Raw genomic sequence first — 56,500 nt, 5'->3', positions numbered from 1 at the left:
CGCTTGGGACGCGAAGATATTCAAGCCCAGCACACGGGAGAGATACGCGGTGGCCTGTTGGCCGCGAACGCTGTTGCCCGCGGGGTCGAGCCGTGGTGAGAATGTCCCGATTCCCGCCTTGCCGGGGGATATCGTGAGCAGGCCACCAGACACTCCGGACTTACCGGGGAGCCCGATCTCGAACAGCCACTCCCCTGACCTTTCGTACAGGCCATTCGCCGCAAGGATCGCAAGGGTGTCCCGGCATACGTCCGCTGAGACCACCCGCTCACCTGTCACCGGGTTGACGCCGCCATCGGCAAGCGTCGCGCCCATAATGGCGAGGTCGCGGGCACTGACCAGCAGTGAGCATTGCTTGGTGTATAGGTCCACTACCTCCAACGGATCCCGGTTGATCCGGCCATAACTTTCCAGGAGGCGGGCTATCGCGCGGTTGCGGGTGTTGGTGGCGGCTTCGGACTGGTACACCTCCTCGTCGAGCACCAAGTCCCGGCCTGCGAAGGCAGACAGTCCTGCCTGGATGGCGGCCCACTGCTCATCCGGCGCAGCGCCGGGCATGAGGGCGGTGGTGGCCAGTGCGCCGGCATTGACCATGGGGTTCATGGGGTGGCCTTCGTTGAGTTCGATCGCTATCACGGAGTTGAACGCCAAGCCGGTGTTGTTCACCCCCACCATGTCAGCCACGGCAGCATGACCGTATTCCTCGCAGACCAAAGCGTAGACGAAGGCCTTGGAAATGGACTGGATGGAGAACTCCACCTCACTATCGCCGGCAACGTGCAGTCCACCGTCCACTTCCACCACGCACACGCCGAAGAGTTCCGGATCGGCCTGCGCGAGGACGGGAATGTAGTCCGCCACCGCTCCGTCCGTGCAGGCCCGGTTCCGCTCAAGGGACGCGATGACCCGCGCATCAACCTGTTCCCAACCGGGCAATGTTCCCGTGGAGACCGATTGCTCGATGCCCTCTACATTTGAATCCATCACAGCTGCCTCAAAGACTCTTGTGAAACCCCTTGTGTGGGAGGGCCCGCTATTTGCGGGCAGCCAGCGTGCCGATCTCGTCACCGCCCTGGCCGAACACCGCCAGCTTTCCGTTTTCCTGGATCTTTGCTGTGGCAGCGTTGGAGAGCCACGTGTCAACGCCTTCGCAGGCCATCCGGGAAGACGCGAAACCTCCGAACGTGATGGTTTTACCGTCTTCCTTCCAAGAGCCGATGAGCCTGTTGCAACCATCCGTTCCTGTCGCGTTGCCGTCGGACTTCAACTCGAGGGAAGGTTGCTTGGGGTCGCCGGTATCACCCCAAACGCCGACAAATGGGCTGGTGCCGCTTCCCGCACAGCCGGCCAGAAAGGCTGCCGTGGCGAATGCCAGGGAAACAGCGCGGAGAGTGCGAGCCTGGGTCTGAGCCATGCGGTCAGTTTAGGTTTATGCCTGCGTCATTCACCAGACTTTGGACAAGCTGTCTGTCATCATCGGGTTTTGCTCACACTCTGGGCGGTCAACCGGATCGTGCGGTCGGACGCGACTCAGACGGCCGACCGCACTAGCCCGGTTTACGCAGCGACGGCGCCCCGGGCGGGCCCCAGAACCCGCCACACCCATCGCTGCTAACACTGTCGTTCAACCGCGAAGCAGCCGAAAAGGGCAACGGCGCATTACGCGGTTCAACGACGTGGGCACTGGATATGTGCCTTGACCTGCGGAAACGTGACGCCGGGTTTCGGAGATTATTTTTTCAGTGTGTCTTCAAGCGATTTCATCGGCCCGGGTACACCACGGCTTTGAGCTGCCCGGGCTGCTTGCCCGCAGTAAGCGCTGCCTCGGACTCAGCGAGGGTGAACCTGCCCGTGACCAGGATGTCCAGATCCACTTTTCCGTCCGTAAGGAGTTGGATGGCAAGGGGCCAGGTGTTGGTATAGCGGAACACGCCGGAGAGCCAGATCTCGCGGTTCTGGAGGTAGGAAACGGGTAGTTCGACGTCGTCCGCCCCCAGCCCCACCAGGATCACGCGGCCCGCGGGCCCGACGGCCTTGATGCCGGAACGGACCGCCTGAGGTGCGCCGGAAGCGTCAATGAACGCATCGACGTCGAGCCCTTCCATGCTGTCCGTAGTTGCGTTCAACGCGTGCGTCGCACCGTGTTCCAAGGCAAAAGCGAGGCGGTCTTCGGCGATGTCCGTGATGTGGATTTCACTCGCACCGAAGGCCCGGGCGGCTTGCGCGGCGATAATGCCGATGGGGCCGGCGCCGGCGATCAGGACCCGGCTGCCGGGCTTGATCTCCGCCCGCTCGCACGCCCACAGTCCCACCGAGAGCGGCTCGATCAAGGCGGCGGCTTCGTCGCTGACGTTGTCGGGGATGTCGTACGCGAAATCGCTTTGGATGGTGACGTACTCGGCGAAGGCTCCGTCCACCGGCGGGGTCGCGTAGAACTCCATCTGAGGACAGAGGTTGTAGCGTCCGGCTTTGCACTGCTTGCAGGTCCGGCATGGACGTTGGGGCTCGACGGCGACCCTCGCACCGATGCGGGCAGGGTCCACGGAACGTCCGACGGCGGCAATCCTTCCCGAGAGTTCGTGGCCGAGGATCAACGGGTGGTCCACCACGTACTCGCCGATCCGGCCATGCTCGTAGTAGTGGACGTCGCTTCCACAGACTCCGACGGCGGAAACCTGCACCAGCACCTGGTCGGCGTCAAGGTGCGGGATGGGCAGGGTCTCCATGGTCATCCCGCCCTGCCGCTGCAGGATGGAGGCACGCATGGTGGCTGGAAGTACGGGCTGGTTGGGCAGAGGGGTTTGAGTGGTTGGGGTTGTCATGCTGGGAGTCCTTTGGAATTGGTTGGTTGACCGCGCCGAATCACTTGACCGCGCCGAGCGAGAGGCCCTGGACGAGCTTGTCCTGTGCGGCGAATCCGGCGAACAGTACTGGAAGCGAAATGACGACGGCGGCCGCGCAGACTTTTGCGAGGAAGAGGCCTTGGCTGGAGACGAATCCTGTGAGGAACACGGGAGCCGTACCGGCAACGACACCAGTGAGTACCCGGGCCAACAGCAGTTCGTTCCAACTGAAGATGAAGCAGATCAGGGCTGTGGCCGCGATCCCGGGCATCGCCACGGGGGCGATCACCTTGCGCAGCGTGAGGATCAGGTTGGCCCCGTCAATCTGTGCAGCTTCCAGCATTTCGACCGGAACTTCGGCAAGGAAGGACCGCATCATCCACACCGCGATGGGCAGGTTCATGGAGGTGTACATGAGGATCAGGAACCAGATGTTGTCCAGTGCGCCCACTGTCTTGGCGAAAAGGTAGAGCGGCAGGATGGCTGCGACCACGGGCATCATCTTGGTGGAGAGGAAGAAGAACATGACGTCCGTCCACTTCTTCACCGGCCGGATGGACAGTGCGTAGGCGGCGGGGATGGCCAGGACGAGAACCAGGACCGTGGACAGGATGGAGGCGGTGGCAGAGTTGATCAGCGATGGCCATGGGCTGACGCCGGACGACTCCCCAAAGAACTCCTTGTAAGCATCCACAGTGAGATTGGCAGCCACGGACGGAGGGTTGGTGGCGGCGTCCGTCTCGGAGTGGAACGAGGTCAGTATCATCCACAGGACCGGCGTGGCGAAGAGCAATGCCAGCAGCCAGGCTGCGATGCCGGCGGCCGTGTTGTTTCGCGTTGGATCCATCCGGGACTTGCCGCGACGTCGGATAACGGCGGGCGGGCTGGATTTTTCCGGCGTGGTGCGGGCTGTGGCAGGACTGAGTGTGCTCATCGTGCCGCCTCCTTCTTGAAGAGCGAGAAAACGGTGCGGAGGGCGAAGGTCGCCACAAGGATGGTGCCAATGACCACCACAACGCCGGCAGCGGAAGCCAGCCCGTATTCATTGGCGAAGTAGAACGTCTGGTAAATCGCATACGGAAGATTCGCGGTACCCAAGCCACCCGACGTAAGGGTGAAAACGGCGTCGAAATTTTGGACGATGTAGATCGCGCCCAGCAGTCCCCCGAGTTCCAGGTACTGGCGCAAATGCGGGAGCGTCAGGTGCCGGAAGATGGCCCACGGCGTGGCCCCATCCATCTGGGCCGCCTCCACGGTGTCCATGGGCCGGGACTGCAGCCCGGCCAGCAGGATGAGCATCATGAATGGAGTCCACTGCCACACCAGCGAAATGATCACAGCCATCAGCGGAGCTTGGGACAGCAGATCCAATTGGGGAGGTGTATCGCTGCCGAACAGTGACCAGACCCAGGTCAGGACGCCATTGATCAGCCCGTAGACGGGGTTGAGCAGTGCGTGCTTCCAGATCAGGGCAGCGGCCACGGGCACTACCAGGAACGGTGCAATCAGCAGCGTCCTTGCCAGGCCGCGTCCGATGAATTTCTTATCCAACAGAAGGGCCAGGCCAAGGCCGATGACCAGACTCGCCAGGACCACCGAAACCGTGAGGATGACTGTGGTGAAGATGGCTTGGCGGAGGTCGGGATCGGTGAGGACCGTGACGTAGTTCTCGAAGCCGGCAAAACCCGTGGTGCCGGGACTCAGGCTGTTCCAGTTCAGGAACGAAATGATCAGGGTCACCACGAACGGGAGCTGCGTGACAATGATGAGGAAGATGAGGGCCGGAAGCAGCGGCGCTCGCCGTGCCCAATCCAGGGCGCGTTGCCGCGATGCTTTGTTTCGTAAAGTTTTGGCTGTGGCTTGTCCCGGGCGGGAGATGCGCGCCGTTGCGGTAGTCATAATATTCTCCTGCGGTTCCGTTATTGCTTCTTCTTGTACTTGTCGCCAACCTTTTGCGCGGCTTCCTGCCCCTTGGCCAGTGCATCGGCCACGGTTCCTTGACCGGCAATTGCAGAGCTGACGCCTTGGGAAACGTTGGTGCCAAGCGCGGCGAACTCGGGGATGCCGACAAACTGGATTCCGACGGCGGGCCGCTCCTGGACGCCGGGGTTCTTCGGATCTGCGTTCTCAATGGCGAAACGTTCGGCTTCGAAGAACGGAGCAGCGTCCTGGAATTCTGCATTCTCGTACGTGGAGATGCGCTTACCCGACGGCACCTTGGCCCAGCCGAGCTCGGAGGCCACCAGTTCTTCGTAGTCCTTGGAACTGGCCCAAGCGATGAACTTTTCGGCGGAGTCCTTCTTCTTTGACGCCGCCTGCAAAGCCCAGGACCAGGTCCACAACCAACCGGCGGAGGTGGTTTCCTTCACCGGGGCTTGTGCATAACCGATCTTGCCCTTCACCGGGGAGGACGCGGCCTCCAATGCGCCCGCCGCCGAGGTGGCGTCGTACCACATGGCCACTTTGCTTTGGGTGAGGTTGTTCAGGCATTCGGTGAAGCCTGCCTGGGCTGCGCCGGCCTGGCCGTGTTCCCGGACCAGCTTGGTGTAGAACTCTGTTGCCTCAGTGAATTCGGGGGAATCGACCTTGGCGTTCCAGTCTTTGTCGAACCACGTGCCGCCGAACGTGTTGACCACGGTGGTGAGGGGCGCAAAGACCTGGCCCCAACCAGGCTGGCCGCGCAGGCAGATTCCCTTCATCCCGGGTTCCGCCCCGTCCACCGTGGCGGCGAGGTCTGCCACTTCGTCCCAGGTTGGCTTGTCCGGCATCGTCAGGCCCTTGGCGTCGAAAACATCTTTCCGGTACATGAGGAAGGACGATTCGCCATAGAAGGGTTCACCGTAGAGCTTGCCGTCCGTGCCAGTCAGGGATGCGGTGTAGGCCGGAAGGATGTCGGCTTGGTTGAACGCAGGGTCCTTGGCAACGTTGTCCAGCGGCGCCAGCCAGCCGTTGGCCGAGTAGAACGGGATTTCGTAGTTGGACAGCGAGGCTACGTCATACTGGCCTGCCTGGCTGGAGAATTCCTGGCTGATCTTTGCCCGAACGTCGTTCTCGGGCAGCACCGTGTAGTTGACCTTGATCCCAGTCTCTTTGGTGAAGTTATCCGCCGTGAGCCTCTGCAGGTCTTCCATCTGCGGGTTGTTGACCATCAGGACGCTGATGCTGTTGTGCGCATCCGCCCCTGATCCGCCCGCTCCAGCGCAGGCCGTAGCGGTAAGCACGATGCACAGGGCACCGGCTGCAAGGGCTGCCGCATGTGTTTTTGGGCGCATTAAGGACTCCTTCGTTCTTCATGGGGGGTGCGCAGTCTCCGCACTCCTACTACTGCGTGGAAGTACAAGACCGGAGCGGGGCTTTCGACCGGGGTGTCCGGGCGCCTCGCCGTGTTCCTCAACACTAGGCGTGTGCGGTGGGGCACAACTAGCGTCCTTGATGACGCATACTGATACTTATTTTCCCCACTCCCCTGGAGGCCTCCAGTGAGCCCCACCGACCCTGGCGACGATGCAGCGACGCGCCTGGCACACCGGCTGGTAGGGATGCGCGCCAACCGCGAAGTGATTCCCGAAGACCCACATCATTCGGTCAGATGGCACCAACACGACTACCCCAGCCCAATAGCCCGCTGGAACTATCATCCCGAGTACGAGATTCACCTGATCCGCAAGGGCTCCGGGAAGTTCATTGTGGGCGACCATATCGGCACCTTCGAGGCCGGCCACGTTGCCTTGGTGGGATCCGGACTGCCGCACGACTGGGTCAGTGACCTGGAACCCGGGGAAGTCCTGGAGAACCGTGACGCCGTGATCCAATTCGACGGGAAGTGGGTGGAACAGGCCGCTGCACTGGTGCCCGAACTGACTGAAGTCAGGCCTTTGTTGGAGCAATCCGCCCGCGGGATTGAGTTCCTTGGCCATACAGCCGGGGCGGCAGCAGCCTCCATCGAAGCCATGGGCGCTTCCACGGGCTTGGAGCGTCTGCACCACCTTCTGGCATTGTTCGCCACCCTTACCCGGGCGCCCGATCACGATCGCAGATACCTCGCCGATGAATGGTTCAGGCCGCAATTGGACGGCCAGGCAGAGGCTGTGGTGGACATCGTGCTGGAATATGTCTTCAGCAACCATTCGGGCAGCGTTTCCATGGCGGAAGCTGCGGCAATGGTGGGAATGGCCGAGCCCACGTTCTCCAAATACTTCAAACGCGCCACCGGGCAAAACTTCACGGATCTTGTTCGGAAACTGCGGCTGGCCCATGCACGGCGCCTTCTGGAACGCACGGACAAGCCTGTCTCAGACATTTGCTATGAAGTTGGTTTCAGCAACTTGTCCAACTTCAACCGGCATTTCCTCAAAGATCTGGGCGAGACACCGCGGCAATTCAGGCAACGGCTCCATGGTTGACCCAGTTGGTTCCCCTTGCACTGTTTAATGGCCCCATGAGCACCGTGGACCCCGTCGCCCTCAGGAAACTCCGCGCCAACAAACGCCCCGGTCCGATGAGCATCCTGCTGGCGCTGGCTTTCCAATTCATTGGTGGATTGGCGGCAGGCTACGGCTGGCCTCATCTGGCAGTCCTGGAAAACGTCGAGCCTCCGGCCCTCGCCATGACCGCCATCATCGTGAGCATCCCCCTACTTGTCCTGAGCTCCATTGCGTGGACTTCCGTGGCCATGAGGCACAGCAAGCTCGGGCTCGCCCTCGGAGGAACCCTGGCGTGGCTGGGTGCCGCACTCGGAGTGGCCGCGGCTGCCCTCCAGTTGGATTTTCCGCCGGTGCTCATCTGGGTGGGTGCCGGTTGCCTGGCTGTTTCCTTGTTCCTCGGCATCCTGGGAATGGTCGCGGCACGAACCCGCCGAACCATCGCGCAACGGGAGGCGACTGTGATGAGTACCGGCACCATGACGTCGGCGAGGGTCACCGACAAGGGCTACCTTTCCTTCAGCGACAGCGCCAAAATCCTCACTACTGTCACTTTCACTTTCCACGATGCGGGTGGGACCCAACGCTGGGTCCAGCGCCCCTTGCTGGTGACGGCCACCGAGCCTGTTGTGGACGGCCAGGAGACCACCCTCTGGTACGACCCCCTGGACCCCGGCAATGACAAGAAGATCGTGGTGAAACTGGCCAAGGACATGCCGCTGCGCCGACCCTGATCAAATAACACCTCCTGAAATCGCATCACTTTTGGCGGGTTCCACGCACTGATGGGTAGAAAGAAAAGCAGGCAACGGATGCGCCCCAGGAGAACAACGTGAAGTCACCCCACGAAATGGCCGTGAAGGCCGCCCCCGCGTTCACGGACGCACCGGACACCCACCTCTTGTTCATGGCAGGGCTGGTTTTACTGGCAAGCATGGCTGGGCTGGGCACTGTTGTCCTCCTCCTGCTGTTGGCACCACTCGCGATGGTCTTCGTGAGTCGCACCCGGTCACAAAAGATCGCCCCGGCAACCGCTTCCCCAGCCGCTATCCCCTTGGGGCTTCTTTCCACTTCGGTCCCGGCTTCCGCCCCAGCAACAGCACGGCCGCGTTGGCCGCGACGATCAAACTGATCCCCACCCACTGCCCCATGGCAAGGTCCTCGTGCAGGGCCACGGCACCGATGATTGCGGCGAATACAGGGTTGATGCTCATAAGCACGCCAAACAGATTGGCCGGAACCCTCCGCAGCGCGATCAGATCGGCCACGTACGGCAGCACCGATGCGAGGATTCCGGCGCCCACCGCGCACAGGACCGAGAACCCGTCCACGGGCTGGCTGACAAAAATAACGACGGCGACCGGCAGGAACAGCGTGGCGGACACCCCTGTTGCGGCTGCTGTCCCTTGAATCCCCCGAATCCGTCGGCCGACGGTCCGGTTGAGGAGAATGTAGGCCGCCCAACTGCACGCAGCAATAAGCCCAAACCCAATGCCCAAGAAGTCCATCGACACTTCAGGCTGCGTAATGGCGATGACACCTACGGCTGCCGCCACCGCGCACAGTGCACTGCTCTTCTGGCGCGAGCTGATCAGCGCCACCGCAAGCGGTCCCAGGAATTCCAACGTCACAGCCAGGCCGAGGCCGATCCTCTGGATGGATGCGTACAGGCCAAGGTTCATGGTTCCGAAGGACACAGCGAGGAGGAGAACCGGCCACCATTGGGACCAGTTGAGTTCGCGCAACCGGGGCCGGACCAACGGCAGGAGCACCACGGCGGCCACGAGCTGGCGAACCGCCACCACCCCAACCGGTCCCATGACCGGAAAGGCCAGGGAACCACTCGCGGCACCGAGCTGGTTGGACAGGGCGCTGGCCACCAGGGTGGCTGCTCCGCCTGCTTTCCGGGACGGCTGAACGCCGGCTGCACTGTTCTGGATCATGGGCAAAGTCTGCGCCTCCGCCAGGCTGCCCCTAAATGCATGGACGCCTCTATTTATGCGCTCAGTGCATGAATAGGATGGGCCCCATGGAGGTTGAACTGAGGCAGCTGCGGTGCTTGGTGGCGGTCATCGAAGAAGGTACCTTTACTGACGCCGCGATCGAACTGCGGATGTCCCAGGCAGCCGTTTCCCGCAACATTGCGGCCTTGGAGCACTCCCTCGGTGTGAGGCTCGTGGAGCGCACCACGCGCAGCATCAGCCTGACCAGCTCAGGCGAGGGCGTTCTGGCCAAGGCACGGCGCATCCTCTCACTCATGGCAGATCTCGAACGCGACGCCCGGGCCGGGACCGGGCATGTCCGGATTGGCTATGCCTGGTCTGCGCTGGGCGAGCACACCACAGAGTTCCAGCGCCGATGGGCTGCCACATTTGCCGCGACTGAGCTGCATCTTGTCCGTTCCAACACACCCAGCGCGGGCCTGCGCGACGGAACCACCGACCTCGCCATCCTTCGCCGCCTTCCTGAAACGGCCGCCGTCGAGCATGTCCTTATAGGTGAGGAAAAGCGGTACTGCTCCATGTCCTCCGACGATCCCCTGGCCCCGAAGCGTTCAGTGACGCTGGCGCAGATCGCCCAGCGGGCGGTGGCCATGGACCTTCGCACGGGCAGCACCAGCTTGGAACTTTGGCCCGAGCACGGGCGACCACAGGAAGTGATCCCCATCCACGACATTGAAGACTGGTTGAATGTGATCGGCAGCGGCAGGGCCCGGGGCATCACCGCCGAATCCACGGCACATCAATATCGACGGCGTGGGCTCGTCTACCGTCCGGTGCGCGACGCCCCCCTGGTGCCGGTTTACGCTGCATGGTTGAGGAAGGATCCGCCCCGTGAGCGTGAGCAGATTGTGGAGCTGCTGATGGGCTTGTACCGCTAGTTCAGTCCTCGAAGCGCAAGTGATTGCCGGCGCCGCCGCTCAAGTGGGCGATGATGTCCGCTGCAATGGCATGCAGCTTCTTGTTTCTGTGGCTTGAGGCCTTGGTGAGAAACTCGAAGGCTTCATCCTGGCTGCAACGGTTCTGGGCCATAATGACGCCGCAGGCAAGGTCGATGACAGTCCTGGACGACATCGCCGTCTTCAGGTCAGCGTTGAGTTGCTCCACGGTTTCGATCCGGATCGCCAAACGCAGAGTACTGCCGGTAACCTCAGTGAACGCCGCAGCTTCATCGATCACCGCTTGCGTGAAAATCCCTGCTGTTGGGGCGAAGAAGTTGATAACCGCCTGGGATGTCTCGCCGAGGTCCATAGGTACACCCAAGGCACTGTGGACGCCTTCAGCAGCCAAAGCCTTGCTGTACTCCGGCCAGTTGGTGTCGGTGGCAACGTCTGCCAGCAGCACTGGGCGGCCGGCGTCCAAGGCTTCCAGACAGGGGCCCTGTCCCAGGGCCTGTTCAATCTTGTCCAGCTGAACCGCCCTCTCACTGCTGCCCGCAACGGTGGAGGTGCGTTTGCGGCGACGCAGCGTGAGGGCGCACTCAATGTTTTCCCCGGCCGCTTTACTCATGGCATCGGAGGCGAAGCCAGTCACACCATTCAAGATTCCATGGATGTCAGAGCTACCGACCACCAGCTCGTGCAGGCTTCGGATGTGTTCGGCACTTCCAGTGGGTTCCATGAGCCTAATCGTAGGAAGTGTTCGGCCTCCCGTCACCTGTTGCCGGAATTAGGCCCAGGGAATCTGCAGTGCGCCGCCGATCTAATAGACAGACCCCATCAGAAGCTCTGATAAGCGACCGGCAGCACGTCTGAGTTCCGGAACGCTTGCTTTCAGCTCCGCTTCGGTTGCTGTTTCCACGGGACTCGTCAGGGCGATGGATTCGCTGGGCCGGCCCGTCCTGTTGGGTACTGCTACGGCAACCGAGAGCACGCCAGTGGCGCGCTCGTCGGCTGAATAAGCGAAATCTTCGCTGGGGTGAGGTAGCCGTGCCCGCAAGTCGTCGGCAGTGAACTCCGGGGCTTCGTGGCCGGACGCAGCGGCCGCCAACGCCACCTGCTGCAGTTCCTCCGGGGAGGCGGACACCAGCAGGATCTTTCCCGCGGCACCGACAGTGAGGGGCAGCCGCTTACCCAAGGGGAGGTCGTACCTGAGGGGCGAATCACCATCCACACGGGCCACCAGGATGCGCTCGAAGCCAAGACGGGTGTAGAGGGACGCCGTACGGGCTGTTTGAGTGGCAACTTGCTGCAGGATGGGCCGCGCCGCAACGACCAACGGATCGTTTTCCAGGAAGCTGCGGGCCGCGGGAAGTACGGCAGGGCCAACACGGTAGGTCTTGTCCGTCTGACTGACCATCCCGAAGTCCTGGAGGACGCGCAGGATCCTGAGTGTGGTGGGCAGGCTCATGCCACACGTCCTGGCAAGATCGCTCAACCGCTGCGGCCGCTCGGCCCGCTGAAGCTCTGCAAACACTTCCAGGGCCCGCGAGAGTGAGCGCATGTTCGCCGCCTTGGGGCCATCCTCGGCGGAACTGGCGGAGTGCGTTGAGCTGACGGTCATTCTTTCATTCTATGTAAGTTCCTTGCGCTTGACATCACATGTGGCTCCTGTCACTATTTCTTCAGACGCAATATTCTTTCATTCTATGAAATGAAATACCACGGAACGTAAGAAGGAAACCATGACAACGGAGTCAGTTATGACCGAGCCCCAGCGCACCCGCGTTGCACCTACCGTGCTGGCGGGGATCGGAGCGTTCGTCGTCGTCGGGGTCTACGTGCTGATCAGCTCCATCGACCTGGGCCTTTGGACCTCATCGGGTCCAGGGCCAGGCATGTTCCCCTTCGCGATGGGAGGGCTGTTGGTTGCCATGTCCGCCATTTGGCTCGTCCAGGAATTGCGCCAGCCAACTGAAACTGCAAGCGGCGTGGACCGCGGCCTGGTGATCGCGGTCGTCGTCAGCCTTGCGCTCCTTGCCGCGGTCATGGACTTGATCGGTTTCCAGCTGAGCATGTTCATCTTTCTGATGTACCACCTGAAAATCCGTGGACGCCGCGGCTGGGTGTCATCGCTGATCATCGCCCTGGCCGGAAGCGTCGGCGCTTTCTACGCCTTCAACTACGGCCTCAACGTGGCCCTGCCCACCGCCGGAATTACCGTCCTGAACTCGATCGGACTCTAACCGTGGATACCCTCAACGAACTGGCCAACGGCTTCGCTTCTGCGTTGACCTGGCAGAACCTGATCTTCGCTTTCCTGGGCTGCCTGCTCGGCACCATCATCGGTGTGCTTCCCGGCATCGGCCCCGTGGCCGGCGTCGCCCTGCTCATCCCCCTCACCATGAACCTCGATGCCACCGGCGCCATCATCATGCTGTGCGCCATCTTCTACGGCACGGCGTATGGCGGAACCATCACCAGTGTCCTGCTGAACACTCCGGGCGAGGCGGCCTCAGCCATCACCACCATCGACGGCTACGCCATGACCAAGATCGGCAAGGCAGGTGCGGCACTCACGATCGCCGCCGTCGGGTCCTTTGTTGGCGGTACCATCGCAACCCTTGGCCTGGTGGCCGCCGCCAAACCCCTCGGCGAGCTGGGTTTGCTGGTGGGTCCCCCGGAATTCTTCGCTCTCATGGTGGTTGGCATCTCGCTGCTGGTGGCTTTGGCCGGCAAGTCCATGGTCAAGGCCCTCATCTCCGGCGCCCTTGGCTTGCTGATCTCCATGGTGGGCATCGACCCCGTGGCCGGCGCACCCCGTTTCACGTTCGGCTCCGACAACTTGCTGGACGGCGTGAGCTTTGTAGCCGTGATCGTGGGCGTGTTTGGCCTCTCCGAAATCCTGTCCTACCGCAAAGACTCCAAGGCTGCTGCCGTGCATGCACCGGGCCTGCGCTCCCTGCTCCCCACCGGAACGGAATGGCGCCGAAGCGCACCGTCCATGGCACGCGGAACGGGCATCGGGTTTGGCCTTGGCCTCATCCCCGGCATGACCGGATCAGTCTCCTCCCTCTTGGCCTACGGTGCCGAAAAGAAGTTCTCCAAGCACCGCAACGAGCTGGGCAAGGGAGCGATCGAAGGAGTCGCAGGCCCGGAAACCGCCAATAACGCCCACGCCAACGCTGCACTGATCCCCTTGTTCACCCTGGGCATCCCAGCCTCGCCAACCATCGCCGTACTGATGGGCGCCTTCCTTCAGCAAGGCCTCACTCCGGGGCCGACCCTGTTCACGGAGCACTCGGAAATTGCCTGGGCAATCATCGCAAGCCTCTTCATTGGCAACCTGCTGCTGCTCCTGTTGAACGTCCCATTGGTTGGTCTGTGGACCTCAATACTTCGAGTCCCGGCCTCAATCCTCACCGCCTTGATCCTGCTCTTCATGGTCATCGGCGCCTACACCATCAACTTCAACGTCTTCGATGTTTTCGTGATGATCGGCTTCGGCCTCCTGGGCCTGGCCTTGCGACACCTCGATATTCCGCTGGCTCCCATGGTCCTCACACTTGTGCTGGGACCGCTGATGGAACGATCACTTCGCGAGTCCTTGGAAATCTCCCAGGGAGACTTCGGCATCTTCGTCAACCGCCCCATCTCGATGGTCCTGATCGGCGTCGGCGTCCTCATCATCCTGAGCCCGCTCCTCAAACTCCGTAAGCCCAAAGCCCTCAACGAAGATCCCGAAACGTAAATACCCCCTGCTGCACCCCCTTCAAAGGAGAAGAACCATGACCCGCACACGCATCGCGGCGGCCTTCGCTGCCGCCGCCCTCATCGGACTCACCGGCTGTGGCGCCAACGCAGGCGCCGCGAACAACGCCGGGGACGATTTCCCCAGGAAAGGCAAGTCGATCGAGCTGATCGTCTCCTTCTCCTCCGGCGGGGCCGTAGACACAGCCGCCCGCTTGGTCCAGCCAATTCTTGAGAAAGAACTCGGCACCAACGTTGAAGTCATCAACAAGCCCGGCGCGGGTGGGCAGATCGGCTACACCCAGCTGACCAGCGCCAAGGCCGATGGCTACACCATCGGCGCCACAGGCTCCCCGTCCGTGGTCGTCTCGCCCCTGGACCCGGCGCGCGGCGCGAAATACACGCGCGAAAGTTTCCAGCCCCTGGGACGCCAGGTCATCGATCCCACTGTGATTGCCGTGCAGCCGGACAGCCCCTATAAGACCCTGAAGGACCTCCTGGATGCCGCCAAGGCTGACCCGAAGTCCATGACCGCGAGCACCACCGGCCTGCAAACAGGAGAGCACTTCGCCATGGCGCAGTTGCAGGAAACCACCGGCGCCGAGTTCGCTCCCGTCCACTTCTCCGAAGGCGCCGCGCAGGCAACCACGGCATTCCTCGGCAAGCACGTGGACATTCTGGTGGCCAATGTCAGCGATGTCACCGACCTTTCCAAGCAGGGTAAAGCACGGGTACTAGGCGTCATGACGGCCGAACGCGCTCCCTCCCTTCCGGACGTTCCCACCTTCAAGGAATCCGGTTACGACATCGAAGCCGGTACCGTCCGCGGCTACTCCGCCCCCGCCGGACTGCCGGACGCCGTAGCCACCAAGCTGGAGGCCGCCTTCCAAAAAGCGATCGAGGATCCCACCGTGGTCAAGAAGATGGAAGACCTCGGACTCCAGACCAGCTACCTGTCCGGCAAGGAATACCAGGAATTCTGGGCAAGCCAGGAAGAGGACTTCAAGAAGGTCCTCCCCCTGGTTCAGAAAACCGACTAAACCAAGCCGCTCCCCGACCCCGCCACCACTCACGGAAGACACCCATCATGACAACTCCAGTCCTTGAAGACAGCGGCGCCGACTTCCCGCGCCCTGAGCAGGACGTGCTCGAACGCCTCGCTAAACTGCCCGCCGCAAACATCGGTGATGCCATGGATCGCCTTGGCGTGGCGGACTCGTCCATTCAGGCCATCTGGCCCGGCGCCCGCATCGCGGGGCCGGCATATACCGTCTGGACCCGCCCCGGGGACAACCAAGGCATCCACCGCGCCTTGCAGCTGGCCCGCCCAGGCGACGTCATCGTCGTCGCTGGTGGTGGCGACGAAACCCGCGCCCTGCTCGGTGAACTCATCGGAGAACGCGCCATCAACCTGGGCATCGCAGGGTTCGCGCTGGACGGAGCCGCCCGGGATGCCGAAACCCTGGGTGAGATCGGTATGCCGGTCTTTGCCCGGGCCACCACGCCCGCAGGGCCCTATAAGAACGGCCCGTCCCGGCTGGGGACGCCCATCTCCTTCGGCGGAGTTCCCGTATTGCCCGGCGACATCATCATCGGTGACTCCGATGGAATCGTGATCATCCCACGGGAACAAGCAGCCAGCGTTGCTGAAGCAGCCGAGGCCGTTTTCGCAGACGAGACCACCCGCAGGACCGCGATCATCGCGGACCGCGCCAAATAGGAAAAGACAAAGATCATGACAGCGTGCACCGTCATCGGCCTCGGTGAGGCCGGAGCCACTTACGCATCCGCCCTTGTTACCGCAGGGTATGAGGTCACCGGATTCGACCCCGTCGCACCCGAGACCCCCGCCGGAGTTACGCGGGCAGCAACTGCAGCGGAAGCCTGCGCCAAAGCGGATATCGTGCTGGTCCTTACGGGTGCTGCAGCCGCCCGGGCCGTGGCCCAGGAATGCCTGCCTGTATTGCCGGCAGGTAGCTGCTATGCGGACTTTACGTCGTCGTCGCCCCACGTCATGCAGGAACTCGGACGGGTCCCCAGTAAAGCCCTCTTCGCCGACGTAGCCATCCTTGGTCCCGTCCCCACCCAAGGCGCCAAAACCCCGCTAATGGTCAGCGGACCCGGATCCGCCGCAGTGGCGGCCCTGCTCCGTCCGTTGGGTGCCGACGTCGAAATCGCCGAGGGAGAGCCGGGCGCAGCCATGTCCCACAAGCTGCTCCGAAGCGTCCTGATGAAAGGCCTTGCCTCCGTGGTGGTTGAAGCAGTCACCGCAGGAAAAGCTGCCGGTCTTGAAGAGTGGATCCGCAACCAAATTGCCCGGCAGTTGGCTGGCGACGGGCAAGCGGTGATAGACCGTTTCCTCACCGGCACGGCAAAACACGCCCAGCGTCGCTCCAAGGAAATGCAGGACACTGCCGACTACTTGTCATCCGATCTGCAGGTTCCTGCAGAGATGACCACAGCCTCGGCCGCTGCCCTCACCCGCATGGCATCCGAACCCGCGGAGACCGCATCAGCCTTGCGCTGAAGCGGGCATCGGGAAGAATCAGGACAAGACCACCGGTGAACCACTCCCCAGCACACCTTCCACCAGGAGCAGCATCATGATCGGCATTTGGGCCCTCGGCGCCTACTTGGCGGTCATCCTGCTGTGGACAACCCTCATCAAACGCAGCGTCGGCGAAGCAATGATCATCGGCTTCCTGGTGGTGCTCCCGTTCACCGGAGCCGCGGCCCTTGAGATCGGTTGGACAGCGCTCTATTCGGCGGTAACCGACGAGATCGTGTACGCCACTATGGCCTTCGTCTTCATGGGGTATCTTCTGGACAAAGCCGGTGTGCTGGACCGCCTCATTGACCTGCTGAACTCTCTGATCGGCGGGGTCAAAGGTGGACCCGCATGGGTCTCCACCGTGGCATCCGCCGGTCTCGGAGGAGTGGTCCACAACCAGGCGGCCATCGCCGCCACCGTTGGTTCCGTAACCATTCCGTGGATGGAGAAGTCCAAGCTGGACAAGCCCTCAGCCGCCACACTGGTGGCCGGAAACGCCGGGATGGGCATCACGTTTCCCTTCAGCGCCTCCATGTTTGTCCTGGTGGGGTCAGCCACTGTTGGACCTTTGCTGAACATCAACGATCTTGTCTTGCCGTTGCTGTTCGGTGGGCTGTGGTGTTTCCTGCACCGGCTGATCGTCACGTGGCTGCTCATCCGCAAAAGTGGGATGGCTCCCCTGGATGCAGCACACAGGCTGACAGTGAAAACGGCCTTCGGCCAGGGTTGGGCCACCCTGCTGCTCTTCGTCGTGGTGGCGATTCCGTTGATCATCACCTCCGGGGCCATCGCCACGGCGTTGTCCGACTGGATTGGCGGTGACATCACCAAGGCAGTCAGCGTTATTGTCTGGATACCGGTGGTCCTCATCATCACCGGCGCCTTACTCGGCTGGAAGCGCCTCCCGCGTGGTGGCCGGGACTGGTGGAAGCTCCTGGAGAACTCCGCCCCCCGGTTCGGCGTCGTCGGAATCACGGTGGTGTTCGCCTTTGCCGGTGCCAACGCCCTCGCCGCGACAGGCTTGCCGCAGCAGATGACCGCCCTGCTCAACCAGATGAACCTGCCCTTGTGGTTGCTCGCCATTCTTATTGGCTTGATCGTCATCGCCGTCTCCGCGCCGCTGTCCGCGACAGCCACCATGGCCGCCGTCGGGACCGTTGGCGTTGCCACGCTGGTAGCTGCCGGCGTCCCGGCGACCAGTGCCGCCGTCGCGGTCCTTGTGTTCTCTTCGTGCGAAGCCGCTGTTCCACCCGGAGGCGCGCCACTATATGTTGCCTGCGGCATCGCGGACGTCAACCCCATCACGACGTTCGCCCGACTATTCACCCATTACGCTCTGCCATTGTTGGGCATCGGCGTCCTGATTATCCTCGGCATCCTGCCAATCTAAGGAAGCTCCCCTGTGAAAAAGGCCATCCAAACCATTTTTGTCCTCACACTTGCCGCGTTGCTTCTGGGCGGGGTGGTGTTTGTGACAGGCCAAGCCATGGCCCTCGTAGTGGGTCAAGGCGAGTGGCTGGCGTTCTTCAACAATTCCCTGAAGGATCCGATGTGCATCTCCGCCTCTATCTGCGCGATCACCGGATTCCTGCTTAGCTACGGACGTCATCAGGATCAAAGCCAGCCACAGGAGGCCAAAACCCGATGAGCCAACCTTTCACTGCAGGAAAGTACCCAACCTTCGCCGAACTGCTTCGCCGGGACGGGAACCTGGCTGCTACTTCCTGGGGGCTGTTCCCCGAAAAGACCCGCGGGACGCCGTCGTTCATTGGACCACAAGCCGTCCTGCAGGCACGTGACTGCATCCGGACTGGAACCGTTTTTGGTCTCGACTACGCCGCTGACGCCTTTGACCCAGGAATGTCCCTCAAGCGCAGTGCACCCCGCCACACGATCTATTCATCACACCCGGCCCACCGGGACGACTACCTGGACGGTTACTACCTGCAAGGTTCAACTCAGATCGACGGGCTCAGGCACCGTAGAGCAGACGACGTCGGATTCTACGACGGCATACCTGATGACCACATACGGGAAGGAACCCCGGAACTTGGAGTGCAGGAATGGGCCGAAAAGCCCATCGTTGGCCGCGGCGTGCTGGTGGACCTTGACGGATTCAGAACAGCAAAAGGCGCTCCGATTGACCATTTCAACGGCGAACCCCTGCCCTTCGAACTGATTCAGTCAGCGTTGGAAGACCAGCCCGTCAGCATCCGGCCCGGCGACATCCTCATGCTCCACACGGGCTGGTGTGAATGGTTCCTGGGCTTGTCAGGTGAAAACAAACAAAGGATGCGGGAGAGTCGCCGTGCCACCGGTATTGCGCAGTCCCGGGAATTCGTGGCCTGGGCGTGGGACCAGCAGCTCGCCCTCGTCGCGGCAGATAATTTTGCCTTCGAATGCCTCCCTGCCGTTTCGAACAGCCCCTTCAACCACACCGCACCTAACGATCACGGCATGATGCACCAACAGCTGCTCGCCAAACTCGGCATGCCACTGGGAGAACTCTGGAAGCTGGGGCCACTCAGCAGGTACATGCGCACAACCGGAAACTGGGACGCCCTGGTCAGTATCAAACCGCTCAATGTCGTCGGTGCTACGGGGTCACCTGCCAACGCAACGGCGTTGGTCTGAGACTTGGAGCAAGCTGGCAAGTACTGATGCGGGTCGTTACCCTTGGCCCATGGAATCCGCACTGGCCTCCTGGGGCGAGTTCAACGTGGCGATCGCCGGTGCCGGCGCAGCGCTCGGGGGGCTGCTGATCGTGGCGCTGTCCGTGAACATCAAACAGATCGCCGAGTCACGCGGCCTGGCCGCCAGGGCAGGGGCCGCGATTTCCGCGCTCATCCTTGGCGTGGTGCTGGCGTGTGCGGCACTCATTCCAGGGCAGGAGCTGTGGGCCTTCGGCGTCGAGGTCCTTGTGGGATCGCTGGCCGGCGGGGTGATCGCCTTCCTCGCGGCCCGCGCCATCCTCCAGGACGATACCCCTGGCCATCAGCATCGCTGGGATGCCCAGCACATTGCCTCGTTCGTTTTCCCACTGGTGGTCTATGCCGTGGGCGGGGTGCTGATTGTTTTGTCGCTTCCGGCCGGATTGGTAGTGGTGGCGCTCGGAACCATCGTGGCGCTGATTGGCGCAGTGGTGTTTTCGTGGGTGGCGTTGGTGGAAATATTGCGTTGAACACAACAAAAAGCGGACGACGACGGGACTTGCCGTCGTCGTCCGCTTTCGGGTGGGTCCCTAGTCAGCTTTTCCGGCCAGCGCCACCAGGACGCCGGCGGTGGCAAAGAACTTGTTGCTGCCGAGGTCGCCCACCGTCTTGATGCCAAGCCCTGCCAGTAGTTCGTCGTGCTTTTCAGTCAGTCCGGCAAGTGCAGAGGGCGGCGCGGCAAGGACTTCGTCCAGGGTCGCATTTTCGTAGGATTTGTCGAGTGCTTTGCCCAATTCAACAGAAACAGCCAAGGCATTTCCTTTCATCGATACGGAACAATTGCAAACGTGCTGTGGAACGTAGAACAACAGCATTATTACTAAGCAGCCTGCTGACTATCCCGGGGAATTGTCAATTTGAGCTGCCTAACGATCAAGATAGCCCACAATGACGCAAATTTGTGGGCCTTTGAAAGATAAATTGCCGGGGGCGTGCGTGATCCGGGCGGCTGGACGCGTCACCCCGGCCGCTTCGTGAAGCCCGCCAACAGGCGGGCGCGTTAAGAGCGCGTCAAGATTCGGCGCCACCGCGTTAAGGAACCGTAAGGAACGCCTTTTCGCCACTTTCACGGGAGTTGACTGGCATCAGCCCCGCAAACGGGGCGCGGATGAAAGGACGTTCCAATGGCCGACGTGGCTGTTGTGGCGATTCTCGTGGCAAGCATGGGGATCGTGATGTGGGTGGCCCACCTCTTGGGCAAAATGATCGACGGCGAGGGCCCGGTGAGCGGGCAATGAACCTGGATGCCATCATGTGGGTTGCATTGTTCGTCGTGGGCCTTGCAATGACCGGGTACTTGCTGGCTGTGTTGCTTCACCCGGAAAAGTGGTGACGGCAGGTGGTTTTCAGCACGGCATCATTCATCACCCAAATAGCTGTCCTTCTCCTCGCGTTGCTTCTGTTGCACAAGCCCTTGGGCATCTATATGGAACGGGTTTTCTCGGGGAGCTCTCATTCAAAGCCGGAGCGGGTGTTCTACCGACTCGCCGGGGTGGATGCAGGAACTGAACAGAGCTGGCCTGTATTTCTGCGCAGCGTTCTGGTCTTCTCGGCTGTTTCCATCCTGGCCATCTTTGCCCTGCAGAGACTTCAAGGTGTGCTGCCAGGAAGCAACGGGCTTCCGGGAGTGGATCCATGGATCGCCATGAACACGGCCATCTCCTTTGTCACCAACACCAACTGGCAAACGTATGCGCCGGAGGCCACCGTGGGCATCTTCGTCCAGATGTGCCTCCTGGCCGTGCAAAATTTCCTCTCCGCCGCAGTCGGAATTGTGGTGGCGGTGGCCTTGATCCGCGGCATCGTACGGACAAAGACGGACCGTCTGGGCAATTTCTGGGTTGACGTCACCCGGGCCTCATTCCGGATCCTGCTGCCTATCGCCGCAGTGGGTGCCATCGCGTTGGTGATGGGCGGCGTCGTACAGAATTTCTGGTCCACCGAGGTTGTCAACCAAGCCACCGGCGTCACCCAGGTGATCCCTGGTGGACCGGTAGCCTCCCAGGAAGCCATCAAGGTCCTGGGCACCAACGGCGGCGGTTACTTCAACGCCAACTCTGCCCACCCCTTCGAGAATCCGAGCGTCTTCACCAGCCTGTTCCAGGTGTTCCTGATCCTGCTCATCCCTTCCGCCCTTCCCTATACCTACGGAAGGATGGTCGGCGACCGGCGCCAGGGCTTCACCGTTGCCGGCGTCATGGCCGCTCTTTGGCTGACCTCCACTGCCCTGATGGGCTGGGCGGTCGCGTCGGGCCAAGGGGCTGCATCGTCGGCGGCCGGAGGCTTGGGTGAAGGCTTCGAACAACGGTTGGGGCCAGCCGCGAGCTCCATCTTCGCCGCGTCCACCACCCTCACCTCCACCGGAGCGGTGAATGTGGCCCATGATTCCCTTCCCCCGCTCGCGGGCGGAATCGCCATGGTGAACATGATGCTGGGTGAAGTGGCCCCCGGAGGTACAGGTTCCGGACTGTACGGCATGCTGGTCCTGGCCATCATCGCCGTCTTCATCGCAGGCCTGATGGTCGGCAGGACGCCGGAGTTCCTGGGCAAGAAGATCGGCCCGCGGGAAATGAAGCTTGCGGCCCTCTACATCCTGGTGACCCCCACTCTGGTGCTGGTCCTGGCCGGCATCACAGCGCTGCTCCCGGACGTCATGGCCAATGCGCCGGCGGCGGGACCCCACCAATTCAGTGAGTTGTTGTATGCGTTCACCTCCGGCGCCAACAACAACGGCTCAGCGTTCGGCGGTATCACCAGTTCCGGACCGTATCTGTCCGTGATGCTCGGAATTGCCATGTTACTGGGACGCTTCCTCCCTATCGCCTTGGTTCTTGCCTTGGCCGGATCCTTGGCGCGACAAAGGAAGATCCCCGCATCAGCGGGAACCGTGCCAACCCACGGAGGGCTCTTCGGCTCACTCCTCCTCAGCGTCACCGTGATCATGACGGCCCTCAGCTACTTCCCTGCCCTCGCCCTGGGCCCACTCGCAGAAGGACTTATCAAATGACCCGGTCCAGCACGGCTGCAGCCGCGGACACGTCAGCACTCACCTACGCTGACGGCAACCCACTCGGAACACCCGGGGAACACAAGCACCACACCAAGGCTCCGGCGAAACTCAATGCCGCCACTCTCCGCGCTGCCCTGCCGGTGGCGTTCAAGAAACTGGATCCCCGGCAGATGGTCCATTCGCCCGTCATGTTCGTGGTGCTGGTGGGAGCCGCCGCCTGCACCTTGATTTGTGTGTTCAAGCCGGCAGTCTTTGGCATCGTTGTCACGGCGTGGCTTTGGCTGACGGTCCTGTTCGGCACCCTGTCCGAGGCCATCGCCGAGGGCCGGGGGAAAGCCCAGGCGGACAGCCTCCGCGCCAGCCGCAAGGGCGTCCTGGCCCGCCTGCGGCTGGACGACGGAACCACCAAGGAAGTGGCCGGCACGGACCTCAAGCTCAACGACGTCGTCATCTGCGAAGCGGGTGACGTTATCCCCTCCGACGGCGAAATCATCGAAGGCCTGGCAAGCGTGGACGAGTCCACCATCACGGGCGAGTCAGCACCGGTCATCCGGGAGTCCGGCGGTGACCGTTCGTCAGTGACCGGCGGTACCAAGGTCTTGTCGGACCGGATCCTGGTCCGCATCACGGCTGAACCCGGAGCTACGTTCATTGACCGGATGATCAAACTCGTTGAGGGAGCCGTCCGTCAAAAGACTCCCAATGAGATCGCCCTGCACGTGCTCCTGGTTTCGTTGACCATCGTGTTCCTGGTGGTCACCATGACCCTGGCCCCGCTCGCGTCGCTGGCGGGAGCAACGCCGTCGCCGATCGTCCTGGTCGCCCTCCTGGTTTGCCTCATTCCCACCACCATTGGCGCCCTGGTTCCGGCTATCGGTATCGCCGGCATGGACCGTCTGGTCCAACACAACGTGCTGGCAACCTCCGGGCGGGCAGTGGAAACTGCCGGTGACATCACCACGTTGCTGCTGGATAAGACGGGCACCATCACGTACGGCAACAGGCGGGCGGTCAACTTCTTCCCGGCCAACGACGTGGAACGCCACGAACTCATTACCGCGGCCAGGATGTCCAGCCTTGCGGATGAAACCCCTGAGGGCCGCTCCATTGTGGAGCTCGCCAACGACAAGGGCGTGGACGGCCCGGAGCTTGACCACCTCCGCAAGGACTCCAAGGACATCAGCATCGTGGAGTTCACGGCCAGCACACGCATGAGCGGCCTGGACGTCGACGGGCGCCTGATCCGCAAAGGCGCCGCGGCCGCCGTCGAACGCTTCGTCACCGAAGCCGGCGGGCGCATGCCTGCAGAAGTCCAGCGGCGAGTGCAGGAAATCTCCGCCGAGGGCGGCACGCCGCTGCTGGTCGCCGAACACACGCACGACGGCGGCGCCCGGGTCCTGGGAACAGTGCACCTGGCCGATGTGGTCAAGCCCGGCATGCACGCCCGTTTCGCGGAGCTGCGCAGGATGGGGATCCGCACGGTGATGATCACCGGCGACAACCCCGTGACGGCAAAGGCAATCGCGGCGGAGGCGGGCGTCGACGACTTCGTGGCGGAAGCCACGCCGGAGGACAAGCTGGACGTGATCCGCCGGGAGCAGGGCGAAGGACGGCTGGTGGCCATGACGGGTGACGGCACCAACGACGCGCCCGCTTTGGCCGCGGCTGACGTGGGCGTGGCGATGAACTCCGGCACGCCTGCTGCCAAGGAAGCAGCCAACATGGTGGACCTGGATTCCGATCCCACCAAACTGATCAACATCGTGGGCATCGGCAAGCAACTGCTCATTACACGCGGGGCGCTGACCACGTTCTCGGTGGCCAATGACGTGGCGAAGTACTTCGCGATCGTGCCCGCGCTGTTCACTGCTGCCTTCCCGGGGCTCGGGATGCTGAACATCATGGGACTGGCGAGTCCGTCGTCGGCCATCCTTTCGGCAGTGATCTTCAACGCCCTCATCATCCTGGTACTGGTCCCTTTGGCGCTGCGCGGCGTGAAGTACCGGGCAGTGTCCGCGAATCAAGCGCTTGCCAGGAATCTGCTGCTGTATGGCCTCGGCGGCCTCGTGGCACCGTTCCTCGGGATCAAGCTCATTGACCTGATCATTTCCCTCATCCCCGGCATCGGCTAGGACTCCACCATGAATGTGTTTACCGGTTATCTTCGCCAAGCGGGCACCGCAGCCCGGTTCCTGCTTCTCGCGACCATCGTCCTGGGGCTCCTGTACCCGCTTGCGATCTTCGGGGTCGGGCAACTGGTGGCTCCCTTCCAAGCGAACGGTTCAGTGGTCAAGGACCCGGCGGGCGAACCCGCGGCATCGGCACTGATCGCCCAAGTGTCTGCGGACGACGCCGGCACGCAGGATCCCGCGTGGTTCCACGCCCGGCCCTCAGCCGTCGGATGGGATCCCGCGTCGTCTTCGGCCAGCAATTTGGGCCCCAACGACGCGAAACTGCTCGACGCCGTTGCCGCCAACCGGGCCGCAGTGGCCGCGGCAGAAGGCGTCAGTGAGGCCGACGTCCCCGCCGATGCGGTGACGGCCAGCGGGTCCGGCCTTGATCCACACATCTCACCTGCGTACGCGAAGCTGCAAGTGGCCCGGGTTGCTGCAGCCCACGGGCTCAGCACGGACGTTGTGCAGGGTTTGGTGGACAAGCGGACAAGCAGCGGACTGGAAGCGTTCCTGGGCCAACCGTCGGTCAACGTGACCCTGCTGAACCTGGATGTCGCAGCGGCCGGCAATGATCATTAGGCTCCCGTTCCGAGTGGAAGAATGACGTTATGGCGCGGGCAACACTGAGAATATTCCTGGGGGCTGCCCCGGGCGTCGGCAAGACCTACGCCATGCTCGAGGAAGCCCACAGATTGCTTGGCCGTGGCGAGGACGTGGTGGTGGCCTTCGCCATGCACCACGGCCGCGCCGATACCCGCGCATTGACCCAAGGGCTCGAAGTCATCCCCACCCGGAGCATCGACTACCGGGGCAGTTCGTTTGAGGAACTGGACCTGGACGCCGTCCTGGAGCGTCGGCCGCACATAGCCATCGTTGACGAGTACGCGCACACCAACATCCCCGGCAGCCGCAACCACAAGCGCTGGGAGGACATTGAGGAACTCCTGGAAGCGGGTATCGATGTCCTCTCCACCGTCAACGTGCAGCATCTGGCCTCCCTGGGCGACGTCGTCAGCGCCATCACCGATGTGCACCAGGCGGAGACTGTCCCGGACGACGTCGTGCGTCGCGCCGACCAGATCCACCTGGTGGACATCTCGCCGGAACTGCTGAGGCAGCGGCTGGGCGACGGCAAGATCTACGCCGCGGACAAGATCGACGCGGCCCTGTCCAACTACTTCCGAGTGGGTAACCTGACGGCGCTCCGCGAGCTTGCCCTGCTGTGGCTTGCGGACCGGGTGGACGAAGGCCTGGCCCGCTACCGTGAAGAAAACCAGATCGAGGAAAGCTGGCCGGCCAGGGAACGCATCGTCATCGGACTGACAGGTGGTCCCGAAGGTGAGGTCCTGATCCGACGGGCCGCAAGGATCCTCAAACGTGTCAACGGAGGCGATCTGCTGGCCGTCCATGTTCGCGCGGCTGATGGCGTGGCCGCCGAATCCCCGCAGGCCTTGGAAGCCCAACGCACCCTCATCCGGGACCTCGGCGGCAGCTACCACATTGTTGCTGGTGAGGACCCCGCCAAAGCCTTGCTCGACTTCGCCCGAAGCGTCAATGCCACCCAGATCGTGGTGGGCGTATCGCGTCGGAAGGCCCTGGCCGGGCGGCTCACCGGCGGCGTGGGGAACAAAGTGGTCCGGGACTCGGGCGACATCGACGTACACATGGTTTCGCATCCCCTTGGTGGCCGCGGCAAGGAGCCTTCGCGGCCACGCGACCTGGGCCGGGTCCGGGTGATGGTTGGCTTTGCCATGGCCATTGTGGTGCCCGTCCTGCTGCAACTCCTGTTGGCCGCAAGCCCATCGCACAACATCGCGACGGCCGTCCTGGTCCAGCTCAGCGGTTCTGTTGCCGTTGCACTGGTGGGTGGCCTGTGGCCCGCTTTGCTGGGTGCCCTGTGGAGCAGTGCCCTGGTGAATTTCTTCTCCGTTCCGCCCCTTGGCACCCTGACCATCAGCGATCCCCAGAACCTGCTGGCGCTGTTGGTCTTCGCGGGGGTTTCCTCCGCTGTGGCCGTGGTGGTGGACCTTTCAGCCAGGCGCTCCAAGGAGGCCGCCCGGGCCCGTTCCGAAGCAGCCACCCTGGGTGATCTCACCCGCGGAGCGACCACGGCCGAGGACACGGTGGTGGGCCTGCTGGAGCAGGCTGTGGACGTCTTCCAGGTCCGCCGGGCCGCCCTCTACGAGTTGTCTTCCCCTGACGACGGCTGGCGACTCGTAGCCGCGGCCGGGGAGGAAGCCCCGGACGACAACGAGAACATCGAACAGATCGACGCCAGCACGCGGCTGGTCCTGACCGGCCGGGTCCTCCCTGCCAGCGACCGCCGCCTGCTCGGCGCCTTCGGCTCACACCTCTCAGCACAGCTGGAACGCCGGCAACTTGCAGCGAGCCGCCGCGAAATCATGCGGCTGGCCGAAAGCAACACGATGCGCACGTCCATTCTCCGCGCCGTATCCCACGACCTCCGCACCCCCTTGGCCGGCATCAAACTGGCCGTCGGCGGCCTGCGGCAGCCCGGGATCCACTACACGGAACAAGAGGAACAGGAGCTTCTGGCCACCATCGATGAATGCTCGGATCGCTTGGACGTGCTGGTGGGCAACCTCCTGGACATGTCCCGGATTACCTCCGATTCCGTGAACGCCCTGATCAAACCCGTCCGTTGGTTCGACGTGATTCCAGCGGCCCTGCATGGGGTCCCGGCCGGACGGGTCCGCGTAGATCTCCTCCCCAACATGCCCGAGGTGGACGCCGACGCCGGCATGCTTGAACGGGTGGTTGCCAACATCGTGGAAAATGCCGTGAAATACGCGCCGAACTCCGACGTCGTGATTGTTGGCGCCGCTGGCGGACTCAGCACCACCACCTTGGCCGGGCAGCCGGCCAGTGAACTCCGGATCATCGACCACGGCCAGGGTGTCCCCGCGGCCAGCGTGCTCCAAATGTTCCAGCCCTTCCAGCGGCTCGACGACGTCCCGGCCGCCACTGGAGTGGGGTTGGGACTCGCCGTGGCCAAGGGATTCACCGAGGCAATGGGCGGCACCCTCACCGCCGAGGAAACGCCCGGCGGCGGCCTGACCATGGTGATCCGGCTGCCCTTATCCACGGGTGTGTACTCCCTTCCGTCCCCCGAAAAACACCCAGTGAATGGCATCCGGCATGAATAGCGTTTTGGTAGTGGACGACGATCCCCACATTGTCCGCGCCCTGGCCATCACCCTCAAAGGGCAGGGATACACCGTCACAACAGCCACGGATGGCGAATCGGCACTCCACGCCGCCGCGCAGCGGCCAGTCAACGTCGTCATCCTTGACCTTGGCTTGCCGGACATCGACGGCACAACGGTCATCGCCCGGCTCCGCGAGTGGAGCGCCGTGCCCATCCTGGTCCTGTCAGCCCGGCACGGGTCCGGCGACAAGGTGGAAGCACTGGATGCCGGAGCGGACGACTACATCACCAAGCCCTTCGGACTGGACGAACTGCTGGCGCGCCTCCGGGCCATCCTGCGGCGAAACACCGAATCAAGCGGGGAAACCGCCGTGATCGAGACCAGTTCCTTCACCGCAGACCTGTCGAAGAGGCAAATCACCAAGTCCGGCCAGGACGTCAGGCTGACACCCACCGAATGGAACATCCTGGACATCATGGTCCGCAATCCGGACAAACTGATCACCCAACAGCAACTCCTCACCGAAGTTTGGGGACCGGCGTACGCCAAGGAAGCCAACTACTTGCGCGTCTACATGGCCCAGCTCCGCCGAAAGCTGGAAGTTGAACCGGGCACCCCGCGCCACTTCATCACCGAGCCCGGGATGGGCTACCGGTTCGTCCCATAAACGAAAGCCGCCCACCGCCGTCGTGTACTGATGATGTCGTGCGCTCATGATGTCGTTCGAAATAGGTTCCTTTACCGCAGGCCAGCTGAGTGCGCCAAAGCAATCGCTTCGGTCCTGGAACGCACGTCGAGTTTTCTGAAGAGGTTCCGGATATGGAACTTCACCGTGTTCTCACTGATGTGGAGCGCACCAGCGATGCTCCGGTTCCGCTGCCCCGAAGTGAGCAACTGCAGGATTTCCAATTCGCGGGGTGCCAGATCCCAGACGGCAACATCACCTGCTGGCGCCGCCGGCGGATCCAGCGGCAACACCACGGAAATATCCGCACCCCAACCCTGCATCACCTCAAGGGACATCCGCCCGTCCACTGCCTGCACCCGCTGCTGCAGCCGGACGATATTGGGCGAATCCGCCGAGAGGGCGCCCAGGCCGTCGTCGCGCACGTTGATCAGCAGGTTCTCACCGTCGCAATCCCATTGTGCCCGGACCCGGCGGACGTCCGGCTGCTCCGCGATGGCCAGCACAAGCCCACGGACAACGGCGCGGGCAGCATGGGCAACCTCACCAGGGAGTGCACGCCCGTTGGCGGGCGGCTCGATGAACTGGATGTCGATATTGCTGAAGTGCATCAGGGGCCGGAGGTCTTCGCGAAGCCGCTCAAACGCCGTCGCCACCGGTTCCTCCACCAGATCACTGGTACGGTCGCTGAGCGTCCGCAAATCCACCAGTGCCTTGACGGCGAGGTCCGTCACGGAGGCGCGCGCCACGGCGTCGTTCAAGGAGGTCGACCGCAGAGCCGCAAGCAGCGTTTCAAGGGTTGTGGAGTGCTGGTCGACCAGCTCGGCCGTTACGCGGATCCGCTCAGCGGATGCGGCCCGTGATTCCAAAAGGTACGACGGCGGCGCGTCGGTTACTTTCTCCTGGATGCGTCGGGCGGTTAATCCCCACAGATAGCTGAGAAGACGGAGAGCTTCCCCTTCTGCTTCCGATCCTTCCGACCCGGCAGTCACGGAGGGGTCGGTCAGGACCAGCAGCGCCTGGCTGGGCGCATAGCCCAAGGCAAGGACTTGCCGCTCCTCACCGGCGATGACCGCGGACATGCGCCACGGATCCTCACCCGGCATCGCCGAGCGCAACTGGTCCAGTTCGGTGATGGACACGCGGCTGACTATGCTTTCCTCGCCCGCCTTCTTCTGGGGCCGTCCCGTGCAGTCCTCCGTGAAGATGACCAGGGCGCTGCTTGCCAGGAACGGGAGGGTGGCCTCACGGAGGCTTTCGGCAATGCGGTTCAGCGGCGCGGCAGCCAGGTCGCTGACGGAGTGGAGGAGTGCCCAGTTCTGCATTCGGCCAGCATATGCGCCAAACATGGCCCGGTACTACCCAAACGGATAGGAAAGACTGTCACAAATCAGCGTTCTCCCCACCCTTGGACTGCACCAAGCTGGAAGGGAAGCAAACACCACGGCTACTGAAGGAGAGAGTGTGGACGCTGTCGCAGAAAAGCCCGCCCTGAGCCAAACGCCGGCCCGGGCCGCGATCAACCTGGCCCTGATCCAGGACGAACTGGTCAGCACCACCAACGCGATCGACGTCAACCAGCTGGCAGTCCTCGCCGACAGAATCCGAGGGGCAGAGCGTGTCTTCCTCGCCGGAGCCGGGCGCAGCGGACTGGTTCTTCGCATGGCTGCCATGCGACTCATGCACTTGGGCCTGACGGTCCATGTTGCCGGCGACACCACGACGCCCGCCATCGCCTCTGGTGACCTCCTGCTGGTGGCATCCGGATCGGGAACCACCTCAGGCGTGGTCAAGTCAGCGCAAACCGCAGCCGCTGCCGGGGCGGACGTTGCCGCCGTGACCACCAACCCGGAATCACCCTTGGCTGCCCTGGCCGATGCGTTGGTGATCATACCCGCCGCGCAGAAAACCGATCATGGCTCCGGCCGTTCCCGCCAGTACTCCGGCAGCTTGTTCGAGCAATCCCTCTTCCTTGCAACGGAGACAGTGTTCCAAACGCTCTGGGAGGACACCAACGAGCCTGCGGAACAACTCTGGCTGCGCCACGCCAATCTCGAGTAATCCCACCCCTAGCCCGCACTACCCGCTCCAAACGAAACATTCCGAATGAAAGAAGAACACCATGAAACTTCAGGTAGCACTGGATCTCCTCACCGTCGAGGACGCCTTGGAACTGGCCGCCAAAGTGGCCGAGCACGTAGACATCATCGAGCTCGGCACACCGCTGATCAAAGCTGCAGGCCTGAGCGCAGTCACCGCGATCAAGGAAGCCCACCCCAGCAAGATCGTCTTCGCGGACATGAAGACCATGGATGCAGGTGAGCTCGAAGCCGATATCGCCTTCAGCGCCGGCGCGGACCTGGTCTCGGTCCTGGGGACGGCCGATGACTCCACCATTGCCGGCGCGGTCAAGGCCGCGAAGGCTCACAACAAGGGCATCGTGGTGGACCTGATCGGTGTGGCGGACAAGGTTTCCCGCGCCAAGGAAGCCCGCGCGCTGGGGGCCAAGTTCGTTGAGTTCCACGCAGGCCTGGATGAGCAGGCACAGCCCGGTTACAACCTGCGCACACTGCTCAACGCAGGCGAGGAAGCACGCGTGCCGTTCTCCGTTGCTGGTGGCGTGAACGCCGGAACCATTGCAGCCGTGCAGCTGGCTGGCGCAGACGTCGCCGTTGCAGGCAGTGCCATCTACAGCGCTTCAGACCCCGAGTTGGCCGCCAAGGAACTGAAGGCAGCCATCAACTAGCTCAGAGCACTTCCGCTACGTCGACCTGCCCAACCGGGCAGGTCGACGTTCGCGTGCCGCGGGGCGTTACAGGTTTTCCACCAGCGAGACATCGCGGACGGCGCCCTTGTCCGCGGACAGTGCCATGGCGGCGTAAGCGCGCAACGCGGGTGAGACGTGGCGTTCGCGGTCCTTTGGCTTGTAGCCACCGTTGACTTCAAGTTTTTCGCGGCGTTCGGCGAGGATCTCGTCGGAGACCTGCAACTGGAGGGAGCGCTGCGTGATATCGATGCTGATGATATCGCCGTCCTCAACCAGGGCGATCGCGCCGCCGGAGGCAGCCTCCGGGGAGATGTGGCCGATCGACAGGCCCGAGGTGCCGCCGGAGAAGCGGCCGTCCGTGATGAGGGCGCACTTCTTGCCCAGGCCGCGGCCCTTAAGGAACGACGTCGGGTAGAGCATTTCCTGCATGCCCGGACCACCCCTGGGGCCTTCGTAGCGGATGACCACCACGTCGCCTTCCTTGATGGACTTGTTCAGGATCTTTTCCACGGCTTCGTCCTGTGATTCGCACACAACGGCCGGGCCTTCGAAGATCCAGATGGACTCGTCAACGCCTGCGGTCTTGACCACGGCACCGTCCACTGCGACATTGCCGCGCAACACCGCCAGGCCGCCATCCTTGGAGAAGGCGTGCTCCACGGAACGGATGCAGCCACCCTCGGCGTCGGTGTCCAGGGAGGTCCACTCGTTCGACTGCGAGAACGCGGTGGAGGAGCGGACGCCACCGGGAGCCGCATGCCACAGCGCTTGGGCCTCATCGGTGGCCTTGCCGCCGCGGACGTCCCAGTCATCCAGCCAGCCGTCCAGGTCGTTGGAGTGCACGGAATGAACATTCTTGTGCAGGAGGCCGCCACGGTTCAGCTCACCCAGGAGGGCGGGGATGCCACCGGCGCGGTGCACGTCCTCCATGTAATAGGTCTTGTCCCCGGCTACATTCGGGGCCACCTTGGCCAGGCAAGGCACTTGGCGGGACTTGGCATCCATCTCGGCCAGGCCGTACTCCACGCCCGCCTCCTGCGCCGCGGCAAGCAGGTGCAGGATGGTGTTGGTGGAGCCGCCCATGGAGATGTCCAGGGCCATGGCGTTGTCGAAGGCCTCGGCGGTGGCGATGGAGCGCGGCAACACCGACTCGTCGTCGCCGTCGTAGTAGCGCTTCACCAGATCGACGACGGTAGCGCCGGCCTTCTCGTACAGCGCCTTGCGGGCGGTGTGGGTCGCGAGCACGGAGCCGTTGCCTGGCAGGGCCAAGCCGATGGCCTCGGCGAGGCAGTTCATGGAGTTGGCGGTGAACATGCCCGAGCAGGAACCGCAGGTGGGGCAGGCGTTCTCTTCGATGAGGTTGATGTCTTCATCGGAGATGGATTCGTCCACGGCGTCGGCAATCGCGTTGACCAGGTCCAGGGAGCGCACGGAACCGTCGGTCAGGGTCACGCGGCCGGCTTCCATGGGGCCGCCGGAAACGAACACAACGGGGATGTTCAGGCGGAGCGCCGCCATGAGCATCCCGGGGGTGATCTTGTCGCAGTTGGAGATGCAGACCAACGCATCAGCACAATGTGCGTTGACCATGTACTCAACGGAGTCGGCGATCAGGTCGCGGGACGGCAGGGAGTAGAGCATTCCGGAGTGGCCCATGGCGATGCCGTCGTCCACGGCGATGGTGTTGAATTCGCGCGGAACAGCGCCGGCGGCGAGGATCGCGTCGGAGACAATCCGGCCCACGGGAGCCAGGTGGGTGTGGCCGGGGACGAACTCGGTGAAAGAGTTGGCGACGGCGATGATCGGCTTGCCGATGTCCGTGTTGGCGACGCCGGAGGCGCGCAGCAGGGCGCGGGCGCCGGCCATGTTGCGGCCATGGGTAACTGTTCTTGAGCGTAGTGCAGGCATGAATACCATCCTGCTGTTCTTCTACGGTCGGCGGAAGACGGTGTTGCTACTAGTAGTGAAAGTACCAGAGTAATAGTGTTGGAGACGTGAAAGATGAGAGGCGCAAGGAGCTGGGGCTATACCTCAGGACGCGCCGCACCCAGGCCCTGCGCTCGGACTACGGGCTGCCCCCGGTAGGCCGATCACGCGAGCGGGGGCTGCGTCGGGAAGAGATCGCCTTCCTGTCCGGCGTGAGCGTCACTTGGTACACCTGGCTGGAGCAAGGCCGGGACATCAGTCCCTCGCGGCAGGTCCTCGAATCCATAGCGCGGGCGCTGCATCTCTCGGATACCGGGTTGAGCTACGTGCTTTCCCTGGGCGGCTATTCCTCCGCTCCACCGAAGGGCCCGGTGGCCGCCGATGCGCCGGCCCACGTCCAACGCCTGCTGGATGCCCTGGACCCCAACCCTTCCTACGCACTATCCCCGGACTGGGGCATCGCAGGTTGGAATCGCGCGTACGAGGCGCTGTACCCCAACATCGCGACGTTCGATGCCTCGGACAGGAACCTGCTGTGGCTCGTTTTCACCGATCCCTACATTCGTGACCTGCTCCCGGACTGGGACGTCACGAGCAAACGCTTTTTGGCTGAGTTCAGGGCCGAGACCGGCCAACGCTTGGGTGATCCGGATGTGGAGTACCAGGTGGAACGGCTCAAAGCAGCCAGCCCGGAGTTCCAAGAGAGCTGGGACCGGTACGACATCCTGGGATTCGAATCCCGCGAGCGGCAGTTCCACCACCCCGCAGTTGGCGTTCTCCACATGGAGCATCACCAAGTCTCCCCATCGGACCGGCCGGACCTCCACATCGTGGTCTACACCCCGGCACCCGGGAGTGACGCCGGAGCACAGATGCGGCGGCTGTTGGGGATCTGAAGCACGGTGCCGGGCACCAGGTTCAGCTGAGCTCCTGCTTATCCAGGACGAAGTGCGCAGGTGTCGACGCGACGCCGTTTGCCTGGACCACAACGTAGTGCTGCCCTGGGTAATAGGAGCGGGTTGTTATGGGGCGGAACGAGTGTGTTTTTGTGACAGTGACGGTCTCGCCGGGTGGAATGCGGCGGGACGTGAGCTTGAAGGTTTTTGCACTGACCGTGCCGTTGGAACGCTGAAACCCGATGGAATAGTCAATGGCTGCATTGGCGGGCTGGGGGCCTTCGTTGACTACCTCGGCCGAAAATTCCACGGTTCCGTCCCATGCGACTGCCGTGTGGAGGATGTGAGGCTCCCTGACCACCAGCCGGCCACCCGTGTAGCCCAGGAGGGCGAGCGCATCCGGATTGCCTTGTTTAACCAGGGTCCTGAGTCCATGCCGTATCACCTTGGGTGTGGTGTCATCAGGTTTGCCTGACCAACGGCGCGCTGTAGCCAGCACCAGCTGCGGATCGATCCGGCTCAGGTCGTTGAGATGGTTCGCTGCGGAGCGCCGGACGTATTCTGTGGGATCTTGGTAGGTGGCATCAAGGATCTCCTGCGTCGCCGCTGGGTGGGCCACCAGCCACGGTACTCGTTTAGCCCATGGCAGGTAGGCGCGGGAGCCCTCGCTCGCAAGACGGCGGACGTGTTCGTCGTTGTGATTCGTCCAGGCTTGCATGGTCGCGATTGCTCGTTCCGGCCGGGCAGCTATGAGGTCGCGGATGGCGAACTCTGCCGTGAGCCTCCCAGTGAGGCGGGACAGGACTGTGAGCGCAGCGTCAAAGTCGGTGAGTGAGCCCGATTGAAGTGCCCTACCGGTCACCACTTCGGTGGCCGGCCAGACCATCCAACCCGTAAACCGATGGTCATCGAGAGCATCGAGCATGATCCTCTGAACATCGGAGGATCCTGCCGGTAAGTCCTGGAGGAGGGCGTCCCTCACGAGATCCACCCGCTGGCGGAGTCGTTGCCCGTCGAGGTCACCATGTGAGCGCTCCAGTGTGGGCAGCTCAATGCCGGGACCGGCGCCCATGAGTATGGAGCTCAGCTCGGTCACCACCTTGGAATTGATCAGCTCGTCCATGGCGCCCATGTATTTCCTCCTTCGCCGGTGTTGTCATCGTAGGCGATGGGAGAGACACGGAAAGCGGGCACGCAAAAGCCGCCCACCGCCGTCGTACTTCTGTTAACAGGGCACGACGGCGGCAGGCGGCTTTGGCGCGAAACGTCAGTCAGACGGGCAGCTGGCTGGCCAGCCGCGGCGCTTCCGGCGCCGGCAAGCCTTCACCGGTCTGGCCGTAGAGCCAGTCGTTGTACTGGAAATCGTTGTCCTTGCGGCTCTTGAAGAGCAGGTTTCGCAGCGTCCGGGCCAGTCCGGAGACGTGCCAGGATTCGCCCCACACACGTGCGGTGCGCTGCACGCGGGCAGTGCGGGCTGCGCGGACGGTATTGAACGCGACAATTGCCTCATCCCACGCTGCCGGGTTGACGCCGTCGGCCGTGAAGACCGTGCCGGTGCTGACGTCCTGCAGCACCGCGGCGTCTTCGAGTGCCTGGCAGGCGCCCTGGGCGAGGTACTGCAGCATGGGGTGGGCGGCGTCGCCCATCAGGACCATGCGGCCGGCAACCCAGTTCTCAATCGGGTCGCGGTCGTACATGGGCCAGCGGATGCCCGTACCGAGGTTCGCGAGGGCTGCCTGCACGGCGGGAACGCAGTCCTTGTAGGCGGCGTGGAGCTCGTCCACTCCCCCATACTGCTCTTCACCGCGCTCAAATGACGGCGATTTGAAGACGGCCACGGTGTTCAGCAGTTCGCCCTTGCGCAGCGGGTACTGCACCAAGTGGCAGTCGGGGCCGAGGTAGACCACCACGTCCTCGAGGTCGGTTGCCGGGGTTTCAGGAGTAACGGGGACGGTGCCGCGGTACGCGACGTAGGCGGAGGAGACAGGCTCATCTGTTGCCACGAGGGGACGCAGGGTGGACTTGAGACCGTCGGCTCCGATGACTAAATCCGCTTCATAGTCCACGCCGGCTGCAGCGTGCACTACGCCTCGGCCGTCCACGGTTTCCGAGCTCTCAACCATGACGTCGTTGACCAGCTTCACGCCCGCAGCTTCACATCCTTCCAACAGCACGCGGTGCAGGTCGCTGCGATGGATCACCACGTACGGGGCGCCGTAGCGTTCCTCAAACTCCCCGCCAAGCGACTGGCGCGTGAGCTCTTCCCCGGTGGTCGCGTCGCGGAACACCAGATGCTTGGGCTGCACGCCGACCTCAAGCGCCTTCTCCAGTAAGCCCCAACGCTTCAGGACACGGGAGGCGTTCGGAGCCATCTGCAGGCCGGCTCCCACCTCACCGAATTCGGGCGCGCGTTCCACCAGGGTGACGTTGGCGCCGTTTTCCCGGAGGGCCAATGCGCCGGCCAGCCCGGCCATCCCTCCTCCCACAACCAGGACATCGGTGGACGTGGTGTATTCAGACATTGCTTGCTCCTTGGGAGATGGTGGTTTTGATTTTGAGTCCGACGGCGGCCAAGAGGACCGCTGCGATGGCGGCGGCACCGGCGAACGCGAGGAAGTTGGAGTTGACGCCCAGCCCGGCCGCCAGCAGGAGCCCACCCACCTGCGGTGCGACGACTGCGCCGATGCGGCCGGTGCCGAGCGCCCAGCCAAGTGCGGTCCCCCGCAAGTGATCGGGATAGTGGCTGGCGACGGCGGCGATGATGAGGCACTGCGTGCCGTGCGTTCCGACGCCGGCCAGCACCAGGGCGAGGTACACCACCGTCACCGGCGGGCTGGCCAAGAGGACCGCAAGGCCGACGGCGGCGACGGCGGCTGCCGCTATCGCCGTCGGAATTGGGCCGAACCGTGTGCCCGCCCACGCGGTAATGACAGAACCGGCAACGGCGCCGAGATTCAGGGCGAGGGCGAAGGTCAGTGCCGATCCCAGGTTGTACCCGGCCAATTGCATCAGGTTGGGCAGCCAGGTACCCAGTCCATACCAAGCGAACAGCGTGGCGATGGTGGCGAGGGCGAACAGGACGCTGATGCCCAGGTAGGGCGCGCGGAGCAGGGAGCCGAAGCCTGCAGACTTCCTGGCCGGGTCCTCGGAGGTCCCGCCCCTGACCGGGCCGCCCTTGGCAGATGCCGGCGTCAGGGTCTCCGGGATGTACTTGAGTCCGAGCGGCACCACGATGACCAGTGCCAGTACGGCCACCAGGAACATGGCCTCCCACCCGAAGGCGGGAATCAGCGGGATACCCACCAGCGCCGCAATGGACCCACCAATGGGGACACCGGACATCATGAGCGTGGCAATGGTGGACCGCCACTTGGTGGGAACCAGCTCCGCGACCAATGCGTTCGCCGAAGGCACCAAACCGCCGAGTCCGATGCCGGCGAGCAGCCGCAGAGCACCGAACACGGCCGCGTTGGGAGCGAACGCACAGAGGATGGTGAAGACCGAAAAGAGGATCGCGCAACCGAGGATGGTTTTGCGCCGCCCCCAGGAATCGGCCATGCGACCGGCAAAAATGGCTCCGATCATCATGCCGAGGAACGCCATGGAGCCAATGGTCCCTGCGGTTGCCTTGGTGAGGCCCCATCCTGTGTCGGAAATCAGGGAGGACTGGACGGTGCCGTAAACAATGAGGTCGTATCCGTCGAAGACCACCAGCAGCCAGCACACCAGGACGGCGAGTGCCGAACCCTTGGAGAACCGTGGCCCAGTGCCGGCAGCGCTGACGGTTGACCCTTGCGACGCTGCAGCGGGAAGTGTGTGATTCATCCCACCACTGTCCGGTGTTAACGAAGTAAAGGACCATACAATTCTGTTGTGCAGAACAAACAGGGGTCCCCGTCAAATCGAAAGCCGATGCAGAAGCGGCCCACCTATTCCATCGACGCCGTGGACAACGCACTGCAGCTCCTCCAGCTGCTCCGTGACGGCGGCGCCCTACGCCTTAAGGACGCAGCGGCGGAGTTGGGCGTTGCCCCGTCAACGGCCCACCGTCTCCTCGCGATGCTGGTCTACCGCGGCTTCGCAGTCCAGGACGAAAACCGCCACTACGTTCCGGGCCCCGCCATGGGGGTGGGGCCGGCCGGACTGAGCTGGACCCGGCAGCTGCGGGACCTCGCGCAGCCTCACATGGAGCTCCTGTCCTCGCGGCTCGATGAGACCGTAAACCTGATGGTCCGCGTCGGCACCAAGGTCCGCTTCCTCAGCACTGTGGAAGGCGGCAACGTCCTGAGGATCGGAGACCGCCAAGGTACCGTGATGCCTGCCGACAAGACTTCCGGCGGCAAGGTGATGTTGGCCGAACTGGACCCGGCCATGATCGAACAACTGTTCCGGAGCCAGAACGCCGAAATCGGTGGCGACACCATCCCCGATAGCGAGTATCCGGCCTTCCTGCGCGAACTCGACAGCATCCGGGCGAACGGTTTCGCGGCCAACTTCGAGGGCACGGAGGAAGGCGTCAGTGCCCTGGGCATGTCGCTCCACAACCGGCACGGCCAGGTTGTTGGTGCGCTCAGCGTCGCCACGCCTGCCACACGTTTCCGCAAAGTGTTCGACGCCGGATTGGTCGCCGCCCTGCGCGAAACCTGCCGGCAGCTGGAAATCGACATCGCAGCGAACCCTGCTGATGCGGACTGAGCAGCGCAGCACGATAAACAGCCTCCACCCACGCGTTGCGAGGCCCGCTCTGCCCGAAAAGAACCCCGCGAAGTGTGCAGTGCAGGCCTCGCAAGGCAGGAACCAATTCTGCACAACAGAATGTTCTCGGGATCACGCGCGGCCATCCGTAGGGTCGAACTACGCCAAAACTGTTCGAACCTATCGAGGAGGCCTACGTGTCCATCAGCGCCGAGAACACGACTCATGAATCTGTGGCCGCCAGCCACGCCTTGCCGGAGCCCACTCCGGAAGAAGCTGCGCAGTTGGAGCAGTTGTATAAGGACTTCGCTGCCGGGAACATGATTCCTTTGTGGACTGAGATCGGTGATTTGATGCCGATGGTCCCCACCCCTAAGGCTGTCCCGCATGTGTGGCGCTGGAATGATTTGTATCCTCTGGCTGCCCGCGCCGGTGATCTGGTTCCGGTGGGCCGGGGTGGCGAGCGGCGGGCCATAGCCCTCGCGAACCCCGGCCTTGCTGGCACCCCTTACGCGACCCCGACGTTGTGGGCAGCGATCCAGTACCTGGGCCCGCACGAGGTAGCTCCGGAGCACCGTCACTCCCAGAACGCGTTCCGTTTCGTGGTCGAGGGCGAAGGCGTCTGGACCGTGGTGAACGGGGACCCAGTGGCGATGCGCCGTGGCGATTTCCTGCTCACCCCGGGCTGGAACTTCCACGGCCACCACAACGACACCGACCAGCCAATGGCCTGGATCGACGGCCTCGACATCCCGTTCGTGCACTATGCCGATGCCGGGTTCTTCGAGTTCGGCACAGAACGCGTCACCGACGAAGCCACCCCGGACATCTCCCGCTCCGAGCGGCTTTGGGCACACCCGGGCCTCCGCCCCCTCTCCGGTCTCGATGACACCACCAACTCCCCCATCGCCGCGTACCGCTGGGAGCACACCGACGCAGCCCTCCGCGAACAGCTCCTGTTGGAGGACGAGGGCCACCCGGCCACAGTGTCCCAGGGCCATGCCGCCGTCCGGTACTCGAACCCGACCACGGGCGGGGACGTCATGCCCACCATCCGGGCCGAGTTCCACCGCCTCCGCGCCGGTGCCGCCACCGAGCCGTTGCGTGAGGTCGGTTCCAGTGTCTGGCAGGTCTTCGAGGGCACCGGCACCGTGGTGTTGAACGGTGAAACCAAGCAGCTGGCCAAGGGCGACCTGTTCGTGGTCCCGTCCTGGCAGGAATGGTCCCTCCACGCGGATGCGGAACAGCCGGGGTTTGATCTGTTCCGTTTCAGTGACGCCCCCATCTTCGAACGACTGAACTTCAACCGCAGCTACACCGAAGGACGCAAGTAAATGAGACTCCTTACTCTCCGCACCGCCCATGCGGGACAAACAGTAACCAAGGCCGTCCGCCAGGACGGCGACACCCTCACCGAGATCCCCGGGTTCGCCGATGTCGGCGCGCTGCTCGCCGACCCCGCCTGGGAAACCACAGCGAAGGCGGCCAGCGGCGCAACGCACGCGCTCGACGGCGCCGACCTCGCCGCCGTCGTGCCCGCACCGGGGAAGATCATCTGCGTGGGCCACAACTACCGCAACCACATCAAGGAAATGGGCCGGGACATCCCCGAGCACCCCACCCTGTTCGCGAAGTACAAGGAATCGCTGATCGGCCCGAATGATGACCTGGCGTTGCCGCAGGAATCGGACACCGTGGACTGGGAAGCCGAACTCGCCGTGATCATCGGCAAGAAAGGCCGCCGCATCGCCGAAGCCGACGCCGCCGACCACATCGCCGGATACGCGGTCCTGAACGACGTCAGCATGCGGGACTACCAGTTCCGCACCATCCAGTGGCTCCAAGGCAAAACCTGGGAGAACTCCACCCCATTCGGCCCGGCCCTGGTCACCAAAGACGAATTCACCGCCGGCCCGCTCATGACCTCCGCCGTGGACGGCGAAATCCAGCAGTCCACACCCACCGGCGACCTCGTCTTCACCCCCGAATTCCTGGTCTCCTACATCTCCACCATCATCACGCTGAACCCTGGTGACGTGATCGCCACCGGCACCCCCGGCGGCGTCGGCCACGCCCAGGACCCCAAAAGGTACCTGCAGGAAGGCCAACTCCTGGTCACCACCATCGAGGGCCTCGGCCAGCTGAACAACCGCGTGGTCAAGGAAGCCTGATGGCAGCCCGCCACGATCTCTCCACCGATCCGCGCCTGCAGGAAGAACTCCTGCAGGCGCGGCGGGGCACCGCGTTCTTCGCCCGCAAACTCAACGAACTCACCGATGCAGAGCTCGACGGCGGCACCCGCCTTCCGGACTGGACCCGCCGCCATGTCGTGGCACACGTGGGCTACAACGCCCGTGCAATCGCGCGACTGGTCGAATGGGCTGCCACCGGCGTCGAAACGCCCATGTATCCCTCCCCCGAGGCGCGGAACCACGAAATCAACTTCGGCGCGACCCTCTCCCCCATCGCGCTCCGGAACCTGTTCGACCACTCCGCGGTGCACCTGTCCGTGGAATGGCGCGACCTGCCCGACGCGAACTGGGCGAACGAGGTCCGCACCGCCCAAGGCAGGACAGTCCCGGCGTCCGAAACCGTGTGGATGCGCACCCGCGAAGTATGGATCCACGCCATTGACCTGGACAACGGAGCCACCTTCAACGACATCCCAGCCCCGGTCCTCGAACGACTGCTCAAAGACATCACCGGCGCCTGGAAAACCCGCGGCACAGACACCGGGCTCCTCATCAAGGTCAACGACACTGCCGGGAACGGCGCCGACCTCACGTTCGGCGACACGAGTGCCACGGACCCGACGGTCATCACCGGCCCCCTTCCCGCCGTCGTCGAATGGGCCACAGGCCGCGGTACCGCCAGCGTCACCACAGCCGGACCCAAGACCAACACCACAACACCCCCGGCACCCAAATGGATCTAGCAGTACATCGAGCCGGACCCCCATGGCGCAGCGGGTCCCATAGGCGCACTATGGGGGGATGAACGCCCACTATGCGGATGGATCGGCGCAGGGCGGTTCCGGTAGCTTCGGGGCTGGCCTGCACCCGTGGAGCCGTTACGTGGCTTTGGGTGACTCATTCACCGAAGGTTTAGGCGATCCCGAGGCGCGGAGCCCCGGCGGCCTCCGCGGCTGGGCTGACAGGGTTGCGGAAGAGCTGAGCACCGGGCACGGGGATTTCGCCTACGCCAACCTCGCAATCAGCGGACTGTTGCTGCATCAGATCCTGGACGAGCAGGTAGGCCCGGCGCTGGAGCTTAAGCCGGATCTGATCACCCTCAACGCCGGCGGCAATGACCTGCTCTTCCACAGGAGCGACCCCGACAAACTCGCGCTTGAGTTGGACGCCGGCGTGGAGACCCTTGCCTCCACCGGCGCAACCATCCTGCTTTTTACCGGTCCGGACTGGGGAGCTACCCCGGTATTTGGCCTGGCTCGCGGCAAGGTGGCCATCTACAACGAGAACATCCGGGTAGTGGCCGCCCGCCATGACGCCGTTGTGGCCGACCTATGGGCGCTGCGCCAGCTCACGGATCCCCGGATGTGGGATCCGGACCGGCTTCATTTCTCCCCGCTGGGCCAGCACACCATCGCCATGATGGTCCTCGATACGCTCAACGTCCCGCATTCCTTGGAACCGCTGGCCCCAAAGCCCCTGCCTGAGCGCAGCTGGCGCGAGGCGCGGGCCGGTGACATCGTCTGGGCCCGTCAGCATTTCTTCCCGTGGGTGGTGCGTCGCCTGACGCAGCGGAATGCCGACGAGGAACGACACCCCAAGCGACCAGAGCCTGGTCCGGTGTTCGGAGCAGCAATGCCACCCGGGAGCTACGTCGGGAACGATCCCAGGAACATCGCGGACACCTAGCCTGCAGGCTGGGCTTCGGTTTGCGCCCGGATGCTCCACGCTGACCAGTCCAGCGGGTGGACTGAGGGCCGTCCCAAGAGGTATCCCTGGGCTGCGGTGATCTTAAGCGCGCTGACTTCCCGGAGTTCTTCCGTGGTTTCAATGCCTACGGCAATGACTTCCGCGCCGATCTCCCTGGCCAGCTCAACGATCGCCCTGGCCCGGATCCTTTGCCCCTCGCTGGCCTCGATGCCCTCAATCAGGTGGCGGTCCAGTTTGATGATGTCGGGGCGCAGCTGTTCCACCCTTTCCAGGGAGACCAAAGCCGCTCCGGATGCGCTGATGGCCAACCGCAGCCCCAGTGAGCGCAACGGCCCCAGTCCATCGTTGCCGGTTTGGCCTCCCACGTCCGCGAGGCTGCCGGTAAGTTCAACGATGATCCTTTCCGGGGCGAGGGACGCCGCGGCCAGCAGGTTCCGAACCCTCGGGTCACTGGAGGTAGCGGGGGTGAGGTTCAGCGCAACAGACATATTGCCGGGAACATCGTGCGCGGCCGTCAACGCGCAGTGCAGGGCAGCAATCTCCAGCTCCGTCCCCAAACCTGCAGCCGCAGCCTCGTTGAACCAGACATCGGCGCCGGCGCCATCTTCACCGACGAACCTTGTCAGCGCTTCCACGCCCACCACTTCACCGCTGGGCAACGCATGAACGGGTTGGAAGGCCGTCAGCAGCAGCTTGTCCGCGAGGATCCCTTGGATGCCTTCGCGGACTTCGTGACTGACAGGAACCGACACGGTCCGGGCTGCGTCCACCGACTCAAGGTGCACACTGGCGGACCCAATCTGAACCGGGACGGCGGACGCCGCTGAAGTCTCCTTGCGCGTTTCCAGCAAGTGCTCCAGCAACGCACCCGCGGGATCATCGGGATTGGCTTCCACCAACTCGCGGAGCTTGATTCTGGCGCTTTCGCTCCGCGGCTCGGAATCAGCAAGGATGGACTCGATGATGTCCTTCACCTGCTCGCGCATTGTGGCGTCAGCAGGCTGTGCCGCGCCAGCGCCATTCGGGCGCGCGGAGTCCGCCCCGCCATCCGCTGAGAGAGAGCCCTCTTCATGAGCCATCGGCTATTCCTTTATGTGTATCCCCCGCTGGCTGCGCCAGACAACTACCCGACCGACCCAATCTGTGGGCCCTGTCACGAATGATACCGAAGAACGCTGCGCCTTAGTCACCAAGGGCACTTTAGGGTGAACGAGACCGTGTCGCTTAACCGCCGGCCCTGACATGCTTGTGGGGTGACATCCATTTCAACGGAAGCACCCCGCACTGCGCTCAGCTGGAAACTATTGCCGGCGGCGCTGCTTTCGCTGTCCGGCGTGCCCCTCTTTGCACTGGGCAACGAGCTGCTGGGCTACGGCCTGCTGCTCGCGAGTGTAGTCACTGCCGCTTTCATCGACCATCGGCTGATGCGTCACCTCGCATTGGTAGCTGCGGGCATGTTCATCTTCAGCCAGGTCCCCCTTAACGCCGACCTCAGCACAGAGCACATGGCCCTCATGGGCGGCGCCCTCGCACTGGCCGTTCTGGTGCCGTGGCTGGTATCGCGGTTCGTGTACCGCGAAGACATCATCAAGTTCCCGGTAAACACCGGCCGCACGTGGCCGTTGGCTGCGAAGCTGTACCTGATAGGCGTCGTAGCACTGGGCTACTTCATTTTGCCGGTGTACCTGATCAGCACCGGCGTGTACCAGAACTGGCCCGATGCCTCCGACCCCGACATCTTCTGGCGGCTCTTCCTGGGCGTCAACGCCGTGGGAATCTGGGACGAACTGTTCTTCATCTGCACCACCTTCACGCTGCTGCGCCAGCACTTCCCGGACTGGTTGGCCAACCTCCTGCAAGCGGTGGTTTTCTCGTCATTCCTGTGGGAGATCGGCTACCAAGCGTGGGGGCCGCTCCTGACCTTCCCGTTCGCACTGCTGCAGGGTTACACCTTCAAGCTGACCAAGTCGTTCACGTACGTGGTGTCAGTGCACTTGCTCTTCGACTTCGTGCTGTTCCTCGCCTTGGTCCACGCGCACAACCGGGATTGGCTGCCGATCTTCCTTTACTGAGAGGCTATGTCCCCGCCCATGCCTCTTCGGCCACCTCGATTTCCTGTGCCATGTCATCCAGGAATCGCTTCACAGTTCTACGTTCCTTGGGCGTCAGTCGGGCCGCAGCCAGAAAACGCTTGGCCTGCTGCCGTCCCACCGTACGCATCGCGGCGTCGTGCGTTGCGGGCGTGATGGCGATGGCAAGCGCGCGGCGGTCGGAGGGGTGGGCGTGTCGCGTGACGTGGCCCGCGCGTTCCAGCCGATCAAGCAGCTTGGTGGTTGACGCCGTCGAAATGTGAAGCTGGGCGGCTATTGCGCCAGGGGTGGCAATCACGCCATGGTTGGCGCAGATGATCAGGTAATGCAGTGCGCGCATGTCTGATTGGTTGAGTTTCATGTACCGCAGTGAGGCGTCGGAGAGTCGCTGTTCGGCCTCTCGCAGTCTTCCCAGTGCAGCCATGAGGTCACTGATCTGCTCAACATCAGATTCGGACAGACCTGAGCGATCCACCAGCTCGTGGTTCGGATCGTTGGCGTCCAAATGGTAAATCCCGGAGGAAGCCGGGGTCCCGGCTTCTTCAGGAATCTCTTCTGGACTGGACATGTTGAGTATGTTACACCTAACTTCCTACATGGTAGCCTTTCTTCTAGCTTGTCTAGCAATATCCGGATTTAGATGAGAGCACAGGCTTTGGAGGAAGGCGCACGATGAACGCGACAGAGATGGTTGTCCTCCTTGACGACGCCGGAACACCCATCGGGGAAGCCCCCAAAGCTGCGGTGCACACGCTTGACACGCCACTCCACCTCGCTTTCTCCTGCTACCTGCTCAACGACGCCGGGGAGGTTCTCCTGACCCGCCGATCACCCGAGAAGAAGACCTGGCCAAGCGTGTGGACCAACAGTTTCTGCGGTCATCCCGGGCCGGGTGAAGAGTTCGAGGACGCCATCATGCGGCGTGCCCAATTCGAGCTCGGGGTAGACGCCAACCGGATCCACCTGGTCCTCCCGCACTTCAGGTACAGGGCTGTGGACCCCACGGGAATTGTCGAGAACGAAATTTGCCCCGTATATGTGGCACAAATAAGTGGCGCCCTGAAGCCGAATCCCGCCGAAGTAGCTGACTGGGCCTGGATATCACCGGCGCTCCTGGCAGATGCGCTGGAACACACACCTTCCGCATTCAGCCCATGGCTGGGGTTGCAATTCCCGCAACTGCTTGACGTCGGGGCGCTGCCCCTCCAAGCCGGAGCCGGAGCATGACCATCACCTCCAGCACCGTCCGCAGCCGCACTGATCTCTGCACCGCCATCGAAAACGAGCTGGGTGGACTCATAGGCAAGAGAGCCAGCGTCGCCACCGCGTACGGCCCAAACTTCGCCAGGCTATGGACCCTCGCGGGCCAGAACGTCCTCGGCGGCAAGTTCGTTCGCCCTTTGCTGCTCATGGAAACGTACGATGCCTTGCGGCCGGCGCGTTCACGCCACCGCGAAACCGCCATCAGCATCGCCGCCGCCATCGAACTCCTCCACTACTCCTTCCTGCTGCATGATGACGTGATCGACGGCGACCTCGTCCGCCGCGGCCACCCCAATCTGATCGGGTCCCTCCTCGCGGAAGCCGGAGATCTCCCCAGGCCTGATGGCGGCCTCCACTGGGCACAAACCGGCGGGATCCTGATGGGCGACATGCTTCTTGCCGCAACGCACCAAGCCTTCGCCCGCGCCGATCTTCCCCACGAACTGCGGCTGCGACTCCTGGATCTCCTGGAACACACCATCAACGAGACCGTGGCCGGCGAACAATTGGATGTTGGCTTGGGCGACGGCATTATTGCCCCGGATCTCGAGACCATCCTGGTGATGTGCGGCTACAAAACCGCCACGTACACGTTTGAGCTTCCTCTCCGTGCGGCTGCAGCGCTTGCCGGCGCCGATTTCGCCGTCGAAACCGCGCTGGCCACTGCAGGCCGGCACCTGGGGTTGGCCTTCCAACTCCAGGACGACCTCCTGTCCACGTTCGGGGATCCTCGCCGCCACGGCAAGGATGCTTTTTCGGACCTCCGCGAGGGCAAGGAAACGGCCATCATCGCCCATGCCCGGTTGACCACCTCCTGGCAGGACATAGAGCCCTTTTTCGGCAAGCCCGAGCTCAACGGCCCGGCGGGCGAGTACGTACGTCAAAAACTGAGCGACTGCGGGGCGGAGACTTTCGTCCAAGGGCTCATCGAGGAACAAATGCAGGCGTTCAACAGCCTGCTGACAAGCACTATCCCGCCGGGCGCACGCAATGTCCTGCTCGACCTTGCGGGACAACTGGAGGGACGGCAATCATGAGCGTCGCTACTGATACCTCTTTCACCCATTTCACCCGCACGGCGGAGCGTGCCGCCAACCAGGTCATCGCCGCCTACTCCACGTCGTTTGGACTGGCGTGCAGGCTGCTGGGTTCCAGGCACCGCCAGCATGTTCGCAACATCTACGCTTTGGTGCGCGTGGCTGACGAACTCGTGGACGGCGTTACTGCGGAAGCCGGCCTCAGCTACCAGGAGCAGTGCGACGCCTTGACGCACTTCATCGATGAGACCCACCTCGCCGTCAAACTCGGCTACAGCAGCGACCTCATCATCCACGCCTTCGCCCAGACAGCCCGTGCGGCGGGAATCGATGATTCACTCATCGACCCCTTCTTCGCCTCCATGCGGACGGACCTCGGCGAGCGCAGTGCCGCGTCAGTGGTCGAGCAACAACCTGCTCCCCTGCGCTTCGACTCCCAGGCGCACGAAGGCTACGTGCACGGTTCCGCCGAAGTTGTCGGGCTGATGTGCCTGCGCGTCTTTATCCGGGACGAGAACATCGACGACGGCGACACCGCGGCTTTGCACTACGGCGCCAGCAGGTTGGGTGCAGCGTTCCAGAACATCAACTTCCTCAGGGATCTTGCGGACGACACCACCCGGTTGGGCCGCAGTTACCTCGGCACATCCGACCACCTTGAGGACCGCGACCGCTTGGAATGGGTCAGCACCATCCGGGCACAACTGGCCGACGCCAACGCTGTCATTCCCCTGTTGCCGCGTGACGCCCGGGCCGCGGTCCGCAGCGCGCTGGCCCTGTTCGCTGCCCTGACGGACAAGATCGAACAGACCACTGTGGACGAGCTCTACCTCCACCGGGTCCGTGTTCCGGATGCGGTCAAAGCAGGGCTGGCTGCCCGCGCAGTGGCTTCCACCTGGATGGAGCTGCACCGATGACCCGGACCGTAGTGATCGGCGGCGGCATTGCTGGGCTTGCCACCGCCGCGCTCCTCGCCCACGAAGGGCACGAGGTCCAGCTCCTTGAGCAACGCGATCGGGTGGGCGGACGCGCAGGCAGCCTTGAGCGGGACGGCTTCCGCTGGGACACCGGCCCCTCTTGGTTCCTCATGCCCGGCGTGTTCGACCATTACTTCAATCTGCTGGGAACCAGCACTGCCGAACAATTGGACCTCCGCACGCTCAGTCCCGCATACCGCATCTTCAGCGAGCCAAACCACGACGGCGCGAGGCCGGATCCGCTGACCGTTCCGTTGGGCAGCGATCAGGTTTTGGACACCTTCGAACGTGTCGAGCCCGGCAGCGCCAAGGAACTCACCGCGTACCTTGCTTCGGCGCGGCACACCACGGAGATGGCTGAACGGTTCTTCCTCTATAACCCGTTCACCAAGGTGCAGGCGCTGCTTCATCCGGAGGTGGTGCGGAGCCTGCCCAAGCTTGCACAGCTCCTCCTCACTCCGCTCGACAAGTATGTCTCTCAGCGTTTCCAACACCCCGTGCTCCGACAGGTGTTGGGATATCCGGCGGTCTTTCTTGGCACCAACCCTTCCGCTGCGCCCGCGATGTACCACTTGATGAGCGCTTTGGACCTCGGCGACGGCGTGCAGTATCCGATGGGCGGATTCTGGGAGCTCGTGGGTCGCCTCGAAGCACTGGCTGTTGACGCCGGTGTACGGATCCACACAGGCGCGGAGGCCCTCAAGATCACCACCCGCGAAGCAACCCGGACCAAGAAGCTTGGCCGCTTTGATGGCGTGAAGCTCCCGGGCCCCCTTTCCGGGAAGGACAGCCGCGAAGTCACAGGGGTAAAGTGGCGCGACAACTCCGGTGCGGAACACTACAGCGTGGCTGATCTGGTGGTCTCCGGCGCCGACCTCCACCACACCGAAACGCAGCTCCTCGGCGTCAGGGACCGCAGCTACAACAACAAATACTGGCAAAGCCGCACCAGCGGACCGGGGGCAGTCCTGGTGATGTTGGGCGTGAAGGGCAAGCTTCCGGAATTGCCCCACCATTCTTTGTTCTTCACCCGGGATTGGGAGGCAAACTTCGCCTCGATCTTCGGTGAAGAACCGGGCATCCCTGACCCTGCGTCGATCTACGTCTGCAAGCCCAGCGCTACCGATGCGGGAGTCGCTCCGCAGGAGCATGAGAATCTCTTTGTTCTTGTTCCTGTCCCTGCCGACCCTTCATTGGGAGCGGGTGGAGCCGACGGCGCCGGGGACGCCCTGATCGAGCGGGCTGCCGACGCCGCCATCGACCAGATCGCCCAGTGGGCCGGCATCCCGGACCTCCGGGAGCGGGTCGTCGTCCGGCATACCGTTGGCCCGGCGGACTTCGCGAGGGACTACAACTCCTGGCGCGGCGGCATGCTTGGACCTGCACACACCCTCCGGCAAAGCGCCATGTTCCGTGCCCAGAACGCCTCGAAGCGTGTTCGCGGCCTCTACTACGCCGGCGCCACCACGGCACCTGGCGTGGGAGTGCCCATGTGCCTCATCAGTGCAGAGCTGGTCCTGAAGCGGATCCGCGGCGACCACAGCCCAGGCCCCCTCACCACGAGGCCCGTAGCCAGCAGGATTGGCTGATGGGTGTTCTCTACTTGGTGTCGTTGCTGCTGGGCATCATCTGCATGCTCCTGCTCGACCACCGCTTCCGTTTGTTCTTCTGGCGCGACCCTAAAGCAGCGGCGATCGTCACCGCCGTCGGGGTCCTGTTCCTTCTCGCCTGGGACCTGGCCGGGATCGGTTTGGGGATCTTCCTCCGGGGTGAAGGCACCATCGCAACGGGCCTGCTGATTGCCCCGGAGTTGCCCATCGAGGAACCCGTGTTCCTGCTTTTCCTGGTGCTGTGCACCATGGTCCTCTACACGGGCGCCCGCCGGCTGCTTGACCGGATCCCATCGAGGCAAGCCGAGCGGGAGCGGGAAAACGCATGACGTATCTGTGGCTCGCCCTCGCCTTTATCGCCGCGGCAGTCATCGCGGGCGTGATCTTCGCACGGCGAGGAGGCAACGCCGGTGAGCACGGCAAGCACTGGAAAGCAGTAGGCCTCGCCTTTGCCGCACTGGCCGTCCTGACAGCTGTTTTCGACTCCGTCATGATCGGCATGGAACTCTTCCACTACGACGCCTCGCACATTCTTGGCCTCAAAATCGGCCTGGCGCCCGTTGAGGATTTCGCATACCCGCTGGCGGGCGTCGTTGCCCTCCCCGGGCTGTGGATATGGCTGACGCGCAAGCGCCAGGGTTACGGTTCCCGCGACGGGGAACCCAGCCTCAAGGGACTCCTCCCGCAGGCCTTGCTCGCATCCCGCCCGGTCAGTTGGATCAATACCGCGTATCCGTTTGCTGCGGCCATGATCCTGACCACCCGTGAGATCGATTGGGTCCTGATCGTGGGCACGTTCTACTTCCTGATCCCCTACAACTTGGCCATGTACGGCATCAACGACGTCTTCGATTACGAGTCCGATCTTAAGAACCCGCGCAAGGGCGGCATCGAGGGTGCCCTCCTCCAGCCGAGGCTGCACCGACCCATGTTGTGGCTCGCGGCGATCACCAACGTGCCGTTCCTTCTGGTCCTCGCCTTCACGGGTGGACCCGCGGTGTGGATCAGCCTGACCGTGAGTGCCTTCGCGGTGGCGGCCTACTCCGTGGCCGGGCTCCGTTTCAAGGAACGCCCGGTCCTGGACTCGCTGACGTCCAGTACGCACTTCGTAAGCCCCGCCGTCGTCGGGTTGGCGTTGGCCGGCGCCGACGTGACCCCTGGTCTCCTCATACTGCTCGTCGCGTTCTTCCTTTGGGGCATGGCCGCGCACGCCTTCGGAGCGGTCCAGGACATCGAACCCGACCGCCAGGCGTGCATCGGCTCCATAGCAACAGTCATCGGTGCCCGCCGGACGGTGAGGCTCGCCGTCGTGCTGTGGCTGGTTGCGGGCCTCGCGATGCTGGCTACGCCGTGGCCCGGGCCGCTGGCGGCGATCATCGCCGTCCCGTACATCGCGAACTGCGCGCCCTATTGGAACGTGACGGATTCGACGGCGGCGCGCACCAACGTGGCATGGCGCCGGTTCATCTGGCTCAACTACGGATCAGGATTCCTGGTGACACTGATCCTGATCCTGCAGTGGAGCATCACCTCATGACGGGATGGGTTTCCCAGCGTCTTCAGGAGCATCAGGCTCTTCGTCGATCGTGTCCAGGGCCTCACGCATGTGCTGGAGGAAATCCACCACGATCTGCGACTCGTCCGGGCTCAACGCGCAGGCAGCATCCAGCATCCGCCGGTGCATTCCGCCCAGCGTGTGCCGCACTTCCTGGTCCGACCCCGGCGTTGCCTTCAGGATCAGCGCACGACGATCCGTGGGATGCGGTTCGCGGCGGATGTGGCCGGACTCCACCAAACGGTCAATCAGCGTGGTCATGGACGCCGACGTTATGCCCAGCTTGTCGCCCAGGTCCTTCGGCTTCATCACCTTGCCCTCGGCCTCGGCTTCGAACAAATACCGCAGGGCCAAAAGGTCCTTCTCACCCATCCCCATGGACGATCGGGTCCGGCGGCGCATCGCCTGCTCGGAGGCACGGTAGTCCCGCAGCGCGTTCAAGACGTCAATGGCAATCGCCTTCTGCCCTGGATCTTTCCCGTACCAATAGCCCTTTGCGTGGCCTTCCGAGTCCATCCGTTGTTCCTTCGATAAACGTAAAGCTTGATTCACTAGCATTTTGATACTAAGTCACCTACCTCGCGAATGCATGACACTGCACATCCCACAAGGAAAGAGGCTCTGCACATGACAACCAGACGCTCGGATACAGCCCGTCAGATAACAGTCACCGCGAGCTTGTTGATCTGCATCGTCGGTTCGATGATCGGCGTCGGAGTGTTCGGTGGAACTCCGATAGCGCAGGCCGCCGGTGGTGCCTTGGCTGCGGACTCAACTCTCCTGGCGCCCGCCACCCCCGCCTTCTCGATTTGGTCCGTGGTGTACACCGGCCTGGTTGCCTACACCGTGTGGCAATGGTTGCCGTCCCAGCGGGCCAATCCGCGGCAGCGCTCCCTCGGCTGGATCGTGGCCGTGTCCATGGTCCTGAACGCCGCGTGGATCCTGTCCGTGCAGGCTGGGTGGCTTTTCGTCAGTGTTCTGGTGATCCTGGCGCTGCTGGTGACCCTCGTCCTGGCGTTCCTTCGCTACAGCCGGACCCGCGCCGTTTCCTGGGTCGAGGCCATTGTGGTGGACGGGACTTTGGGGCTCTACCTGGGCTGGACCAGTGTGGCGGTCTGCGCCAACATCGCCGCCGCTCTGAAGGCCTCCGGCTTCTCAGGCTTCGGGTTGCGGCCCGAGATCTGGTCAGTGGCGGTGTTGGTAGTGGTGGCCATCGTTGGAATCGCCCTGGCGATCAAGGGCCACGGCCGCCTTGCACTGGCAGCAGCCATCGCCTGGGGCCTCGTCTGGATCACCGTCGGCCGCAGCGCCGATTCACCCGAATCATTCCCGACGGCGGTCGCGGCGGCTGTTGCTGCTGCGCTGGTCCTCGGTGCCGCGATCACGGTGCGGGCTCGGGTTGTACTGGCTGGGGCTGGGGCTTCCGCGGCTTCCGGGGCCCGGTAGGCGGGCCACCGGTAGGCGGGCCACTGCTAGGCGGGCCACCGGTAGGCGGGCCACCGACTTTTCCACATAGGGCAAGTCAGACCTGATGCTGGCCAGTGCCGGCTGGAAGAGTTGGCGGTATGGAGCAGATTCGGGGCGGTCAGGCGAGGGCGGTGGTTGGGCCTGCCCTTGGTGCGGGGCTACCGTCCGGGTACTCGGCACCCAGCGTTTCCGATCTCATGACACTCTTGGGTGACGTTCGTCTCGGTACCGCCGGCGGCAAGCTGATCGACCAGATCCGCGGGCTGGAAGAGCTGAAGTCCGCCATTGCCGGCCTTCAAGCCAGGGCAGCGGTGGCCTTCGACCTCGCCCAACGCCGCGAGCAAGAGACAGCAGGCGTCCCCTCGTCCGAGCAGGGCCAGGGTGTCGGGGCGCAGGTTGCGTTGGCCCGGCGGGAATCCCCGAACCGCGGCTCCCGGCTTTTGGGGTTTGCGAAGGCGTTGGTGACGGAGATGCCAAGGACTTTGGCCGCGCTGGAATCAGGTCAGCTCAACGAATGGCGGGCGACGCTGTTGGTGAAGGAAACAGCATGCTTGAGCGTTGAGGACCGCTGCGCGGTGGATGAGGAACTCGCCCCCGACACCGGAGGTCTCGCCGGGAAAGGTGATCGGGCGATCATCGCCGCCGCTAAAGCCGCCGCCTACCGGCGTGATCCGCGCTCGGTTGCCCAACGTGCCAGCCACGCCGCCACCGAACGGACAGTAAGCCTGCGCCCGGCACCGGACACCATGACCTACCTGACCGCCCTCCTTCCGGTCGCGCAGGGTGTGGCTGCCTATGCTGCGCTCACGCGGGCAGCTGACTCGGCCCGCTCCAGCGGTGATGCCCGGCCCCGCGGACAGGTCATGGCAGACACTCTGGTCGAACACGTCACTGGAACGCCTGGTGGAATCTCTGGGATCGACGTTCAACTCGTCATGACCGACCGGACCCTCTTCCAAGGCGACAGCGAACCGGCCCGGCTCCAGGGGTACGGAATCGTCCCTGCAGAATGGGCAAGAGTTCTCCTGACCGACGGCCCCGCCAAGCCTGAGGGACAGGCTGGAACTACCAGGCCCGACGCGCAAGCTGTGGCGCAGGCTGGGTCTACATCACGCGACGGCTACAAGCGGACGCGCGCGCATGCAACGCCCGCCGAGTCCACGGGCCAGAGCCACCAAGATGCGGAAACCAGGGAGCACCAAGACTTCCGAGTGATGATCCGGCGGCTATACACCGCTCCGGGAAGCGGCGAACTCCTGACCATGGACTCCAAAGCGAGGATCTTCCCCCAACGATTACGTCGCTTCATCGAGGTCCGGGACGATACCTGCCGAACCCCGTACTGCGATGCGCCCATTAGGCATATGGACCACGTGGTCCCGTGGCACGATGGCGGGACCACCACCCTGAACAATGGCGCTGGGCTGTGCGAAGCGTGCAACCATACCAAGGAAAACCCCGGGTGGAGCGCCAGTGTGCAGCACGGCCAAACGCACACCATGGAAGTCCGAACCCCTACCGGGCACCTCTACCGGTCGAAACCGCCGCGACTGCCTGGCCACGAGAACGCTTCATCACCTGCGCCGCCGGTCAGGCCGCCCGCGTCGGAACGTCCCCGGGAGCCAGAACTGCAGCATGCCCGGCAGACTTAATGCACAGTGGCGTCGCAACAGCTGCTATGCCGGGCAAGCATCCTTCAATGCTTGAACGGACTCGGCCGGTACTTGGTCGCCGGCGTCGGCGATCTGGCGGAGGGGCGTGGTGATGTCGGAGGGGACGCCTGCGGCATCGGCGGCTGTCACCAGGCCAGCGAGTACCTGCTTGTCTTCGACGCCCACCAAGCCATCCTGGACAACTGCGCAGATTTGCTTGGTCACTTCGTCTGCGGCTGCGGTGGCAACCTTTGACGCGGCCTCACTTGCAGCGTTTCCGGCTGCTTCCTCAACGGCTCCGCAGCCGACGAGCAGCAGCAAAACGGGGACGGCGGACAGGGCTGCAAGTCGACGGGTCATGAGTCCAGCCTAGCAATCGAGCATGGGGCAACCTTCCCCCTAGCCCACCGATGCCGGGATTGATACGCTCACCGGATGCGGCTGCGTCCCATCGATCTAGTAGATGTGTTCGTCTACCTTGTGGTGTTGGGCGTGTTCATCCAACTGTTTCCCGCCGTTATTTCCGAGTCTTTCCTGTTGGCGCTTCTGACTGCCATCCTGCTCAAGGTTGTGCTTGAGGCAGTGCTACTGGCCAAGAGAAGCATCGTTGGCCGAATCCGCAGTGAACAGACCACCGTGGCGGTCCGCGTGATAAGCGTTGTTGCGCTGCTGCTTGTCATGCCGGGAAGCAAGTTCGTGGTTCTTGAGCTTGTTGCCTTCGTGTTCGGCGACGCCGTGCAACTCGGCGGCTTCTTCGCGGTGACCGCCCTTATCGTCGTGCTGATGCTGGCGCGTGGAGGGATGCGACGTTTGTTCGCTCAGACAGAGAAATAATCAGCAACGGCTTTGGCCTCAGCGCTTAGTCAGCCGGTACACCGAGACGTAGGTTCGGGACTCTTTTATGAACCCGCTGCGCTCCCTGTCCGCCCGATTCGTACATCCCGCCCGAAGGGACAACACCGTCCAGGTGGCGAGGCACCCCCCTATGCTTGACGGATGGGAGAAAAGCCAGTGGACCATGTGGCGTTGGCCGTCTGCATGATTGATATCTCGTCCGACATTCGCCGCAAGTCACTGAATGAGACCGGCCTCCGCCCCATCTCGAATGGTGTGCTGGAAATCCTTCGCGTTGTTGAAAGCCATCCTGGTGTCACCGTTGCCGAGGTGGCGGCCAGACTTGGGCGGCAGTTGAGCAACATCAGTTCCCAGTTGCGCGAGCTCGTGGCTGCCGGCCTGGTTACACGTGTCAAGGATGCCTCAGACAAGCGCTACGTTTCCCTCCACCCCACGGACGAATCCAGACGGATCAAGGCGCTCCTGGAGAATGGTTGGGCTGACGCCATCATCGCGGCGAGCGCCCGCCTGCTTCCCGAAGAGCGCGAGCAGATCGCGGCCAGCCTTCCGGCGCTGCAGCGGTTGGCTTCGTTCCTTTCAGAACCTGAGATGGACCCGGCGCACCCCAAGCTTCCGCAGCCCAGGAACACGTAAGGCACGTCACCCTGATCCGGGCTTACGCCCGCCACCTTAAGTACTTATACTTTTATAAGTATTACTACTTTCAAGAATGGGTGACGCGTGGCATCGCAACTACTGGAGACATCGGGCGGACAAGCCCAAGCAAACACACCAGCCCCACCGGGCGGTAAAGGCAACATCGGCTGGCGGGCCCTACCCTTCCTGGCCCTCGCCCAGTTCATGGTGGTCCTGGATGGCACCATCGTGAACCTGGCACTCCCCCGCCTCCAACTGGAAATGGGCATCAGCGATTCCACCCGCTCCTGGGTGGTCACCGCGTACGCCCTCGTCTTCGGCGCCTTCCTCCTCCTGGGCGGGCGGATCTCCGATTTCTGGGGACGGAAGCGGACCTTCATCACGGCCTCAGCGGGCTTCGCGGCGGCATCACTCATCGGCGGATTGGCCCAGCAGCCCTGGGAACTCATCGGAGCCCGCGCACTTCAGGGCATCTTCGCCGCCCTCCTCGCGCCGGCGGCCCTGGCACTCCTGACGGTGGCCTTCCCCGGCGGCAAGGACCGCGGCACCGCCTTCGCCATCTTCGGCTCCATCAGCGGCGTCGGCGCAGCGGCGGGAGTTCTGCTGGGCGGCTTCCTCACCGAGTTTGTCTCGTGGCGGTGGTGCTTCTTCGTCAACGTACCCATCGCGGTCTTCGCGCTGATCGGTGTGTGGATTTTGGTGGGCGAAAGCAAAGCGGGAGGCTCCACCAAATACGACTGGCCCGGCGTCGTTCTTGCCGCCTTGGGCCTGGGCTCTTTGGTCTACGGCTTCGCCAACGCCGAACACGGCTGGGGTGCGGTGGAATCGTGGGGCTTCATTGCGGCAGGTGCGCTGCTGCTGGTACTTTTCGTCGCCGTCGAACGCAAGGTCCAGAACCCACTACTTCCGCTGCGCGTCGCCACCGAGCGCAACCGCGCCGCCGCGTTCCTGGCGTCCTTCCTCGCCGGAGCAGTGCTGATCG

General features: G+C 63.4%; 57 protein-coding genes (2 of these 57 running past the window's edge). 37 read left to right on the top strand and 20 right to left on the bottom strand.

Annotation, left to right across the window (positions count from 1 at the left end; translation table 11 throughout):
• The 6 genes from glsA to N7568_RS18945 form a co-directional block, all read right to left on the bottom strand.
• Positions 1 to 987 carry the 5' portion of a glutaminase A gene (gene glsA / locus N7568_RS18970; protein ID WP_261611330.1) on the bottom strand. The gene continues 30 nt to the left of window position 1, outside the view, so 987 of the gene's 1,017 nt are visible here — the first part of the coding sequence; its start codon is at positions 985 to 987; its stop codon lies off the left edge, out of view.
• Positions 988 to 1,033: 46 nt separating this feature from the next.
• Positions 1,034 to 1,414, bottom strand: a complete 381-nt coding sequence (locus tag N7568_RS18965) for an META domain-containing protein (protein WP_261611329.1) — start codon at positions 1,412 to 1,414, stop codon at positions 1,034 to 1,036.
• Positions 1,415 to 1,760: 346 nt separating this feature from the next.
• Positions 1,761 to 2,822, bottom strand: coding sequence for an NAD(P)-dependent alcohol dehydrogenase (locus N7568_RS18960; RefSeq protein WP_261611328.1), 1,062 nt, complete (start codon positions 2,820 to 2,822; stop codon positions 1,761 to 1,763).
• Positions 2,823 to 2,862: 40 nt separating this feature from the next.
• Positions 2,863 to 3,777 (bottom strand): carbohydrate ABC transporter permease, encoded by a 915-nt coding sequence (locus N7568_RS18955; protein WP_261611327.1) that lies wholly within the window; start codon positions 3,775 to 3,777, stop codon positions 2,863 to 2,865.
• Complete coding sequence (locus N7568_RS18950) at positions 3,774 to 4,742, bottom strand: carbohydrate ABC transporter permease (RefSeq protein ID WP_261611326.1); 969 nt, start codon at positions 4,740 to 4,742, stop codon at positions 3,774 to 3,776. The genes N7568_RS18955 and N7568_RS18950 overlap by 4 nt, the downstream gene beginning before the upstream one ends.
• Before the next feature lie 20 nt (positions 4,743 to 4,762).
• Positions 4,763 to 6,115: an ABC transporter substrate-binding protein gene (locus tag N7568_RS18945; RefSeq protein ID WP_261611325.1), complete on the bottom strand. Its 1,353-nt coding sequence runs from the start codon at positions 6,113 to 6,115 to the stop codon at positions 4,763 to 4,765.
• A gap of 207 nt (positions 6,116 to 6,322) precedes the next feature.
• Between N7568_RS18945 and N7568_RS18940 the strand changes: the two genes are divergently transcribed.
• Positions 6,323 to 7,246, top strand: coding sequence for an AraC family transcriptional regulator (locus N7568_RS18940; protein WP_261611324.1), 924 nt, complete (start codon positions 6,323 to 6,325; stop codon positions 7,244 to 7,246).
• Between the two features lie 35 nt (positions 7,247 to 7,281).
• Positions 7,282 to 7,998 (top strand): hypothetical protein, encoded by a 717-nt coding sequence (locus N7568_RS18935; RefSeq protein ID WP_261611323.1) that lies wholly within the window; start codon positions 7,282 to 7,284, stop codon positions 7,996 to 7,998.
• Positions 7,999 to 8,023: 25 nt separating this feature from the next.
• Here the strand turns inward: N7568_RS18935 and N7568_RS18930 are convergent, their stop codons facing one another.
• The gene (locus N7568_RS18930; protein WP_261611322.1) at positions 8,024 to 8,215 is read right to left on the bottom strand and encodes a hypothetical protein; all 192 of its coding nucleotides are present in this window, start codon (positions 8,213 to 8,215) and stop codon (positions 8,024 to 8,026) included.
• 95 nt (positions 8,216 to 8,310) lie between these two features.
• Entirely contained in the window at positions 8,311 to 9,207 is an 897-nt protein-coding gene (locus N7568_RS18925; RefSeq protein WP_261611321.1) for an EamA family transporter, read from the bottom strand.
• Between the two features lie 86 nt (positions 9,208 to 9,293).
• Between N7568_RS18925 and N7568_RS18920 the strand changes: the two genes are divergently transcribed.
• Entirely contained in the window at positions 9,294 to 10,145 is an 852-nt protein-coding gene (locus N7568_RS18920; protein WP_261611320.1) for a LysR family transcriptional regulator, read from the top strand.
• Position 10,146: 1 nt separating this feature from the next.
• Here N7568_RS18920 and N7568_RS18915 read toward each other — a convergent pair whose 3' ends face one another.
• Both N7568_RS18915 and N7568_RS18910 read right to left on the bottom strand, forming a co-directional pair.
• Entirely contained in the window at positions 10,147 to 10,884 is a 738-nt protein-coding gene (locus tag N7568_RS18915; RefSeq protein WP_261611319.1) for a GAF and ANTAR domain-containing protein, read from the bottom strand.
• A gap of 81 nt (positions 10,885 to 10,965) precedes the next feature.
• A complete protein-coding gene (locus N7568_RS18910; RefSeq protein ID WP_261611318.1) occupies positions 10,966 to 11,766 on the bottom strand; it encodes an IclR family transcriptional regulator in 801 nt (266 codons plus the stop codon).
• A gap of 139 nt (positions 11,767 to 11,905) precedes the next feature.
• Between N7568_RS18910 and N7568_RS18905 the strand changes: the two genes are divergently transcribed.
• From N7568_RS18905 to N7568_RS18865, 9 genes are all read left to right on the top strand, one after another.
• A complete protein-coding gene (locus tag N7568_RS18905) occupies positions 11,906 to 12,388 on the top strand; it encodes a tripartite tricarboxylate transporter TctB family protein (protein WP_439898996.1) in 483 nt (160 codons plus the stop codon).
• A gap of 2 nt (positions 12,389 to 12,390) precedes the next feature.
• Positions 12,391 to 13,893: a tripartite tricarboxylate transporter permease gene (locus N7568_RS18900; protein WP_261611316.1), complete on the top strand. Its 1,503-nt coding sequence runs from the start codon at positions 12,391 to 12,393 to the stop codon at positions 13,891 to 13,893.
• 37 nt (positions 13,894 to 13,930) lie between these two features.
• Positions 13,931 to 14,932, top strand: a complete 1,002-nt coding sequence (locus N7568_RS18895) for a tripartite tricarboxylate transporter substrate binding protein (protein ID WP_261611315.1) — start codon at positions 13,931 to 13,933, stop codon at positions 14,930 to 14,932.
• A gap of 47 nt (positions 14,933 to 14,979) precedes the next feature.
• Positions 14,980 to 15,612, top strand: coding sequence for a methyltransferase (locus N7568_RS18890; protein ID WP_261611314.1), 633 nt, complete (start codon positions 14,980 to 14,982; stop codon positions 15,610 to 15,612).
• 15 nt (positions 15,613 to 15,627) lie between these two features.
• Entirely contained in the window at positions 15,628 to 16,419 is a 792-nt protein-coding gene (locus tag N7568_RS18885) for an NAD(P)-dependent oxidoreductase (RefSeq protein ID WP_261611313.1), read from the top strand.
• 76 nt (positions 16,420 to 16,495) lie between these two features.
• On the top strand, positions 16,496 to 17,833 hold the full coding sequence (locus N7568_RS18880; RefSeq protein ID WP_261611312.1) for a TRAP transporter large permease subunit: 1,338 nt from the start codon (positions 16,496 to 16,498) through the stop codon (positions 17,831 to 17,833).
• A gap of 12 nt (positions 17,834 to 17,845) precedes the next feature.
• Entirely contained in the window at positions 17,846 to 18,091 is a 246-nt protein-coding gene (locus N7568_RS18875) for a hypothetical protein (RefSeq protein WP_261611311.1), read from the top strand.
• Entirely contained in the window at positions 18,088 to 19,077 is a 990-nt protein-coding gene (locus N7568_RS18870) for a cyclase family protein (RefSeq protein ID WP_261611310.1), read from the top strand. The genes N7568_RS18875 and N7568_RS18870 overlap by 4 nt, the downstream gene beginning before the upstream one ends.
• Positions 19,078 to 19,126: 49 nt before the next feature.
• On the top strand, positions 19,127 to 19,624 hold the full coding sequence (locus tag N7568_RS18865; RefSeq protein WP_261611309.1) for a hypothetical protein: 498 nt from the start codon (positions 19,127 to 19,129) through the stop codon (positions 19,622 to 19,624).
• A 60-nt stretch (positions 19,625 to 19,684) separates the two neighbouring features.
• Here N7568_RS18865 and N7568_RS18860 read toward each other — a convergent pair whose 3' ends face one another.
• On the bottom strand, positions 19,685 to 19,906 hold the full coding sequence (locus tag N7568_RS18860; RefSeq protein WP_261611308.1) for a hypothetical protein: 222 nt from the start codon (positions 19,904 to 19,906) through the stop codon (positions 19,685 to 19,687).
• A 587-nt stretch (positions 19,907 to 20,493) separates the two neighbouring features.
• On the opposite strand from N7568_RS18860, the gene kdpA reads away from it, so the two are divergent.
• Genes kdpA through N7568_RS18830 form a run of 5 tightly spaced genes read left to right on the top strand, consistent with a single transcriptional unit; the run spans position 20,494 to position 28,175 of the window.
• Positions 20,494 to 22,161: a potassium-transporting ATPase subunit KdpA gene (gene kdpA, locus N7568_RS18850; protein ID WP_261611307.1), complete on the top strand. Its 1,668-nt coding sequence runs from the start codon at positions 20,494 to 20,496 to the stop codon at positions 22,159 to 22,161.
• Positions 22,158 to 24,296, top strand: coding sequence for a potassium-transporting ATPase subunit KdpB (kdpB, locus tag N7568_RS18845; protein ID WP_261611306.1), 2,139 nt, complete (start codon positions 22,158 to 22,160; stop codon positions 24,294 to 24,296). Before kdpA ends, kdpB begins: the two co-directional genes overlap by 4 nt.
• A gap of 9 nt (positions 24,297 to 24,305) precedes the next feature.
• Positions 24,306 to 24,917 carry a K(+)-transporting ATPase subunit C gene (kdpC, locus tag N7568_RS18840; protein ID WP_261611305.1) on the top strand — a complete coding sequence of 204 codons (612 nt, stop codon included), beginning with the start codon at positions 24,306 to 24,308 and terminating at the stop codon, positions 24,915 to 24,917.
• 29 nt (positions 24,918 to 24,946) lie between these two features.
• Entirely contained in the window at positions 24,947 to 27,505 is a 2,559-nt protein-coding gene (locus N7568_RS18835; protein WP_261611304.1) for an ATP-binding protein, read from the top strand.
• Entirely contained in the window at positions 27,498 to 28,175 is a 678-nt protein-coding gene (locus N7568_RS18830; protein WP_261611303.1) for a response regulator, read from the top strand. Before N7568_RS18835 ends, N7568_RS18830 begins: the two co-directional genes overlap by 8 nt.
• 71 nt (positions 28,176 to 28,246) lie before the next feature.
• On the opposite strand, the gene N7568_RS18825 is transcribed toward N7568_RS18830, so the two are convergent.
• The gene (locus N7568_RS18825) at positions 28,247 to 29,518 is read right to left on the bottom strand and encodes a helix-turn-helix transcriptional regulator (RefSeq protein ID WP_261611302.1); all 1,272 of its coding nucleotides are present in this window, start codon (positions 29,516 to 29,518) and stop codon (positions 28,247 to 28,249) included.
• Between the two features lie 139 nt (positions 29,519 to 29,657).
• On the opposite strand from N7568_RS18825, the gene hxlB reads away from it, so the two are divergent.
• A complete protein-coding gene (gene hxlB, locus N7568_RS18820; RefSeq protein WP_261611301.1) occupies positions 29,658 to 30,254 on the top strand; it encodes a 6-phospho-3-hexuloisomerase in 597 nt (198 codons plus the stop codon).
• 61 nt (positions 30,255 to 30,315) lie between these two features.
• Entirely contained in the window at positions 30,316 to 30,939 is a 624-nt protein-coding gene (gene hxlA / locus N7568_RS18815; RefSeq protein ID WP_261611300.1) for a 3-hexulose-6-phosphate synthase, read from the top strand.
• 66 nt (positions 30,940 to 31,005) lie between these two features.
• On the opposite strand, the gene ilvD is transcribed toward hxlA, so the two are convergent.
• Complete coding sequence (gene ilvD, locus N7568_RS18810) at positions 31,006 to 32,868, bottom strand: dihydroxy-acid dehydratase (RefSeq protein ID WP_261611299.1); 1,863 nt, start codon at positions 32,866 to 32,868, stop codon at positions 31,006 to 31,008.
• A gap of 86 nt (positions 32,869 to 32,954) precedes the next feature.
• Between ilvD and N7568_RS18805 the strand changes: the two genes are divergently transcribed.
• On the top strand, positions 32,955 to 33,782 hold the full coding sequence (locus tag N7568_RS18805; protein ID WP_261611298.1) for a helix-turn-helix transcriptional regulator: 828 nt from the start codon (positions 32,955 to 32,957) through the stop codon (positions 33,780 to 33,782).
• A 22-nt stretch (positions 33,783 to 33,804) separates the two neighbouring features.
• Here N7568_RS18805 and N7568_RS18800 read toward each other — a convergent pair whose 3' ends face one another.
• From N7568_RS18800 to N7568_RS18790, 3 genes are all read right to left on the bottom strand, one after another.
• A complete protein-coding gene (locus N7568_RS18800; RefSeq protein WP_261611297.1) occupies positions 33,805 to 34,914 on the bottom strand; it encodes a DNA alkylation repair protein in 1,110 nt (369 codons plus the stop codon).
• A 139-nt stretch (positions 34,915 to 35,053) separates the two neighbouring features.
• Complete coding sequence (locus N7568_RS18795; RefSeq protein WP_261611296.1) at positions 35,054 to 36,304, bottom strand: FAD-dependent oxidoreductase; 1,251 nt, start codon at positions 36,302 to 36,304, stop codon at positions 35,054 to 35,056.
• Positions 36,297 to 37,607 carry an MFS transporter gene (locus N7568_RS18790; RefSeq protein ID WP_261611295.1) on the bottom strand — a complete coding sequence of 437 codons (1,311 nt, stop codon included), beginning with the start codon at positions 37,605 to 37,607 and terminating at the stop codon, positions 36,297 to 36,299. The genes N7568_RS18795 and N7568_RS18790 overlap by 8 nt, the downstream gene beginning before the upstream one ends.
• Before the next feature lie 87 nt (positions 37,608 to 37,694).
• Here N7568_RS18790 and N7568_RS18785 point away from each other — a divergent pair, with 87 nt between their 5' ends.
• The 5 genes from N7568_RS18785 to N7568_RS18765 all read left to right on the top strand — a co-directional run bounded on the left by N7568_RS18785 (position 37,695) and on the right by N7568_RS18765 (position 42,355).
• Positions 37,695 to 38,477: an IclR family transcriptional regulator gene (locus tag N7568_RS18785; RefSeq protein ID WP_261611294.1), complete on the top strand. Its 783-nt coding sequence runs from the start codon at positions 37,695 to 37,697 to the stop codon at positions 38,475 to 38,477.
• 197 nt (positions 38,478 to 38,674) lie between these two features.
• Complete coding sequence (locus N7568_RS18780) at positions 38,675 to 39,811, top strand: cupin domain-containing protein (RefSeq protein WP_261611293.1); 1,137 nt, start codon at positions 38,675 to 38,677, stop codon at positions 39,809 to 39,811.
• Positions 39,812 to 40,648: a fumarylacetoacetate hydrolase family protein gene (locus tag N7568_RS18775; RefSeq protein WP_261611292.1), complete on the top strand. Its 837-nt coding sequence runs from the start codon at positions 39,812 to 39,814 to the stop codon at positions 40,646 to 40,648.
• Positions 40,648 to 41,412 carry a maleylpyruvate isomerase family mycothiol-dependent enzyme gene (locus N7568_RS18770; RefSeq protein ID WP_261611291.1) on the top strand — a complete coding sequence of 255 codons (765 nt, stop codon included), beginning with the start codon at positions 40,648 to 40,650 and terminating at the stop codon, positions 41,410 to 41,412. Before N7568_RS18775 ends, N7568_RS18770 begins: the two co-directional genes overlap by 1 nt.
• A gap of 58 nt (positions 41,413 to 41,470) precedes the next feature.
• The gene (locus tag N7568_RS18765) at positions 41,471 to 42,355 is read left to right on the top strand and encodes an SGNH/GDSL hydrolase family protein (protein WP_261611290.1); all 885 of its coding nucleotides are present in this window, start codon (positions 41,471 to 41,473) and stop codon (positions 42,353 to 42,355) included.
• Here the strand turns inward: N7568_RS18765 and N7568_RS18760 are convergent.
• Positions 42,352 to 43,455: an EAL domain-containing protein gene (locus N7568_RS18760; RefSeq protein WP_261611289.1), complete on the bottom strand. Its 1,104-nt coding sequence runs from the start codon at positions 43,453 to 43,455 to the stop codon at positions 42,352 to 42,354. The genes N7568_RS18765 and N7568_RS18760 overlap by 4 nt on opposite strands.
• A 174-nt stretch (positions 43,456 to 43,629) precedes the next feature.
• Between N7568_RS18760 and N7568_RS18755 the strand changes: the two genes are divergently transcribed.
• Entirely contained in the window at positions 43,630 to 44,448 is an 819-nt protein-coding gene (locus N7568_RS18755) for a CPBP family intramembrane glutamic endopeptidase (protein WP_261611288.1), read from the top strand.
• Between the two features lie 4 nt (positions 44,449 to 44,452).
• Here the strand turns inward: N7568_RS18755 and N7568_RS18750 are convergent, their stop codons facing one another.
• Entirely contained in the window at positions 44,453 to 45,034 is a 582-nt protein-coding gene (locus tag N7568_RS18750; protein WP_261611287.1) for a MarR family winged helix-turn-helix transcriptional regulator, read from the bottom strand.
• Positions 45,035 to 45,138: 104 nt separating this feature from the next.
• Here N7568_RS18750 and idi point away from each other — a divergent pair, with 104 nt between their 5' ends.
• The 6 genes from idi to N7568_RS18720 are packed head-to-tail and all read left to right on the top strand — an operon-like array spanning position 45,139 to position 50,890.
• Complete coding sequence (gene idi, locus N7568_RS18745; RefSeq protein WP_261611286.1) at positions 45,139 to 45,693, top strand: isopentenyl-diphosphate Delta-isomerase; 555 nt, start codon at positions 45,139 to 45,141, stop codon at positions 45,691 to 45,693.
• Entirely contained in the window at positions 45,690 to 46,766 is a 1,077-nt protein-coding gene (locus N7568_RS18740) for a polyprenyl synthetase family protein (RefSeq protein WP_261611285.1), read from the top strand. Before idi ends, N7568_RS18740 begins: the two co-directional genes overlap by 4 nt.
• Entirely contained in the window at positions 46,763 to 47,683 is a 921-nt protein-coding gene (locus tag N7568_RS18735; protein WP_261611284.1) for a phytoene/squalene synthase family protein, read from the top strand. Before N7568_RS18740 ends, N7568_RS18735 begins: the two co-directional genes overlap by 4 nt.
• Positions 47,680 to 49,332, top strand: coding sequence for a phytoene desaturase family protein (gene crtI, locus N7568_RS18730; RefSeq protein ID WP_261611283.1), 1,653 nt, complete (start codon positions 47,680 to 47,682; stop codon positions 49,330 to 49,332). Before N7568_RS18735 ends, crtI begins: the two co-directional genes overlap by 4 nt.
• Positions 49,332 to 49,682, top strand: coding sequence for a lycopene cyclase domain-containing protein (locus N7568_RS18725; protein WP_261611282.1), 351 nt, complete (start codon positions 49,332 to 49,334; stop codon positions 49,680 to 49,682). The genes crtI and N7568_RS18725 overlap by 1 nt, the downstream gene beginning before the upstream one ends.
• Positions 49,679 to 50,890 carry a prenyltransferase gene (locus N7568_RS18720; protein WP_261611281.1) on the top strand — a complete coding sequence of 404 codons (1,212 nt, stop codon included), beginning with the start codon at positions 49,679 to 49,681 and terminating at the stop codon, positions 50,888 to 50,890. Before N7568_RS18725 ends, N7568_RS18720 begins: the two co-directional genes overlap by 4 nt.
• Here the strand turns inward: N7568_RS18720 and N7568_RS18715 are convergent.
• Positions 50,885 to 51,424 (bottom strand): MarR family winged helix-turn-helix transcriptional regulator, encoded by a 540-nt coding sequence (locus tag N7568_RS18715; RefSeq protein WP_261611280.1) that lies wholly within the window; start codon positions 51,422 to 51,424, stop codon positions 50,885 to 50,887. The two genes, N7568_RS18720 and N7568_RS18715, sit on opposite strands and share 6 nt — an antisense overlap.
• Positions 51,425 to 51,535: 111 nt before the next feature.
• Here N7568_RS18715 and N7568_RS18710 point away from each other — a divergent pair, with 111 nt between their 5' ends.
• Both N7568_RS18710 and N7568_RS18705 read left to right on the top strand, forming a co-directional pair.
• The gene (locus tag N7568_RS18710) at positions 51,536 to 52,354 is read left to right on the top strand and encodes a tryptophan-rich sensory protein (protein WP_261611279.1); all 819 of its coding nucleotides are present in this window, start codon (positions 51,536 to 51,538) and stop codon (positions 52,352 to 52,354) included.
• A 119-nt stretch (positions 52,355 to 52,473) separates the two neighbouring features.
• Entirely contained in the window at positions 52,474 to 54,027 is a 1,554-nt protein-coding gene (locus N7568_RS18705) for an HNH endonuclease (RefSeq protein ID WP_261611278.1), read from the top strand.
• A gap of 24 nt (positions 54,028 to 54,051) precedes the next feature.
• Here N7568_RS18705 and N7568_RS18700 read toward each other — a convergent pair whose 3' ends face one another.
• Entirely contained in the window at positions 54,052 to 54,387 is a 336-nt protein-coding gene (locus N7568_RS18700; protein ID WP_261611277.1) for a hypothetical protein, read from the bottom strand.
• 75 nt (positions 54,388 to 54,462) lie between these two features.
• Between N7568_RS18700 and N7568_RS18695 the strand changes: the two genes are divergently transcribed.
• From N7568_RS18695 to N7568_RS18685, 3 genes are all read left to right on the top strand, one after another.
• Entirely contained in the window at positions 54,463 to 54,861 is a 399-nt protein-coding gene (locus tag N7568_RS18695; protein WP_261611276.1) for a hypothetical protein, read from the top strand.
• 162 nt (positions 54,862 to 55,023) lie between these two features.
• A complete protein-coding gene (locus N7568_RS18690) occupies positions 55,024 to 55,515 on the top strand; it encodes a MarR family winged helix-turn-helix transcriptional regulator (protein ID WP_261611275.1) in 492 nt (163 codons plus the stop codon).
• An 87-nt stretch (positions 55,516 to 55,602) separates the two neighbouring features.
• On the top strand, positions 55,603 to 56,500 hold the 5' portion of the coding sequence (locus N7568_RS18685; protein ID WP_261611274.1) for an MFS transporter. The gene runs 605 nt beyond the window's last position; only the first 898 of its 1,503 coding nucleotides appear in the window; its start codon is at positions 55,603 to 55,605; its stop codon lies off the right edge, out of view.

The organism is Paenarthrobacter aurescens (assembly GCF_025421775.1).
Taxonomy (GTDB): Bacteria; Actinomycetota; Actinomycetes; order Actinomycetales; family Micrococcaceae; genus Arthrobacter; species Arthrobacter aurescens_B.
The sequence above is the reverse complement of the archived record's forward strand: the minus strand, read 5'-3'. Positions and strand labels throughout refer to the sequence as shown.

Coding starts and splice junctions, on each gene's coding strand:
- N7568_RS18965 (WP_261611329.1), bottom strand. CDS start 1,414: ATGGCTCAGACCCAGGCTCGCACTCTCCGCGCTGTTTCCCTGGCATTC.
- N7568_RS18960 (WP_261611328.1), bottom strand. CDS start 2,822: ATGACAACCCCAACCACTCAAACCCCTCTGCCCAACCAGCCCGTACTT.
- N7568_RS18955 (WP_261611327.1), bottom strand. CDS start 3,777: ATGAGCACACTCAGTCCTGCCACAGCCCGCACCACGCCGGAAAAATCC.
- N7568_RS18950 (WP_261611326.1), bottom strand. CDS start 4,742: ATGACTACCGCAACGGCGCGCATCTCCCGCCCGGGACAAGCCACAGCC.
- N7568_RS18945 (WP_261611325.1), bottom strand. CDS start 6,115: ATGCGCCCAAAAACACATGCGGCAGCCCTTGCAGCCGGTGCCCTGTGC.
- N7568_RS18935 (WP_261611323.1), top strand. CDS start 7,282: ATGAGCACCGTGGACCCCGTCGCCCTCAGGAAACTCCGCGCCAACAAA.
- N7568_RS18925 (WP_261611321.1), bottom strand. CDS start 9,207: ATGATCCAGAACAGTGCAGCCGGCGTTCAGCCGTCCCGGAAAGCAGGC.
- N7568_RS18920 (WP_261611320.1), top strand. CDS start 9,294: ATGGAGGTTGAACTGAGGCAGCTGCGGTGCTTGGTGGCGGTCATCGAA.
- N7568_RS18915 (WP_261611319.1), bottom strand. CDS start 10,884: ATGGAACCCACTGGAAGTGCCGAACACATCCGAAGCCTGCACGAGCTG.
- N7568_RS18910 (WP_261611318.1), bottom strand. CDS start 11,766: ATGACCGTCAGCTCAACGCACTCCGCCAGTTCCGCCGAGGATGGCCCC.
- N7568_RS18905 (WP_439898996.1), top strand. CDS start 11,906: ATGACCGAGCCCCAGCGCACCCGCGTTGCACCTACCGTGCTGGCGGGG.
- N7568_RS18895 (WP_261611315.1), top strand. CDS start 13,931: ATGACCCGCACACGCATCGCGGCGGCCTTCGCTGCCGCCGCCCTCATC.
- N7568_RS18890 (WP_261611314.1), top strand. CDS start 14,980: ATGACAACTCCAGTCCTTGAAGACAGCGGCGCCGACTTCCCGCGCCCT.
- N7568_RS18885 (WP_261611313.1), top strand. CDS start 15,628: ATGACAGCGTGCACCGTCATCGGCCTCGGTGAGGCCGGAGCCACTTAC.
- N7568_RS18880 (WP_261611312.1), top strand. CDS start 16,496: ATGATCGGCATTTGGGCCCTCGGCGCCTACTTGGCGGTCATCCTGCTG.
- N7568_RS18870 (WP_261611310.1), top strand. CDS start 18,088: ATGAGCCAACCTTTCACTGCAGGAAAGTACCCAACCTTCGCCGAACTG.
- N7568_RS18865 (WP_261611309.1), top strand. CDS start 19,127: ATGGAATCCGCACTGGCCTCCTGGGGCGAGTTCAACGTGGCGATCGCC.
- kdpB (WP_261611306.1), top strand. CDS start 22,158: ATGACCCGGTCCAGCACGGCTGCAGCCGCGGACACGTCAGCACTCACC.
- kdpC (WP_261611305.1), top strand. CDS start 24,306: ATGAATGTGTTTACCGGTTATCTTCGCCAAGCGGGCACCGCAGCCCGG.
- N7568_RS18835 (WP_261611304.1), top strand. CDS start 24,947: ATGGCGCGGGCAACACTGAGAATATTCCTGGGGGCTGCCCCGGGCGTC.
- N7568_RS18830 (WP_261611303.1), top strand. CDS start 27,498: ATGAATAGCGTTTTGGTAGTGGACGACGATCCCCACATTGTCCGCGCC.
- N7568_RS18825 (WP_261611302.1), bottom strand. CDS start 29,518: ATGCAGAACTGGGCACTCCTCCACTCCGTCAGCGACCTGGCTGCCGCG.
- hxlA (WP_261611300.1), top strand. CDS start 30,316: ATGAAACTTCAGGTAGCACTGGATCTCCTCACCGTCGAGGACGCCTTG.
- ilvD (WP_261611299.1), bottom strand. CDS start 32,868: ATGCCTGCACTACGCTCAAGAACAGTTACCCATGGCCGCAACATGGCC.
- N7568_RS18800 (WP_261611297.1), bottom strand. CDS start 34,914: ATGGGCGCCATGGACGAGCTGATCAATTCCAAGGTGGTGACCGAGCTG.
- N7568_RS18795 (WP_261611296.1), bottom strand. CDS start 36,304: ATGTCTGAATACACCACGTCCACCGATGTCCTGGTTGTGGGAGGAGGG.
- N7568_RS18790 (WP_261611295.1), bottom strand. CDS start 37,607: ATGAATCACACACTTCCCGCTGCAGCGTCGCAAGGGTCAACCGTCAGC.
- N7568_RS18785 (WP_261611294.1), top strand. CDS start 37,695: ATGCAGAAGCGGCCCACCTATTCCATCGACGCCGTGGACAACGCACTG.
- N7568_RS18775 (WP_261611292.1), top strand. CDS start 39,812: ATGAGACTCCTTACTCTCCGCACCGCCCATGCGGGACAAACAGTAACC.
- N7568_RS18770 (WP_261611291.1), top strand. CDS start 40,648: ATGGCAGCCCGCCACGATCTCTCCACCGATCCGCGCCTGCAGGAAGAA.
- N7568_RS18765 (WP_261611290.1), top strand. CDS start 41,471: ATGAACGCCCACTATGCGGATGGATCGGCGCAGGGCGGTTCCGGTAGC.
- N7568_RS18760 (WP_261611289.1), bottom strand. CDS start 43,455: ATGGCTCATGAAGAGGGCTCTCTCTCAGCGGATGGCGGGGCGGACTCC.
- N7568_RS18750 (WP_261611287.1), bottom strand. CDS start 45,034: ATGTCCAGTCCAGAAGAGATTCCTGAAGAAGCCGGGACCCCGGCTTCC.
- idi (WP_261611286.1), top strand. CDS start 45,139: ATGAACGCGACAGAGATGGTTGTCCTCCTTGACGACGCCGGAACACCC.
- N7568_RS18740 (WP_261611285.1), top strand. CDS start 45,690: ATGACCATCACCTCCAGCACCGTCCGCAGCCGCACTGATCTCTGCACC.
- N7568_RS18735 (WP_261611284.1), top strand. CDS start 46,763: ATGAGCGTCGCTACTGATACCTCTTTCACCCATTTCACCCGCACGGCG.
- crtI (WP_261611283.1), top strand. CDS start 47,680: ATGACCCGGACCGTAGTGATCGGCGGCGGCATTGCTGGGCTTGCCACC.
- N7568_RS18725 (WP_261611282.1), top strand. CDS start 49,332: ATGGGTGTTCTCTACTTGGTGTCGTTGCTGCTGGGCATCATCTGCATG.
- N7568_RS18720 (WP_261611281.1), top strand. CDS start 49,679: ATGACGTATCTGTGGCTCGCCCTCGCCTTTATCGCCGCGGCAGTCATC.
- N7568_RS18715 (WP_261611280.1), bottom strand. CDS start 51,424: ATGGACTCGGAAGGCCACGCAAAGGGCTATTGGTACGGGAAAGATCCA.
- N7568_RS18710 (WP_261611279.1), top strand. CDS start 51,536: ATGACAACCAGACGCTCGGATACAGCCCGTCAGATAACAGTCACCGCG.
- N7568_RS18705 (WP_261611278.1), top strand. CDS start 52,474: ATGGAGCAGATTCGGGGCGGTCAGGCGAGGGCGGTGGTTGGGCCTGCC.
- N7568_RS18700 (WP_261611277.1), bottom strand. CDS start 54,387: ATGACCCGTCGACTTGCAGCCCTGTCCGCCGTCCCCGTTTTGCTGCTG.
- N7568_RS18695 (WP_261611276.1), top strand. CDS start 54,463: ATGCGGCTGCGTCCCATCGATCTAGTAGATGTGTTCGTCTACCTTGTG.
- N7568_RS18690 (WP_261611275.1), top strand. CDS start 55,024: ATGGGAGAAAAGCCAGTGGACCATGTGGCGTTGGCCGTCTGCATGATT.